The sequence below is a fragment of the Salinivibrio sp. AR647 genome (assembly GCF_001995415.1).
GTDB classification, from domain to species: domain Bacteria; phylum Pseudomonadota; class Gammaproteobacteria; order Enterobacterales; family Vibrionaceae; genus Salinivibrio; species Salinivibrio costicola.
Genome location: NZ_MUFE01000007.1, coordinates 1 through 57,671, shown reverse-complemented (window position 1 = coordinate 57,671; position 57,671 = coordinate 1). Strand labels below are relative to the sequence as shown.

Sequence of the window (57,671 nt, the reverse complement as noted above, 5' to 3'; positions counted from 1 at the left end):
ACGAGCCGCGTATAGCATTAATAACTCGGCTTTATCTGTTAAAGGCTCCTCAGGATGGCCTTGTTTTACCAAGGTTCGTAACTGCTCCGCAAGTGGCGTCCCACCTGGCTCACGCGTAGTGATCACATCATGAATGCCGGCATCGTGGAGTACCTGCTTCACTTGACTAATGGCGGTACTCTTACCCGCCCCTTCAAGGCCTTCTACGACGATAAAATGATTGTTCATTGATTTCTCAACACTTTTAGGTAATCACGCACAGCTCGATTGTGTTCGGCCAATGTCGTGGAAAATTGATGGCCCCCTTTGCCTGTCGCGACAAAGTAGTAATAATCAGTATGTGCCGGTTGCGCGGCAGCCATGATCGACGCTTTACCTGGCATCGCAATGGGCGTAGGCGGCAACCCATTAATCACATAGGTATTATAGGGTGTCGGCGTACGCAAATCGCGCTTACGGATATTGCCATCATATTGCTCTCCCATGCCATAAATGACCGTGGGGTCCGTTTGCAAGCGCATGCCTTTGCGCAACCGGTTAACAAATACAGAGGCCACATTTTCACGCTCACTGGCAACGGCTGTCTCTTTTTCGATGATAGAGGCTAAGATCAATAACTCATAGGGCGTTTTAATAGGCAAGTCGTCGGCACGGTGTTGCCATGCTTTCTCGAGTGTGGCCTCCATGGCGCGCACGGCACGCTGTAACAGGTCAATATCCGTATCATTCACGTCGTACGCATAGGTTTCAGGCAGTAATAGTCCTTCTAACTGATCACGTGATACCCCGAGCTTATCGGCAATGACCGCTTCACTGACACCCTCTAGTGTATGATCTAAGTGCGGTGCTGATTGCAACTGCGCACGCCACTGTGCGAACGTGCTCCCTTCGACAAAAGTGATTGATGCCTGATACTGCTGTCCTGATCGGAGGGTGGTGAACGCTTGCGCGAGCGTTTGCCCAGGTTGAAATTGAAATGTCCCCGCTTGAACGCGGGTTAACTCAGGATACAGATGAGGAGCAAACTTGGCCCAGATACTTGATGCCACCCAACCTTTGACTTCAAATTGCCTTATAACGCGTTGATAGTGCGCACCAGCCGGCACAGTGAATAATTGAGGAGATTGAATCGATAAGGGCGTCGCAACGAATGCTTTCGTCTGCCATATTACCACTGCGGCGGCCAGCACAACCAACGCCATTATCGCGCTGATCCCCCCTAAAAGTCGCTTTTTTAGCACGCGTTTAACCTCTGTTGTAACACCCGAGTCAGGGTATGTGTGTTAAATGGTGTGTCGTTGATTGCCGTGACCGGCACCACTTTCATTAAGGTGTTGCAGATAAAGACTTCATCGGCCTGGTAAAGCGCCGTCTCATCGGTGCTCACCGTATGGCATTGAACATCCCCGACGCCCTCTAGCACAGCCATCACTTTATCGCGCATCAATCCAGCCACACCGGCATACTGTAGCGCCGGCGTATAAACCACTGGGCCACTACGCCAAAAAACATTGGCAGCTGAGGTTTCCACTACATGGCCAAACATATCGCTTACCACCAGGTCATCGGCTGTGGTGTCAGAGAGTGCCTGTTTGAGTAACACTTGTTCGAGCCGATTTAAGTGCTTTAATCCCGCCAACGGTGAGGCGCCCAATTGAATGGACGTGGTTGCCAGCGAGATCCCCTGTTGCTGCCACTGGTGGTAATGGGAGGGAAAAGGATGCAGACTAACGATAACCGTCGGTGCCGTGCACCCTTGGGGGCTATAGCCACGCCCACCTTGACCACGGGTGATGATCACTTTCAGAACCTGCTCACCTTGAGCCTGTTGACAGACCAAATCGAGGGTGTGCGCTAATAGGGGCCAGTCAACGTCTGCAATGGCTAAACGCTGACAGGTACCCTGGAGGCGAAGAAGATGTGCATCGCGATCGAGCAACACCTTGGAATACACATGACCTGTGGTAAAACAGCCATCACCAAATTGTAAGCCCCGATCGGACACCGCAATCTCGGTGCTAAGCTGTCCATTAACCCAGTACATGATTCCTTGCCACCTCACCAATAAAAACGGCCCGACAAATCGGACCGTTATTATATCAAAATCTCTCAATCAAAATCTCTCATCACGTAGCGCTCACTGCGCGTGTCATTAGATTTTTTTGAAGATCAAAGAGCCGTTGGTGCCACCAAAGCCGAATGAGTTACACAGCGCATAATCCATTTTTACATCACGCGCATGATGTGGCACATAATCGAGATCGCACCCTTCATCAGCATTATCAAGGTTAATCGTCGGCGGTACAATTTGGTCAATCAATGACATCGCGGTAATGATCGACTCTACCGAGCCTGCCGCGCCAAGAAGGTGTCCTGTCATTGATTTGGTCGAAGACACCAAAACGCTATCCGCGGCTGCCCCCATCGCACGGCGCACGGCCTTACTCTCGGCCACATCACCCGCCGGGGTTGAGGTGCCATGGGCATTGATGTAACCAATTTGCTCAGGCGTGATGCCTGCATCACGAATGGCCGCTTCCATCGCCAGTGCCGCGCCAGAGCCGTCTTCACTGGGTGATGTCATATGATACGCATCACCACTCATACCAAAGCCGACGAGCTCACAATAAATCGTCGCCCCGCGAGCTTTAGCGTGTTCATATTCTTCAAGCACCATCACACCGGCACCGTCGCCAAGGACAAAACCATCACGATCTTTATCCCAAGGACGCGAGGCCGCTTGAGGATCATCGTTGCGGGTCGACAGCGCTTTCGCTGCAGCAAAACCACCGATACCCAGCTCTGTCGAGGCTTTTTCGGCGCCGCCTGCCACCATGGCATCGGCATCACCAAACGCAATCATACGCGCCGCATGGCCAATATTGTGTAGGCCGGTGGTACACGCGGTTGAAATCGAGATATTTGGACCGCGCATGCCATAGTTAATCGATACGTGACCGGCAATCATATTGACGATGGTTGATGGCACAAAGAAAGGGCTAATTTTACGTGGACCCTTCTCCACAAATGCACGGTGGTTCTGTTCAATTAAACCAAGGCCACCAATGCCCGATCCGATTGCAACACCAATACGGTGCGCATTGTGGTCGTCAACTTGCAGTCCGGAGTCTTGAATGGCTTGAACACTGGCCGCGATGCCGTATTGAATGAACAAGTCCATTTTTCGTGCATCTTTTTTCGACATGTAGTCTTCACAGTTGAAGTCTTTAACCATGCCGGCAAATTGAGTAGCAAAGGCGCTGGCATCAAAATGCTCAATGGCGGAGATACCGCTTTGCCCGGCTAGCAGAGCTTTCCATGAGGACTCAACTGAGTTACCGACGGGTGATAACATACCCATGCCAGTCACAACAACACGACGCTTAGACACGATGATATTCTCCGGAGAATATTAATTTGGATTGTAGAGTAGAGTAAAAAAAACACAGGCGGTCAAGGAGACCGCCTGGTAGGATTCTGAGATTACGCTGAAGCGCCGACTACGTAGTCGATAGCGGCTTGTACAGTCGTGATCTTTTCTGCTTCTTCATCTGGAATCTCTGTATCGAATTCCTCTTCAAGAGCCATTACCAGCTCAACGGTATCCAGAGAGTCCGCGCCCAAGTCGTCTACAAATGAAGCTTCGTTTTTCACTTCTGCTTCGTCGACACCTAGTTGCTCAATGATGATTTTCTTTACGCGTTCTTCGATGTTGCTCATATTAATACTAGTCCTTACAAGATTCGCAGATGCGATATGTGCTGTAGTTTATTCATTAATGTGGAAGTTGCAAGACCTCCACGGCTGGTCAAACCACGATTTGGGGACAAATCAATCGGAGTTTGACGTGTGTCATTCCAGATTGCAACGGTCTCGATCAAATCATGTACATGCCGCCGTTAACGTGCAAGGTCTCGCCCGTCATGTATGCGGCATCGTCTGATGCTAAAAAAGCGACCGTCGCAGCAATCTCTTTAGGATCGCCTAAACGTCCCGCGGGCACTTGTGCCAAGGTTGCTGCACGCTGATCATCACTGAGGGCCTTCGTCATATCGGTTTCAATAAACCCAGGCGCAACGGTGTTAACGGTAATGCCACGCGCAGCCACTTCACGTGCCATGGATTTAGTAAAACCAATGACACCTGCTTTTGCCGCAGCATAGTTGGCTTGTCCCGCATTCCCCATCACACCGACGACAGAGCCGATATTGATGATTCGGCCGCAGCGTTTTTTCATCATCGCACGCAAGACTGCCTTTGATAAACGGAAAATCGACGTCAAGTTGGTATCGATGATATCTTGCCACTCATCGTCTTTCATACGCATCAATAGGTTATCACGAGTGATACCCGCGTTGTTAACCAGAATATCAACATCACCAAATTCTTTTTTGATCGTGGCTAAAACGTCCGCCACTGAATCCGATGATGTGACATTCAGGGCCAACCCTTTACCGTTTTCACCGAGGTAGTCGCTGATCGCTGCGGCACCGTTTTCACTGGTTGCCGTCCCGATCACTGTTGCACCGCGCTCAGCCAAAAGCTCTGCCGTTGCTCGGCCAATACCTCGGCTCGCACCTGTCACCAGTGCTACTTTTCCGTCTAGTTTCATTCGGTTACCCTTTTAATTGATTCTGCCGACATCGGCCGGCAGTCACAGAATACTATTACCGCACAGTCATACTTAGGCTGTTGCCGCCGCCAAGCTGGCGCTATCGTTAACAGCCGCACTGCTCAATGATTTGTTGATGCGTTTGGTCAATCCCGTTAGGACTTTACCTGGCCCAAACTCGAGCAGCTGCTCAACGTCTTCAGTCGCCATACGCTCAACGGTTTCCGTCCAGCGCACTGGGCTATGCAACTGGCGCACCAGTGCTTCTTTAATGGCGGCTGGGTCCGTTGGTGTCGCCACGTCGGCATTATTGATCACAGGAATGACAGGCACATTAAACGTGACAGATTCAAGTGCTTGCGCTAATTTTTCAGCAGCAGGTTTCATCAATGCACAGTGTGACGGCACGGATACCGGCAACGGTAGCGCCCGCTTAGCGCCCGCTTCTTTGCACAGTATATTGGCGCGTTCAACCGCGTCTTTATTCCCAGCAATCACGACTTGACCGGGCGAGTTGAAGTTAACCGGCGAAACAACCTGATCTTGAGCGGCTTGTTCGCACGCCGTTGCGATAGCGTCATTGTCGAGACCAATAATCGCTGACATCGCACCGACGCCTGCAGGGACGGCTTCTTGCATCAATTGGCCACGTAACTCGACAAGCTTAATGGCTGCTTTAAAGTCCAATACCCCTGCACAGACCAAAGCTGAGTACTCACCCAAGCTATGACCCGCGAGTACCGAAGGCGTTACACCACCTTGCGATTGCCAGACCCGCCAAATCGACACTGATGCCGCCAACAAAGCAGGCTGAGTGCGGTGGGTTTCATTCAAATCTGCCTCAGGACCTTGTTGAACCAACGCCCACAGATCATAGCCAAGCACCTCAGAGGCCTCTGCAAACGTCTGCTGAACCACACCATATTGTTCAGCTAACTCACCGAGCATACCCACGGCTTGCGAGCCTTGGCCCGGAAATACGATCGCTGTTTGAGTCATATTCGTTTCCTATTAGTTTAGAACCTGACCAGTGCAGAACCCCATGCAAAACCGCCACCAAATGCTTCGAGCAATACCGTTTGACCACGTTGAATGCGTCCATCACGCACCGCTTCATCAAACGCAGTCGGTACAGAAGCCGCTGATGTGTTGCCATGACGGTCTAGGGTCAACACCACTTGATCCATCGACATCGCGAGTTTTTTCGCGGTCGCTTTAATAATTCGGTAGTTCGCCTGATGAGGAACTAACCAATCAATGTCTGATTTTTCGATTTGGTTCGCCTGAAGGGTTTCCGTGACAATATTCGCCAGCTGCGTTACCGCCACTTTGAACACTTCATTGCCGGCCATATAGAGCCAGGCTTCATCCGATACATGGGATTGGCCCCGATCGGGATACTTCAGTTTCAAAAGCTCACCAAATTTTCCATCCGCTTTTAAATGGGTGGACAAAATACCATCTTGCTCATCGGCCGAAAGCACGACTGCTCCCGCACCATCGCCAAACAAAATAACGGTAGACCGATCCGCGGGATCGCAGGTGTGCGAGAGGCGATCGGCACCAATCACGAGGGCATGTTTTGCCAACCCATTTTTAACGTATTGATCGGCCACACTCAACGCATACACAAAACCAGAGCATGCAGCGGCAATATCAAACGCGGGACAACCTTGTATCCCCAACATCGCTTGCACATCACAGGCAGCGGCTGGAAACGCACGTTCACCACTGGTCGTGGCAACAATAATGAGATCGATATCATGTTTGTCGATGGCGGCCATTTCAATCGCCTGTACGCCGGCTTGATAAGCCATTGAGGCAACGGTGTCTGTCGGTGCAGCAATGCGACGTTCTTTGATCCCCGTACGGGTCACAATCCACTCGTCACTGGTGTCTACCATCTGTTCAAGGTCAGCATTGGTGCGAACCTGTTCAGGCAAATAGCTGCCTGTGCCCAAAATCTTACTATACATGAAGACTACTAATGCCTCTCGAGAAGAACTGCCTCTAAACGGTCACTTATCTTAGTTGGGATTTGCCGTTCGACCTCGTGCACCGCTTCAAAAATAGCGTTTTCGTAAGCGGCGATATCTGCGCGTCCGTGGCTTTTTACAACGATGCTGCGCAATCCTAGCAAACTTGCGCCGTTGTACTGGTCGGGTTTCAGCTGTTGGAGTTGATTTAAAAGCTCAGAAAATAGCCATTTCGCGATCCAGCGCTTGATAGGATGAGGATTAAGGTGCGCTTTCACCTTATCAGTGATCAAACGGGCGACGCCTTCGCTGGTTTTTAATGCGACATTGCCAACAAAACCATCACAGACAATCACATCCGTTTCACCGGTGTAAATCTGGTCGCCTTCGACATAACCCGTGTAATGCACCGATGGGCTATGCAAAAGCAAGTCAGCACAACGACGCACCCAGTCATTCCCTTTGATCGCCTCTTCACCGATATTTAATAAGCCAACCTTTGGCGTACGGCCAAGCTCTGCTTCGGCTAACACCGCCCCCATCACCGCAAACTGGAAGAGCGTATCCGCGTCACAGGCCACATTCGCCCCTAAATCAAGCAACCATTTACGTTGATGATTGGCTCCGGGCAGCGCAGTCACTAGCGCCGGCCGATCGATACCGGGTAATAATTTCAGAAGGTATTTGGACAACGCCATCAAAGCACCGGTATTGCCGGCACTGACACACGCATCCGCCTCACCACTGGCGACGCTTTCAAGCGCGACACGCATGGAGGTCTCGGCGCTACGTCGCAATGCGGTAGACGGGCGCATATCATTAGGGATTACGTCCGGGGCATGGACGATGGATAGTCGGGGGTGATGCTGGGCATTAAGTTGACGAAGCGACGCTTGGATGCGAGATTCATCGCCCACTAGCATCACTTTTAGGTCCGCAAAACGCGACAATGCCTGCACGGAGGCAGGCACTGTGACTTGGGGACCAAAATCCCCGCCCATCGCATCGAGTGCAATGGTTAGCCTAGTCAAGGGTCAACCTTACTTGTTGATAACCTTGCGGCCACGGTAGAAACCGTCTGCAGTCACATTGTGACGCAGGTGAGTTTCACCGCTGGTTTTGTCTACAGATACAGCTTGAGTACCCAGTGCATCGTGTGAACGACGCATACCACGCTTAGAACGGGTTTTACGGTTCTTTTGTACGGCCATTGACCCTACTCCTCGTTACTTTGCTTTAAGTTTTTTAGTGCGGCAAACGGATTTGGACGCTCATCAGCAAGTGGGATTTCCCCGAACACCATGTTGTCCGTACTGACTTTGCAGTCTGTATCTTCGTGCATGGCGACTTGTGGCAAGGCCACAATCAACTCGTCTTCGACCAATTGAATCAGATCAATCTCACCGTTTTCGTCGACTAATGCCGGCTCATAAGCATCCAGTAAATTGCCCACCTGGTCTTCATTGAAAACCGGGCTATAAACGAATTCAGTTTCATAGCGATACGAGAACGGCCCCCAACAACGTTGGCACTCAAGACTCACTGAAACGGCTGCTCGACCCGTTACAATTTTCAAACCTTGGGCATCAATGTCGAATGAAAGCATGACCTCTGCATCACTATCGATGCTTTGGGTTGCCTCACCGAGGCGCAACAATCGCGACTTGTCTACAATACCATCGTAGTCGAGTTGCTTTTGGGCGCAACGGAACGGATCAACCGTCAGCGGTAGCTTTACCTTCTGCATAGGGCGCGAATATTAGCCTCCAAATGCGCTGGAGTCAAAGAAAATGTTACCTACGCGTCGCTGTTTAGGCTCGATAGCCACTCGGCCGGTTTGCCGACATCGCGCAAGTTATCTTTTCAGGTTAGACTGAGTGCGAACAATTAACAAAAATCGATCACGCGCGAGTCGTTTAGACACACTGGCGCGCTTAAAAAAGGAACGGTCATGCATACCACACAACCGCCAAAAATTGTGCTGGCATCAAGCTCCCCCTACCGCCAGGCCCTCTTAAAAAAGTTCGCCCTCCCCTTTTCGACTTTTTCACCTGCCATTGACGAAAGTCGACTCGAGAACGAACGCGCCACTGACTTAGTGGAACGGCTCGCACTCGAAAAAGCGATGGCCGGGATGCCGCTGTTCGATAACGCCATCATTATAGGCTCTGACCAAGTGTGTGTGATTGACGAGGAAGTCTTAGGCAAGCCGCATGAGCGAGACGTCGCCATTGAGCAGTTAAAGCGCGCCAGCGGCAAGAAAGTGACCTTTTACACGGGGCTGGCGGTGATTAATAGTGAAACCGGTGAGCATCAATCGGACGTTGAACCTTTTCATGTCGATTTCCGTGAGCTCACCGAGCAGGAGATTGTCCGCTACATCGATATCGAGCAACCGCTAGATTGCGCGGGCAGCTTTAAATGCGAAGGCTTAGGGATTGCCCTCTTTAACGCCATGCATGGCCGCGATCCCAATACATTAGTGGGGCTGCCACTGATTCGGCTACGCGAGATGTTAGAGAAAGAAAGGATTAGGGTTATCTAAGTTGCAGCAATGGCGTGTATCGAGCAGATCTCGATACAACTTGCTTTCTAAAAAGGCAGAAAGATTTACCACAAGATCGCATGTATGACGAAAAACCAAGCTAGTCAAGCTAGTCAAGCTAGTCAAGCTAGTTTATACGCCAGCATACTGTGCGTATAAAATGTCTGCAAAATCAAGCTCATTAATTTCGCCTATGACAAGATCTCGCACAGCGTCAGCGAGAAGTGAATTGTCATGCGTTAGTTCAAAGTCATTGAGCGATAGATACTCCAGTGCAACCGCTAAACCAGTACGCTTATTGGCATCGGGAAGCGCGTGAGCTACAGCGATACAGGCTGTGTATTTTGCTGCTATCTCGAACACATCATCAAGCCCATCGTAAATAATAGCGTTATCAATGCGACTCAATGCTCCTTGCAGTTTTCCTAAATCAATAGCACCTTTCATCCCAGGGCCTGAATCCAGAATTAGCGCATTTATCTCAATGACACGTTCAAAGGGAAAGCTAATAATATCCATTACATATCAGCGAGCTTTTTAAAGGTATTAGAGTGTGTTCGTAAAGCCAGCTTGGTTTCTGACTTGACAATCTGACGTCCTAAAACACCCGATAAATCAAGACTTTTCTTGGCTTTGATTTTTGGCCTCTGTATTGCACCAACACCATAGGCCTCTAGTTTTCTATTCATGCCTTTTACTTCCTATACAATCTATTACTCAATAATCGCCGATAACATGGGGGACCGCAAGAAGCCGATTTAAGATTTAGCCGGTTGTAACCGGCGCGTGATCTATCAATGCGGTGAGGCTGTCCAATACAGCAACGGGACCAAAGGTCGTTAGGCTAGCGTGATCTTCAACGCCCCAGGTAACAGCCAACCGTGCCATATCCGCATTGACGGCTAACTGCATGTCATGGCCCGTATCACCGATCATAATCGCTTTCTCGCGCGCGATACCCGTTTGCGCCAACACTTCGTCTAGCATTTGTGGGTCAGGTTTAGATGCCGTTTCATCCGCGCAACGCGTCGCAACAAATAAATCCTGCGTGCCTGTCTCTGCCATAGCTCGATCTAAGCCTGCTCGTGATTTTCCGGTCGCAACCGCTAATTGAAAGCCTTGTGCTTTTAATGCCACTAATGTGTCTTTGACGCCAGAAAAAAGCTGGCACGGTGTCGGATTATCGTGGACAAATTGCTGACGATAATGCGCAATCCAGCTCGGATACCAAGCCGGATCAGCGCCGGGATAGAGTAATTGATAGCCCTTTTCCAGACTTAAACCGATCATGGCTTGCAAGCGTTCAGGCGGTAACACTGGCAACTGACCGGTTAAACGTGCTGCCCTATCAAGGCTAGACACAATCCGCCCAATGGAATCCATCACCGTACCGTCCCAATCAAAAATCAGTAACGAATAAGAGGCAATGGCAGGATGCGGCTTTCTTATTGCCATATTTGACGCCGCATCACAATCAACAGTGGTCGGTGGTTCAATGTGCATTTTTACCTCGTGTACTCAACACTTACTGTTGCAAGACGCAGCGACAAAATACTGCGTATTGACGATCTGGGAATACGGAAAAAATTATGCGTTTTTCGCCCGTAGCCCTTCAAGGGCACGCTCAAGCTTGGGCTCCATCGGCGCGCTGAGCGTCATGGTGTCTTCATTCCCCGGATGCATAAAACGGATATTGGCAGCATGAAGGAACAAGCGATCCAGCCCGACTGACCGGGTGTATGCATCAAAGCGCGGATCACCATAGCGATCATCCCACGCTAAAGGATGCCCGACATACTGCGCGTGTACCCGTATTTGATGCGTTCGTCCCGTCACAGGACTAGCCTGCACCAAGGTAGCGTCAGCAAAGCTTTCAATCACTTTAAAACGCGTTTCAGACGGTTTCCCCTTAGGGTTAACACGCACAATGCTATTCACCTCATTTTTTAATAGCGGTGCGGTGACTTTGCGCTGTTTGGCTGGCCATTTGCCCATGACTAACGCGTAATACTCTTTTTGCACCGTCTTTTCTCGAAACTGCGCCTGTAAATGTCGCAGTGCCGAGCGTTTTTTCGCAATCAATAAAATCCCTGAGGTGTCACGGTCGATCCGATGAACCAGCTCTAAAAAACGCGCCTTAGGCCGCAATGCGCGCATGGCCTCAATGGCACCGAATTGCAATCCACTGCCTCCGTGCACCGCGGTCCCCGATGGCTTATTAAGCACTAACAGATGATCGTCTTCGTGCAAAATACAATGTTCAAGCGCTGCTACTTTGTCTAACTTGGTGCTGGGTGCGGCTTTTTCATCTTTGTCGGGAAGACGAATAGGTGGCACGCGCACCACATCTCCCGGTTGGAGTTTATATTCCGGTTTTATCCGTTTTTTGTTAACTCGCACTTCGCCTTTACGAAGCACGCGATAAATCATACTTTTCGGGACATTTTTCAGCTGATTTCGCAAAAAATTGTCAATACGTTGGCCGGCGATATCATCATCGATGTCGATAAATCGCACTTGAGATTTTTGTTCTGTCATAACTTATTATTCTACCTCTAAGTGTGCTGACATGCACCTGTTGAGCGTGCTAAAGCCGTTAAATCACGTGATAGCTATGCCGCAAAATCGCGGCAAAATCCGTTGAGTTCCGCTCTCTTCCTGCCGGGCAATCGTGCAAAAAAACGCCATATTCACTGGGTTTTTCTATCAAGGCAACATAAGCCAATAAAGCCGATTGCTGGACTCTGGTCTCCCTGCTATAGTTGCGGCGTTAGTCAGAAAAGCAAACGCTTAGCTGACACACGGTTTATCGCCTGCGATAGAGATATCGCGCTTGGCAAACACGTGGCGCTCGGGGTATAAAAACGCGAGCGGTGCGGTTGCGAATCGAGCAGTCGGTAACCGTCATGCGGTTAATCCCGCAATAGCACCATAATTCCGAATGCTTTTAAGGCGTTACGCGGCAATTGGCGTAAGACGTAAACCCAAAGCACCCGTTAGTGTGTTGACACGAGGCAGTGAGTCAGTGTCAGAGCTCTCCGCCATCGGTAAAAAACGGCGGACGCCAACTGTGTAATCCGGTGAGCCATAAAAACCGTTGCAGCTGGCCGATTAAAACTTGCCCGAGCGCACCCCTGATTTTCTCCAGCCGGGAGGCTGCATCATATCAGACTTGGGGTCAGGCAGCATTGGCGACTGCTCTCGTCATCAACCGCTAATAACAACGATAAATAAATGAGAAAAATCAGATGAAAAGAATGTTGATTAACGCAACTCAGAAAGAAGAGTTGCGCGTCGCATTGGTTGACGGTCAACGGTTATACGATCTCGATATCGAAAGCCCTGGCCATGAATCGAAAAAAGCTAACATTTACAAAGGACGCATCACCCGTATTGAACCCAGCTTGGAAGCGGCATTTGTTGATTACGGCGCAGACAGACACGGTTTCCTCCCGCTCAAAGAAATCGCCCGCGAATACTTCCCTTCCGGTTACAGCTATCAAGGCCGTCCCAACATCAAAGATGTGGTGAAAGAAGGCCAGGAAGTTATTGTCCAAGTAGACAAAGAGGAACGCGGTAATAAAGGTGCGGCACTGACCACCTTTGTTTCTTTAGCCGGTAGTTATCTGGTTCTGATGCCAAATAACCCGCGTGCAGGCGGTATCTCTCGCCGTATCGAAGGCGAAGAACGCAGCCAGCTGAAAGAAGCCATGTCGGGCCTCGAGCTACCACAGGGCATGGGGCTGATTGTCCGCACGGCTGGGGTCGGCAAATCGGCCGAAGAGCTTGAGTGGGATTTAAAAGTGCTTCTTAACCATTGGCAAGCGGTGAAAGAAGCGGCAGCGGCAAACCCTGCACCTTTCCTTATCCATCAAGAAAGTAACGTGATTGCGCGCGCAATCCGTGACTACTTGCGTCGCGACATTGGCGAGATTTTGATCGACAGCGAAAAAGTCTTCACACGGGCGCAAGAACACATCAAGCTGGTTCGTCCTGACTTTGTCAGCCGCATTAAGTTTTATGATGGCGAAGTTCCACTCTTTAGCCATTATCAAATCGAGAGCCAGATCGAATCGGCCTTCCAACGCGAAGTACGCTTGCCATCCGGTGGTTCGATTGTTATCGATCCGACTGAGGCACTGACGTCTATCGATATTAACTCTGCCCGAGCCACCAAAGGCAGCGACATCGAAGAGACAGCTCGCCAAACCAACGTCGAAGCGGCAGAAGAAATTGCCCGCCAATTGCGTTTGCGTGACTTGGGCGGCCTGGTGGTGATCGACTTTATCGACATGACTCCAGTACGTCATCAACGCGAAGTCGAAAACATGCTCCGCGATTCGGTACGAATGGATCGTGCTCGCGTACAAATCGGCCGCATCTCGCGCTTTGGCTTGTTAGAAATGTCGCGTCAGCGCTTAAGCCCTTCATTGGCGGAAGCCAGTCATCATATTTGCCCACGCTGTAAGGGCACAGGCGTCATTCGTGATAACGAGTCACTGTCTCTTTCCATCCTTCGCTTGATGGAAGAAGAGGCAATGAAGGAAAACACCGCACAAGTACTCGGTATTGTTCCTGTCCCTGTGGCCTCTTATCTGCTCAACGAAAAACGCCGCTCCGTCCAGCACATTGAGAAGTACCACAATGTCAAAGTGGTGGTGGTACCAAACGCCGAAATGCAGACCCCGCACTTTGATGTGGTTCGTGTGCGCGGTGGTGAAGAGATGGCTGACCTGTCTTATCAATTGCCCGGTCAAATCGACGCGTTGAAAGAAGCAGAAGCACGCGAAGAGCCACAACAAGCACGTCCAGCGAAAAAACGTGAAGAGCCTGTTCTGCAAGGCTTTGCCGCACCCGCAACACCAGCGCCAAGTGCGCCAGCTCAAACGGCGTCGACCGAGGCATCCGTTAAAGCGACAACACCGGGATTATTGGCAAAAGTCGGTCAGTTTATTGCTAAGCTATTTAGCGCGCCTGCCAGTGATGAGGCGACGAACCAAACCACACAAAAGCCTGAAGCATCAAGCCAGGAACAAGGTCAGAAATCATCACGCGACCAACAAAATCGTCGCAATCAGTCTCGTGGTAGTCAATCGCGTGGCAACTCATCGCGAAGCAACCCATCGGCTAGCAACCATAAGCCCGATGCGCAAGACGAGCAAAGCGATAACAGCAGTAACGATCGCGGTCGTAACAATAAGCAACGTCGTCAGAATAAATCCCAAGAAGAACGTCGCGACACCAATCGTAAAGGCAAGAAGCCTCGCAACGATAACCGTAGCGAAAAAGCGAAGAAAACCGCAGAGCAAGCACCAGCGGTCGAACCACAAGACGACAGTAAAGCGGCGAAACCGCAAGCTGAAAAAGCGGATAATAAAGGTCAGAAGCCAAACGATCAGAAGGCGGAAAAAACCGAACAGGTTAAACAGCGCCGTCAACGTCGTAAGCTAAACCGTAGCGTGCGGATTAATAAAGACATCGTAGAGACACACGCGCCGGTCGAGACTGCCGCCGAGCCAGGCAAAGACTTGCATCAAGTCGGTGCCGAAGTCGCCCAACAAGCGAAACAGCAACCGGAAAACGGCAAAAAAGAAGGCCAGCAGGACAAGCGTCGTAACCGTCGCTCACCTCGCCATCTTCGCGCCAGTGGCCAGCGTCGTCGTCGCCGTCCAATAGTGAAAAGCCCAATGCCGCTCACCACGGGCATGGCCTCACCGGAAATGGCAATGGGCAAAGTGTGGTCAGTAGAGCAACCGGTCAAGGTGAGGCAAGATCGCCGTCGCCAAGATAAACGCCAAACCCATCAACCGATTGTGAGTGGTATTGTGAGTGGTGTGGCGCGTCCTGAAATGGCGATGGGTAAAGTCATTATCATGCAAAGCAAACCGGCTGACGCGGCCCCCGTCTCAACCCGCCCTGCATCTTCTGTAGGCACACCCGCGGCTGAGAAGAAGCCTGTTGTGCAGCCCGTGCAGACGCCTGAGGTGGAAGCCACACCGCAAGTAGCCGTTTCACCCGCACCGGCCACGACACCGGAGCATGATCCGAACGTCGATTTAGTGACCGAGAAAGTGATTGAGCGCGAGGTGGCAATCAATGCACCGACCGCCACTATTCAATATCGCCGCGCAACATCACCGATGATGAAAGCGCCGGCACCGAATGAGACAGTCGATCACAGCCCTGTGGCTATCGCCGCGTTTAACGCGCCAAACGCAGACGCCAAAGCAGCAGGTAGTGCCTGCGCTCGTGCATCAGCGTATGCGCCTGCGACCAAGCCCCAGCACTAATCGCTAGGCTTAACGGCATTCTTCAAAGGCCTCGGCATATGCTGAGGCCTTTTTTTAGATTTATTCCGCCGACGCAATACCTGTCACCCTACCCTCACTTGCAGCGATACATAGAAAAGTGCGTCAATCAACACGCTTCTATCGATACTTCCTTGTCAAAGCGAAAAAACGCAGTAACGTCGTAACAGGATGCGTTCCTCAAGCCTGATTATTCACGTTAACATTGACTCAGACAGGACGAGTGAACCCACAACCTTTATTAAAGTGCTGTAGGGAAAATGCTGTTTATTATGAAGAAGTTTCTCGCTGTCTACCCATTTAAACGCCTTCATCATACCCTGATGCTGGCATTCTTGTTATTAAGCCTTCTTCCACTCACTTTGGTGGCATTGTTTTTTTTAAATGCTTATAGCCAGGATCTGCAAAAGCAAAGTACCGCGCACCTTTTATCGGTTCGAGACAGCAAGCAGCAGCAAATCAATGATTACTTGAATGCCCAAGAAGCCGAAGTGCTAGGCTTTGTGGCCTCTGAGCTAGCCTATGCCAGTGGCGGCCATTTTTATGGTTTGATCGATGCATTTCGCCGCTTACGCCCTGACATTGAACAAGCCCGTCAATACGCCCAACGCCGTTATCTCCCCGAGTCAGGGAACAAAATAAAAACGCCCGTCGCCAAAGACGATCCCAACTATTCAGCCACTGAGCGTTATCGGCTGCTCCATCAACGTTATCATCGCGCTTATCAGGCGTTACTGGAACGCGCGGATTTTGATGATGCTTTACTCGTCGATAAACAAGGCAACGTCACCTACTCGGTGAAAAAACACGCCAACTACGGCACCAATTTAATCACAGGGCCATTCCGAGATACCTCATTGGGGCACACCTTCTCAGCCTTGACACAGCACAGCCAAAAGATACAAGGCAAACTTGACCCGACGCCACATGTCGTTATTTCAGATTTCTCACCCGAGCAAGATGGGATACCCGTAGCTTGGCTAGGTGCACCGATTATTCAACAAGGATACCTTCATAGTTATGCCCTGTTTCGGCTACCCAACCAGGCTCTTGCCACATTAATGGCGCCGAGAGAGTCCAATGGTATTCAAACCTTATTGGTGGGAAAAGACGGCCAAGTACGTGCGCAATCAGCAGCCTCTAAAGCAATCACCAACAGCACGCCAGTGATGGACAAGGCGCTAGCGGGGAACACAGGTGTCACCCGTTACCAAAGCCCCTCGGGCAACACATTACTCGCCGCTTATACCCCCATTGATAGCCATGGTTTAAAGTGGGGACTCGTCGCCGAGGTACCCACACAAGTTGCGTTCGCACGAATCCACCAATTAGAGCAGCTATTTATTGTCGCCATGCTGCTCGCGACCCTCGCCGTGGTCGTTGCATCGCATTATGTGTCTAACTTTATTACTCGACCACTCCTTCAGCTTACGTGGGCCGCCGAAAAAGTCAGTGCCGGTGATCTCGACACCCAAATCCATCACACACGCCGGCCTGATGAAGTGGGTCGGCTAGCAGTGAGTTTTGCGCGCATGCGTCATGCCATTCGCGAGAAAATCCAGTTAATTCAACAGCAAAATCAAACCTTAGAAGCCAACCTCACCATCATCAAAGCTCAGAACCAAGAGCTGCAGTTGGCCAACACGCTAAAAGATGAGTTCCTCGCCACCACGTCACATGAACTACGCACGCCGCTACACGGTATGATAGGTATTGCAGAAGCAATGATTGATGGTGCGAACGGCCCAATTAGTCGCGATCACCAATACCAATTGTCGATCATCGTGAACAGTGGTCAACGGCTAGCAAAACTGGTTGATGATCTTCTCGATTATCACAAAATGCGTTATGGCCAACTGGATCTCGAACAATGTCCTGTCGATGTTAACGCAATGACACAATTGGTCCTTTCACTCGCCAAGCACCTTAAAAAAGATAAACCCTTGGAGATCATCAACCAGCTGAGCGATTCGCCAGTATGGGTATACGCCGATCCGCAACGGCTCGAGCAAGTTATGTACAATCTGCTTGGCAATGCGATCAAGTTCACCGATGCAGGCAAAATAGTGATCAGTGCCGATACCATTGATGACCGTATTCGCGTTCAAGTGGTTGATACCGGCAAAGGGATCCCCGCCGAACAACTCAGCCGAGTCTTTGAGCCGCTTGCCCAAGCAGTAAGCGGCCACTATCACTATCAACACGGTGCGGGTCTAGGGCTATCGATTAGCCGACAACTGATTGAACTGATGGGCGGTCAACTCTATGTCAGTAGTCAACCACAGGTCGGAACCACGTTCAGTTTCACGCTTGCCAAAGCACATGAAATGCCCGCATTGACGGATGAGACTGATCAGCATATCTCGATGTCCGAGCATATCCACCCCTTAGACGCGGATCAACACTTCCCCCACCCAGCTGAAGCCAGCGTCCCCGCTCCAGCCGAAGACGCGCTGCATATTATGGTTGTCGATGATGAGCCGACCAATCAACAAATCCTAACCAGCTTTCTTCACATGGAAGGCTACCGTGTTTCAACCGCCAGCGATGGCCGCACTGCGATAGATAACGTGATCGCCACACCGCCAGATCTGGTACTTTTGGATGTACTGATGCCGGGAATGAGTGGCTTTGACGTCTGCGAGCAACTCAGGACACACTTCGATCATGCCGCACTTCCCATCATTATGCTCACTGCACTCAACCAGCCGGATGACAGGGTCTATGGCTTTAGCGTGGGTGCGAATGATTACCTCAGTAAACCCTTTGATAAACGAGAGCTGGCCGCACGGATTGCCACCCACCTAACCGCAAGTCAAGCTGAGCAGCGACGCCAAGAAAATCAACGCCTTGAACAGGCACTAGAGCAAAGCGCACAACAACAAGCCAGCCTGCTCGAAACACAATCTTGGCTGATCTCACAGCTGTCTCTTGCGCCCGAAGCCATGCTCGGCATGAGTCGTGATGGCCAAGTTAGGTTCGTCAACGAAGCGGCAGCACGCTTGTTTAAGCGCGATAAAGAAGACGTAAAACGCATGCACGGCCACGCACTCGTTACCGCCCCCGACCACGCCCAACATAGCGAACGCTATCAAGGGCCACTTACCGCCTTTATTGACGGAACGCCTGAGCACCTTGATGGCATGTTGTTACGCTTTCCTGCAGAATCTGATATTGACAGCCTCTACGTGATCAACAACGATGCCCCCGTTTCTCAAACCCGTATACAAAGCCTTGAAAGTGCGATTGAAGCCCTCTCTGGGTATGCATTAGGCGGCGACATTCGCCAACTGGACGCATTAAAAGCCATGGGCGGTGAGTTTGAGGCGCTGGCAGAAAAAGCTGAACATCAACAAGAAAGTAAAATCAACACCCGTAGGCAGCTCATTGTCGAAGCCATGATTGCAGGGTTAGATTACTGGGAAGAAGCCACCGGCAAAACCAAGTTCGACTTTGCCGAACAAAGCGGCTTATGGCGCGTATACCTTGATCGTAGCAGCTTACAAACGCGCACTTTAGACAAGTACCTCTTGCTAGAAACCCTTCCCAAAACGCCAAGGTGGCGCACTGTGCTGAATTCCATTCGCTTTATCCTCGATCATTGCGACAAACGTAGCACTACCCGCACTCAGCTAGAATCTTACTACCAACAACTGCGCCAACTACTGTTAGACGACTAACAACACACCCACCAACGCAATAAAGTGCCTCCCCTTCCGGGGACAGACACTTTAAGTCCAGAGCTCCTTACGGGGACAGACACGTTTCCCTTTAGGAGGACAGACACGTTAAGTCCATGCCGTTTTTATTTTCTTCTTGCAGGTACCTTCTTACGGGGACAGGCACCTTAGTCAGAAGGTGCCTGTCCCCACAATCACGATATTTTTCTAAAAGTGTCTGTCCCCGATATCTCTCTGTCACCAATACAGTGCCTGTCCTCACTATCACTCCTATCAAATTAATAATCGCCACAAAACAACACTATGAATCTTCCTCTTCAGCATGGCTAAAAGCCATCTAAACCAAGATTAAAAGTGAAAGTGCGCGCTTTATCACAACAAAAATAAAGATAAATTTTTCGACGAGAAATAAGAGAAGGAAGGTGTGTGACATGGGTCGATATATCAATTGATAACACTGTAAATAATTGATAATAAATAATTTAAAGTTTAGTTTATTGAGGATGAGCTTCACGGTTTTGAGACTAACTGCATGGAAAATCGTCTTCTCAAGCCCTTCATTTTAACGAAAATAACGGCGATTAAAGGTGTTTTTACGGTTTTAACGATTTCGACCGTTGCAGCAAAGGGGCAACTGGGGCTTATTGAAGGGAGTTGCTGGCCGACCTCTTGCAATAACACCATGACGACAACCACAGCGGAACGTTAGCAACCGGTAACATTGAGCTCACAGGCGGTCCATTAAAGAGCTCACCACTATCCATCACGTGAACTGAAAGCAACAGTAAGGAATGGCTATGTTTTCGAGTAACAGTAGAATTGCCAGCAAGACCCTACTTGCCTCTGCAATAATTGGTGCGTTAAGCATGAGTGCTGCCGCAAGTGCTGCTGAGCGCAGTGAGCTCACCATTCATCCCAAAGAATTCAATACCTTCGTCCGTAACTTTAACCCCTATTTAGGATCGACCTATCTTCACACGACGACCGACTTTATCTATGAACCTTTGGTCGTCTTTAATGAACTACAAGGCAACGAGCCCGTTTATCGTATTGCGACGGGTTTCAAAATGGCAGACGATTTGAAAAGTGTCATCTTTACCCTACGTAAAGGGGTGAAGTGGTCAGACGGTGAAGCCTACACCGCCGATGATGTGGTGTATTCGTTTGATTTGGTCAAAGCGAACCCAGAACTCGACCAATCGGGGATTAACCAGTGGATCGACGATGTGAAGAAAGTCGATGATTACACCATCCGCTTTGAGCTCACTGAAGCTAATTCGAACGTCCCTTATGAGATTGTCAAAGTCCCCGTGGTGCCTGAGCATGTGTGGAAAAACATCGACAACCCCTCCTCATATACCAACGAGAATCCTGTCGGGTCAGGCCCCTTCACCACTGTCGATACCTTTACCTCGCAACTCTATATTCAGTGCCGCAACCCGCATTATTGGGATAATGATAATCTCGACGTCGATTGCCTGCGTGTGCCACAGATTGCCAATAACGATCAGTTTTTAAGTAAGGTGATCAATAGCGAAATGGACTGGACGTCCTCGTTTATTCCTGACATTGATCGCACCTATGCCGCGGCCAATCCAAACCATCACTATTGGTATCCGGCTGCCGGCACTCAGGCCTTTATGGTCAACTTTAATGACCCCGATCCTGCCAAGCGCGAAGCGCTGACCAATGTCGATTTTCGCCGTGCTTTCTCGATGGCGATTGACCGTCAAACCATCATTGATATCGCTTTTTATGGCGGAGGCACGGTGAATGACTTTGCATCCGGCCTTGGCTATGCCTTTGAAGCCTGGTCAGACGACGCAGTGCATGAGAAATATCGTCAATACAATACTTACGATCTAGACGGCGCCAAAGCCCTGCTCGCTGAAGCCGGCTTTACAGATCAAGACGGTGATGGCTTTGTTGAAACACCATCGGGCAAATCGTTTGAGCTAGAAATTCAGTCGCCCAATGGCTGGACTGACTTTAATAACACCGTACAACTGGCGGTTGAGCAACTTGCCGATGCCGGTATCAAAACAAAAGCACGTACCCCGGATTTCTCGGTGTATAACCAAGCCATGCTCGAAGCCGATTACGATGTGGCCTACACCAACTATTTCCACGGTGCCGACCCTTACACTTACTGGAACAGTGCGTATAACTCTAACTTGCAAGACGGCGATGGCATGCCACGTTTTGCGATGCACTACTACCAAAATGCCGAGCTCGACAAGTTGTTAGACAGCTTCTACAAAACCGCGGATAAAGATGAGCAGCTGGAAATTGCTCACCAAATTCAAGCGATTATCGCCAAGGATCAAGTCACCATTCCGGTGCTTTCTGGCGCGCAAATGTATCAATACAACACAACCCGCTTTACCGGTTGGTGGAACGAAGACAATCCGAAAGGTCGCCCCTCTATCTGGGCCGGCATTCCCGAGCGTCTTCTCCACGTACTGGACCTTAAACCCGTTCAGTAACCAATATCGGGCGCATTGTGCGCCCGCTTTTCCACGGTGTTCACGCCACGAACATCACCACTTCGCTGTGTAAGGTGTGGGTTATGGGTTATTTTTTCCGACGGCTAACTTTTTACATGATTGCCCTTTTAGTGGCAGCAACACTCAATTTTATTATTCCTCGAGCCATGCCCGGTGATCCTGTCACCATGATGTTTGCCAACGCCTCGGTGCAAGTCACCCCAGAGCGGATTGAGGCAATGAAACAACTGCTGGGCTTTGTCGATGGCCCGCTCTATATGCAGTATTTCACCTATATGAAAAACGTGCTGAGCTGGGATTTAGGGACCTCCATCCAATTTTATCCATTATCAGTTAACGAGTTGCTGGGCAAAGCGTTTGGCTGGTCGCTCTTTCTCGCCGGCAGTGCCGTGCTGCTCTCTTTTTCACTGGGCTCGATTTTGGGCATTTTTGCCGCCTGGAAACGCGGCGGGAAATACGATGCCATGATCACCCCAGGCATGCTGATTATCCAAGCGGTACCGCAAGTGGTCATTGCGATGCTCGCGCTGTTTATTTTCGCGATTGGGTTGAAATGGTTTCCGACCGGATACGCCTACACGCCAGGCGTCACGCCCGACTGGACCAGTTGGACCTTTATTAAAGATGTGGCCTATCACGCCGTACTCCCGCTTTTTTGTGCCTCCATCATTCAAGTAGGCGGCTTTTTGGTCAACATGCGCAACAACATGATTAATCTGCTGGCGGAAGACTACATCACCATGGCGCGCGGTAAAGGGTTAAGCGAAAACCGCGTGGTCTTCAACTACGCGGCCCGTAACGCGCTCTTGCCCAGTGTCACTGCGCTGTCGATGTCGCTGGGTATCGCCATCGGTGGCCAGCTGATTGTAGAAATTATTTTTAACTATCCCGGTCTTGGCTCGGTGCTTTTGAATGCGATTAACGCGCGAGACTACCAAGTCCTGCAAGGCCAGCTGCTGATTATGACCTTATTTATGCTCTCGTTTAACTTAATTGCTGACATGCTGTACGTAGTGCTTGACCCACGCCTGCGAACCGGAGGAAAAGAATCATGAAAGATCTCCTCACGCTTATTCTGCGCAACAAAATCGCGCGCGCGGGCTCCATCATTGTCGGCTTATTTATCTTAATGGCGATATTCGCTCCACTGCTAAGCCAGCATGCACCTGATAAACGCACCGGTAACCCGCATGAATACCCAAGCTTTGTGGTTAAAGCCGCACAAGCCAACCCAGATGGCTGGATCGCCACCCACTTAGCAGACCATCCTCGTACCTTGTTAATGTCAAAAGACGCGGAGCATGCCCTCGGCACCACCCGTATGGGCCGCGATGTCTGGTCCCAGTTACTCCATGGTGCTCGCGTTTCACTGGCAGTCGGTTTTGGCGCCGGGATCACCGTGTGTGTGCTCGCCACCTTAATTGGCATTACCGCCGGCTATTTAGGCGGTTGGGTTGACGATGTACTCACCGCCGCGATGAACATCATGTTGGTGATCCCGCAATACCCACTCTTGTTCGTGCTCGCCGCGTTTATCGGCGAAGCCGGGCCGCTGACGATCGCCATCATTATTGGCTGTACCTCCTGGGCGTGGGGAGCACGGGTGGTTCGCTCACAAACCCTTGCCCTGCGCGAAAAAGAGTTCGTGAAAGCCGCTGAAGTGCTGGGCGAGTCGCGCTTTCGCATCACCTTTGTCGAGATCTTGCCTAACCTCGTGCCCATTGTCGGCGCCAGCTTTATTGGCTCAGTGATGTATGCCATTGCCATGGAGTCAATTATTTCCTTCTTAGGCCTTGGCGATCCCAACACCATCAGCTGGGGGATCATGCTCTACAACGTACAAACCTCTTCGTCCATGCTGATTGGCGCGTGGTGGGAGCTGCTCGCACCTTGTATCGCACTGACCTTACTGGTGACAGGCCTTGCGTTGCTTAACTTCGCAGTGGATGAAATAGCCAACCCACAATTACGTGCGCAAAAAGGGATGAAGCGCTGGAAAAAACTTAACCAGCAAGAGAAGAAAGCCCGAGACGAGAATCCCGTTGCCGAACACATGCTGATCAGTGGAGATAAATCATGAGTCGCACCCCACTTATCTCAATCCGTGATCTGTGCGTGGACTACATTACCGATGCCGGTGATGTACGAGCCTGCGATCACGTCAGTTTTGACATTGCCCCCGGTGAAGTATTTGGCCTGGCTGGCGAATCGGGATGCGGTAAATCCACCGTTGCCTTTTCGCTGATGCGTCTGCATAAGCCACCCGCATTTATCACCGGCGGCGAAGTGCTATTTAACGGCGAGAATATCCTCAACTATAGCGATGCCCGCATGCGTGATTTTCGTTGGCGAGAAATGTCGATGGTGTTTCAAAGCGCCATGAATGCCCTCAATCCCGTGCTGACGCTTGAAGATCAATTTTGCGATGTATTAATGCGTCACACCAATATGACCCGTAAACAAGCGGTCAATCGGGCGCAAGGCTTGCTGGAAATTGTCGATATTCACCCCAGCCGACTGACCGATTATCCGCACCAGTTTTCGGGCGGGATGCGTCAGCGCTTGGTGATTGCCATTGCACTGGCCCTCAACCCGAAAATGATCATCATGGATGAGCCCACCACCGCATTAGATGTGGTGGTGCAGCGCGAGATCTTACAAAAAATCTACGCGTTAAAAGAAGAGTTTGGCTTTTCGATTCTGTTTATCACCCATGACTTATCGCTCATGGTCGAGTTTTCCGACCGGATAGGGATCATGTATTCCGGTGAGCTGATTGAAGTCGCGCCGTCCAAACAAGTACTTACCAATCCCTATCACCCCTACACCGAAGGGCTGGGCAGCTCATTCCCCTCACTCACCGGGCCCAAGCGCCAACTGGTGGGTATCCCAGGTAATCCGCTCAACTTACTCGAAATCCCGACCGGCTGCCGCTTTCAAGCACGTTGCGCGCAAGTGCATGAACAGTGTCGAACCACCCAAACCGTGCTGCGCCAAATCGAACCAGGCCGTTATTCCAACTGCCACCTATACGACGGCGAGCCGATCGCCCAACAAAAAGTCTAATATCGTGCCAATGTGAGGAAGTCAGTGATGAGTACAGGTCTTGGAGAACTGCTGGTTGAAGGTAAAAACGTGGTGAAAGATTTCCCTATTAATAGCCATGCCCTTAAACAACCCATGATGCGAGCGATCAATGATGTCTCGTTCAAAATGTACAAAGGCCGTGGACTTGCGGTGGTGGGTGAATCAGGCTCGGGCAAATCAACCACCGCGAAAATGATCGCCAAAATGTACGCCCCGACCGACGGCTGCATTGAATACCGGGGACGCGATATCACCACCATTAAAAAACGTGATGAGCTGATGCGCTATCGCGAAGGCCTGCAAATGGTCTGGCAAGACCCTTTTGGCTCGCTCAATCCCACGCATAATGTGTTTCACCATATTGCGCGTCCGTTATTGATCCACAAAAAAGTCGCCAAGCGCGACAAAGCCCAATTGAAAGAAAGGGTGTTCGAGCTGCTCGAGCAAGTGGGCCTCACTCCGGCCAAAGAAACGGCGGAGAAATTCCCCCACCAGCTGTCGGGCGGCCAACGTCAGAGGATAAACCTAGCGCGTAACATCGCCGTAGGCGCGGAAGTGGTACTCGCCGACGAACCCACCTCGATGCTGGATGTGTCGATTCGTGCCGGCGTGCTTAACCTCATGGAAGAGATGAAAGTGGAGAAGCAAATGTCGCTGCTCTACATCACCCATGATATTGCCACCGCGCGTTACATTGCCGAAGACTTGGCAGTGATGTACGTCGGCCATATGGTCGAATGGGGGGACACCGAAGAGATTATTCATCGCCCTCAACATCCTTACACCCAGTTATTGGTCTCAGCCGTACCCGACCCCAGCAAATCCATTCACGAGGAACTAAAGGGCAACAAGGGTGAGATCCCACTGTGGACACCAGATTCCGTCGGCTGCCCTTTTTCCGGCCGCTGCCCGCATGCCACCGCTAAATGCACCGAACAGCTACCCGGCGTGACCAAGCTCGCCGACAACCACTACGTGCGCTGCTATTTGTACGAGCAATAGCGACCAATAAGGATACCATCATGCAAGTGCTGACCAATCACATTGGCTACTCGTTACACGGTGACAAATACGCGGTAATCGTCAGTGACAGCGACCTTCTCACCGGCACGCCCGTAGCACTGATTGCCCTGCCCCCTCTTAAGGGGACAGGCACATTTCTTAAGGGGACAGGCACATTTAGCACTGCCGATAAAACTGCCTCCTCTTCCGGGGACAGGCACTTTTCTTCCGGGGACAGACACTTTAACGAGGCCGCAGAAAGTGCAAACAATTTTACCGGGACAGGCACTTTAAAATTTACGGGGACAGACACTTTTGTTCGTGGGACAGACACAGTATCACTCGATAAAGTGGTCGCGCAGTTTGAATTACACCAAGGAACACAGTTAAACAACTGGCAGATGGGCACGGCTTATATCCTCGATTTTTCTGCCTTTGCGCATCGCGGACGCTATCAACTCGTGCTGTTAACAGACACACCGGTATATTCGCATCCGTTTGAGATCCGAGATGATTGCCTGTTTCACACCACGTTTTCCGACCTGCTGCATTACTTTAAATCGCAGCGGTGTAGCGGTATCTATGAACACGCGGATCAGCGCGCCAGGGTATTTGGCGCTGATGAACGCGTGGATGTAACCGGCGGTTGGTACGATGCCTCTGGCGATGTGAGCAAATACCTGAGCCACCTTTCCTATGCCAATTACTTTAATCCGCAACAAATCCCGCTATTGGCTTGGGGGCTGGCCGATCTTGCCAGCCAATTTAGCTCGGACACGCTGCCTGCGTTTATGCGTACACGCTTAGCTGATGAAGCGAAACACGGCGCCGATTTTCTTCTCCGTATGCAACACCCCAGTGGCTTTTTTTACATGACGGTGTTTGATCAATGGTCGAAAGATCCGGAGCGCCGCACCCTTTGCGCTTACGCGACGCAAGATGGGGTGATGAGTGAAGCTTACCAAGCCGGCTTTCGTCAAGGCGGCGGCATGGCGATTGCAGCCCTTGCCGCCGCAAGCAGAGCCTCACTTTGCTCAGAGCCTGACCAACAAACACGCTATTTAGACGCTGCCATTCGTGGCTACTGGCATTTGGTTGAACATAACCATCACTACCTTGATGACGGTGAGCCTAACATTATTGACGAAACCTGCGCCCTTCTCGCCGCATGCGAGTTGCATCACGCGACTCGGCAATCTACTGGGCAACCTACAGGGGACAGTCAACCTACCGGGGACAGTCACGCTTATTTAACGGGACAGGCACCTTTAGGTTCTGGAGATTATGGGGACAGACACATTAGTGCGAACGGTGACTGTCCCTTTTTGAGCGAGGCACGAGGTTGGATGCAAAAGCTGGTCGCACGGCAACGCAGTGATGAAACTTGCCAATATTATTGGTCGGCCAATGCTGATGGGAGTCGTCCGTTTTACCATGCCGCTGATGCAGGTCTGCCCGGGTTGGCGTTAGTTCGCTATCTCGATGTAGAAACCGAACCCAGTCACCAGGCTATCGCGCAAACAGCACTGGAACGCGCCTGCCAGTTTGAGCTGAGCCTAACACAAACTGCTGATAATCCATTCGCGTATCCGCGTCAGTACGTCAAACCCGTCGATGGCGTTAAACAGGTGCGTCACTTTATTCCTCACCACAATGAAACCGGCTATTGGTGGCAAGGCGAGAATGCACGCTTGGGGTCACTGGCGACCTTTGCGTGTCATGCAACGCACCATATTCAAGACGATGCGCTAAATGCTGCTCTCCACACCTTTAGCCAACGGGCGCTTAATTGGATCCTCGGTTTAAACCCATTTGATATCTGTATGCTCGATGGGCATGGCCACAACAACCCAGATTACCTACCGCACTTGGGCTTTTTTAATGCCAAAGGGGGGATCTGCAATGGCATTACCGCAGGGATGGAGGATGAAACACAGATTGCATTCAACCCCGCGCCATATTGCGATGATATGGCGCAAAACTGGCGATGGGGCGAGCAATGGTTGCCACATGCAAGCTGGTTTATGCTCGCCATCAGTGCGCAAACGCTGACTGGCAACGGTCACTCGAACAAGGAGAACACGTGATGACTTACCGCCTCGATCTGAGTGTGATCAACGAGTACCCTAATGACACTCCGCCCCGTAGCCGAATGGGGTTAACCTTGCATAATCTCACCGACTGTCCCTTAAATCAGCTGTCCATTGCGGTATTGTTTGATCGCTTCATCAACCCCAATACCCTTTCACAAGGCAGTATTGAGCAAGTTGGCAGCTATTGCGTCATTACACCGGCGCATCAAACACTCGATGCCAATGAGAGCTTATACATCGAGTTTGATGCCCTCACGCCGCCATTGCGGTTCCTTTGTGCGGGCTTTAAAGATGCGCTGCTCTATGCCAATGGCGAGCAATATTCAGTGATGCTCACCCCCATTAACTTGGCGCATACTCACACCACACGCTCATCGATTCCAGATGTTCATCCCGCCGAGCACGCCATTATTCCGGTGCCCAAATCGGTGCGCCACCAGCCAGGATACTTTACGCTTTCACCCACAACACCGTTAATCGCTGTCGATCCACAGGCGCTTCCCGCCGCGCAGTGGCTAAGCAACGAATGGGTTCGCATGTATCCGAAAACTGATATTGCACTCGATCCACGCCACCAAGATGCGATAACTGGCGATCATGCCATTATCTTAAGGCCGTTACCCGACTCCGCACTTCGAGATATTACACACCGTGATGAGGCCTATCAGCTCACCGTCACCGACCAAGGCGTGGTTATCCAAGCCTGTGCTAAGCGAGGATTTATTCACGGCTGCGCATCGCTGCTACAACTTAGTCAAGAGCAAGACACACAGCTTCGAATACCGGCAATAAAAATCAGCGATGCACCACGCTTTGCTTACCGAGGGATGATGCTCGATTGCGCGCGCCATTTTCATTCAGTCGACACGGTAAAGCGACTGATTAACCAGTTAGCCTATTTTAAGTTCAATACCTTTCACTGGCATTTAACCGACGATGAAGGCTGGCGACTGGAGATTAAAGCACTGCCTGAGTTGACACGCTATGGGAGTCAACGCGGCCCTAATACCCGCCTTGCCCCGCAGTTCAGTCACATTGCAGAACGTCACGAAGGTTATTATCGCCAAGAAGACGTGCGTGACGTAATTGAATACGCCGCGGCCCGCGGTATTACCGTCATTCCAGAAATTGATATTCCCGGCCACTGTCGCGCAGCCATTAAAGCGCTGCCTGATTGGCTACACGATGCCGACGATCGCTCGACTTACCGCAGCGTACAGCACTATACCGATAACGTATTATCGCCAGCCCTTGATGGCACGTATCGATTTTTAGATACGGTATTAAGTGAAGTCGCCGAGCTTTTCCCCGCCTCATGGGTTCATATTGGTGCCGATGAAGTCCCTGACGGAGTATGGACGGATAGCCAAATTTATCGGGACAGACGCATGAACGGAGAAACGACCGCTTCGCTACAGGGACAAATACTGACCTATGCTGAGCAAAAGCTTCGCGCCTTGGGCAAACGTATGGTTGGCTGGGAAGAAGTGCAGCACGGCGATAAAGTCAGCAAAAACACCGTGATCTATTCATGGCAAAGCGAAGATGCCGCACTGCATTGTGCGCAGCATGGTTTTGATGTGATTTTGACCCCCGGTCAGGCGACCTATCTCGATATGGTGCAAGATTATGCTGCCACCGAGCCCGGTCTCGACTGGGCGGGCGTCACGCCACTAGAAAAAGCCTACCAATATGAGCCGCTTGCAAGCCTCGCCAGTGACGATCCCGCCCGTGAGCATATGCTAGGCGTACAATGTGCACTCTGGAGTGAACTGATCACCAATCAGGACAGGCTCGATTACATGGTGTTTCCAAGGCTTACCGCCATTGCGGAAGCGGCCTGGAGCCACAGTGAGCGCCGTGACTGGCTCGATTATCTGGCCAGACTCAAAGCGCAATTACCGCGTTTAGACAAGTTCGGTATTCAATACCGTTCCCCTTGGGCATCGAACAAGTAGGCCGAATTCGCCCACCTGGCAGTGCTTCCTGCGCTGCCAGCTCTTTGCGCTCGCATCCCATCTGTTTATAATGCCCAGCCATTGTTGTCAGTCTGAGAGTGTTTTCGGCATGCTACGCCAAGAAATTAATACCCTACTCACCCCTATTCATGGTTTTCTGCACTGTCAAACCCCCGACAGTTGGATTGACGCGGCCATTCAGCCTGACAATCAATCGATTCTTTTGCGCGATCACGCAAACTGCGAATTAAAAGCCAGCCAAACCGCGATGTGGTTGATCCGTAAATATGCGGTTGACGCGGCGAGTGGCGAGCAACTGCTGGCATGGGCCAAACCCTATGAAGACTTTGTTTATCGCCGCATTCGCGATGGGATCTTCCACGCGCGCAAAAACGGTCTCAGTGCGCCTTTAACCCCTAAAGCGGGGTTTGCCCACGGCCAAGCCTTGATTGATAAAATGGTCCGGTTAATCAAAGAAGAGTTTCATCACTTTGAGCAAGTGATTGAAATCATGGACGCACGCGGTATTCCTTATCAACCGTTAGAAGCAGGTCGCTACGCCAAAGGATTAATGCGCGCGGCACGTACTCACGAACCGGCAACCTTGGTCGATAAACTGATTATTGGCGCCTACATTGAAGCACGCTCCTGCGAGCGCTTTGCCAAAGTCGCCCCACACCTCGATGATGAACTACAAAAGTTCTACATCTCGCTACTGCGCTCGGAAGCACGCCATTATCAAGATTACCTGACGCTCGCAGAAACCATCGCCGGCGAAGACATTCGCGACCGTATCCAAACCATCGGCGAGCGCGAAGCAGAGTTGATCCAAGCGCCCGACAGCCAATTCCGCTTTCACAGCGGCGCCCCTGCCTAACTTCTTATGGCAGCTTCTCTTTGTGGGGACAGGCACTTTTATTCAACGTGATTTCCTGCGGGGACAGGCACCTTTACACATGTCTCTACTAAGTTTCCTTTCCAGGGACAGGCACTTTTAGTTTTCGCCGGATACAAACACCTCTTGGTGACTGTCCTGGTAGTTTGCTTTATAGCCCGCTTGTCCTCGTTGTTTACTAATCGGGACAGACGCCTTTAGTAACTAACCAATCTCACAGTTACAGTATTTCTTGTACTGTCACGAAAAACCAGGCCAGAAAAGATGATAACTGTTTATTTATACAGTACCTTTTACATACACCCATCTACCAAAAGGGACTGACGATGACCAAAGCTCGCGCATCTTTAGTGAACCTAGCAGCAACACCCTATTATCATTGCGTCTCACGCTGCGTGCGCCGCTCTTTCCTGTGTGGCTATGACGCTCAATCGCAAAAAAGCTATGAGCATCGTCGCGCATGGATAGAAACGCGTTTACTTACACTAGCCAAAGCTTTTTGCATCGATATCTGCGCTTACGCCATTATGAGCAATCATTATCACGTTGTCCTACATATCAATGCAAAAGCCGCCCAATCCCTGACAAATATCGACGTAATTGACCGCTGGCTAGCCTTTCACCAGACTCCGGTACTCATCCAACGTTTTCGTCAGGGAGAATCTCTCTCCAAATCGGAGTACAAAGCGTGCTGTCGGATCATTGAGAGCTGGCGCGAGCGTTTGATGTCTGTCAGTTGGTTTATGAAGCTGCTCAATCAATATATTTCAGCGCAAGCGAACCGAGAAGATCAATGCACGGGGCATTTTTGGGAGGGACGCTTTAAAAGTCAGGCCTTGTTGGATGACAAAGCTCTGGCTGCGGCAATGGCCTATGTCGATTTAAACCCCGTGAGAGCAGGTATCGCCAAACAGCCCAAGCATTCGAATTACACATCGATAAAAAAGCGACTTGAATCACTCGAGCAAAACAAAGCGACCCCAGCAGGCTTATTCGCCTTTGCAGGAAATCCGAGGAAATCTATGCCCGACGGCATTCCGTTTCGGCTAATGGACTATTTAGCACTTGTTGAATGGACCTGCTACAAGGGACAAGACGCGGGCTCAAATCAGCGGCCTCCCCTACTCACACAGCTGAATATGTCGAGTGAAACCTGGTTGGCCACATGCGATCATTTAGAGTGCGGAAATGTTGTGGGCTCACTGTCGAGTATCCAAGCCGTATTACCGACACTGGGCCTAAAACGCATGACAGGCGTCATGATCCCAAATCGTTGAGGCTAGCACTAAAACACGCATCAATGCGTAAAGGAATCGTCATACTAGCCTGAAAATCTACCCTACCCAATAAGCCAGCACCATTATAAACACGAACAAAACACCTACCGCTTTTAAGAGCGGCTTTAGCCCTTTGGACCCACCTTCTGGGGGACTGATTACAACATCCCATATTACCCCCTCATCGTTATTTCCCCAGGATAAACCCTCCAGTTACAGGAAGGTAAAGGCATGTTCGGATTTTAAAGAGGTAAGATTTCATTAGAGATTTTACTAGAGAGATTTGAGATTTTACTAGTGATTTTACTAGGACAGGCATCTTAACAACGGCTTGCTGGTTACTAGTGGTGACTATCCCGGATAAAGCGGATAAAGCGAAAAGGGGATCTTGTTGGGACAGGCACATTAGCAATGCTGATAATTGTCCTATATAGCACGCTAGATGGAACAATCGCAGACAAGACATAAAGTGTCAGACGTAATGCGTCTGTCCCAACAAAAGACAGCTAATCAAAAGTGCCTGTCCCGCCAATGTTACCAATGTTGTCCCGCCAATGTTTTCTAATACGCTGTACTCAGAAATCTGTACTCTGTATCCTAATACTCACAAACATCTATCAAGGACAACAACGATGTGGTATCTCATTTATTCGCAAGACGTCGAGAACAGCCTACCGCTACGCAAGCAAGCGCGTGACGCACACCTTGAACGCTTACACCAACTGGAAAAAGAAAACCGCTTGATGATTGCCGGGCCAAACCCTGCCGTTGACAGCGACGAGCCAGGCGAAGCTGGGTTTACGGGCTCGACCGTTATTGCCTGGTTTGAGTCACTATCAGCCGCAAAGGCATGGGCCGACAAAGACCCTTATGTAGCCGCTGGCGTTTATGCTGAAGTGACCGTAAAACCGTTCAAAAAAGTGCTTCCGCAGGACCCAGCCTAATGCGATATATAAAAATACTGATGATGGCCTGCCTGGGGCTAGTACTCAGTGCATGTAGCAGCACCCAGCATGACCAAGCCGCAGAAGCCGCAATCCAACGTGCAGACATGATTGCACAGCTACTGCCGATGGATATTGAAGGCTACTCACTGGTTCGAGCACGTGCGCAAGATGCCATCATCGAGCTGACGCTTCTGGATAAGAATGCCAAAAAAGCACCAGGAGAGCTCTTTTCCGGTTTAAAACGTCGTTATTGCCAAGATAGCGACATACGCAGTATGTTAGACAGTGGTATCAGCTATACCATTTTGGTTCGCGATACCCGCGGCCGACAAATCCTCAATAGCGCTATCAATGCACCCAGCTGTGCTAGCTAATTAAGCACCAAGGCTGCTCCCACTCCACAGGTAAAGTAGGCCACAATTCGCCTTGGCTAGGGGGCAGCACATAGCTGTAGTGCTTATCCGGTTGGTCGTCGGCAAAACGACAGGTAAATTGCAGCCCATAAGCGTGTAAGTAGCCACGATCGGCAGGCTCGCCGCCATAGTAATCATCACCGATAAGCGGTGAGCCAATACTTTTCATCGCCACGCGAATTTGATGGGTTTTACCCGTGTAAGGCCGACAGAGAAAAAATCGCCGCCCCTCACCGCCTGCAATAGAGATAAAACGCGTCCTAGCAGGGTTATCTTTGCTGGCAAGCAACTTCCAACTGCCTCGCCGACCTTTACCCATATCGCCGACAATCAATCCCTGTTTCTTACGCGGCTTTTTCGCACTTAATGCCAAATAGCACTTTTCTATCTCGCGTGACGCGAACAATCCTGAGAGGACAGACGCCGCATGAGAGGACGTTGCCAGCAGCAGCAAGCCCGACGTCATCTTATCTAAACGATGTACAAGGTAGACCTTCTCAACCCCTATATACGCCGCGACCGCAGGCAACAGTGCCGCTTCATCGGTCTCTTTTTGCACGCTAACGCCATGGTGCTTGTTGATCACCACAAAGTGTTGGTTTTGGTCGACAATTGAAAACATAACGAAGGGATTTACCGGTTGGCCATTGAGGACAGGCATCATAACGGCTTCCCCCTCAGCCCGCTAGAGCAATCATAAAAGTGCCTGTCCCGTTAGTTGTCGTAAAGTGTCTGTCCTCGATAGCCCTGGTAGCTAAAGTGCCTGTCCCCGGTAGCTACCCCCCGGTAGCTAAACCCGCTTCACGCTCTCGCGCACCACCAGCGTTGGCTCGAGCTGCACCGTTTGACTTTCACTATTAGGGGCATCAAGTTTACTAAGAAGCGTTTCGACCGCTGCTTGACCGAGACGATATTTGGGCTGGTGAATGGTAGTCAGGGAAGGCGAGATAAATTTAGACAAGTGAATATCATCATATCCAATAATAGAGAGATCATCGGGTACGCAAATCCCTAGCGCGTTAGCAGCATTGATCGCGCCCATCGCCATCATGTCATTGCCTGCAAAAATAGCGGTGGGTGAGGATCCACACTCAGCAATCGCCTGCAAACCTTGATAGCCGCCTTCACACTCAAAGTCCGCTTCCACCATCCAATGTGGATTTTCAGTAAGTCCAGCATCGCGCAGTGCATCTTTAAAGCCTTGAAAACGCATTTGCGCTTGATACCTAACAAGAGGCCCACTGATGCAGCCAATCTGGCGGTGACCACAATCAATTAAGTGCTGGGTCGCTAAATAGCCGCCTTGATAGGAATTGTCTTGGATTTTATCGCAGGTAAAATCGATCGGTCCCCAATCCATCACCACCACAGGAATATCCGGATAACGATCAAAGCCTTCAATCCGCTCCCCTTCCATGGTGGAGCACATCAAAATCAAGCCATCGACCCGCTTTTGCAGCAGCGTATCAATCGAGGCACGCATGCGTTCAGCATCACCTTCCGTGTTGCACAGAATCAAACTGTAGCCATTGTGGTAACAACTGCGCTCGACGCCTTTTACCACTTCACCAAAAAACGGGTTGGTAGAGGTTGTCACCAGCATGCCAAACGTTTTAGTACGATTGACTTTTAAACTGCGCGCCAATGCCGAGGGAGCATAGTAGTTTAGCTCTTTCGCAGCTTGGTTAACCTTCTCAGCAATCGTCTCACTGACATAGCGGGTGTTGTTAATCACATGACTGACCGTCGACGTCGACACGCCCGCCCGTTTGGCTATATCTTTCATGGTCGCCATTTATCGCACTCCGCTACCAAGGTTGAAATGAAGATTAGGCATCTTGATGGGCTAAAAACGCATCGATATCCACGCGCGAGGGAATCGACGTTTGTGCGCCACGCTGAGTGACGGATAAAGCGGCCGCGGCATGCGCAAACCGAATCGCCTGATCAAGTGTCTGTCCCTCTATCAATCCAGTGACGAGTGCGCCATTAAAGGTATCGCCAGCGGCGGTGGTATCCACAGCATCGACAACAAAACCCGGGATTAATCTCTCTTCCTTTCGCGCTTTGTCACTCAGCCACACGCCCTGTTTACCCATAGTGATCAGCACCGTCTCAATCCCTTTTTGGTGCAGCACATTTGATGCCGCTTGCGCACTCTCAGAATCTGTCACCGCAATACCCGTCAGACTTTGTGCTTCTGTTTCATTCGGCGTGATAATGTCGACCGCCGCCAAAAGCGCATCGCTCAAAGAAGCCGCAGGGGCCGGATTAAGCACCACTTGGGTATTTGACGCTTTGGCATGAAAAGCCGCTTTCTCAATGCCGCACATCGGCGTTTCTAACTGCATCAACAAGTAACCGGCTTGGGCTATTTTATCGAGATCGGCGGTAATGGCCTCCGCTGTCAGCGCCGCATTGGCCTCCGCCGATAACGCGATACTGTTCTCACCTTGATCAGTGACTTGAATCATCGCAATCCCGGTCGGCGTATTCGCCTGTACCTTCATCGCACTGACATCCATCCCCTCTTGCGCATAACACTGACGAATCTGCTGGCCAAAGGCATCGTCCCCCACACTGGCAATAAAGGCGACATCCGCACCGCAACGCACCGCCGCCACCGCTTGATTTGCGCCTTTGCCACCCGCAATCACCGCATAATCTCGACCGTGTAATGTCTCTCCGGGACGCGGAAAACTGGAGACGCGTAAAACATGATCGGCATTAACACTGCCGAGCACAACTAATGGACTCATTACCCTTCCTTACCGTTCAATCAATCGCGCACCGTCCAACACACTCGGCCAGACGGTGCTTATTATTGTATTTTCCCGTGCGACCCTTATTCAGCGATCGTTTCTTGACTGATCACTTTAAGCGGTACCGGAATATAGCTGTCGACTGATTCGCCTTTCAGCACTTTATCCGCCGTTTCAACACCGAGCTCACCAATCATACCCGGCTGCTGAGCGATAGTCGCTGCCAAGTGGCCACGTTCTACTGCGGCAATGCCATCTTTAGTGCCATCAAAGCCCACAATAGTGACATCTTTGCCTGATGCCTGCACCGCACGCAACGCGCCAAACGCCATTTCATCGTTTTGTGCAAACACCGCCTGCACCTCTGGATACGCAGCAAGCAAGTTCTCCATCACATTCAGACCTTTGGTGCGGTCAAAATCCGCTGGCTGACTGGCCAGTAACTCTACATCCGTACCTTCAATCGCATCCATAAAGCCTTCACCCCGTTCACCGACTTTACCCATGACAAACTGGCAATCAAGGCAGCCAGCGCTTTCATTCTTTAGCCCGATTTATATGTAACGCATTGTTTTTAATTTATAATTGAAAACAAATAAAAGTGTCTGTCCCACTAACTACCTACTAAAGTGTCTGTCCCACTAACTACACTCTAACTAAAACTAACTAACTGACTGACTAACTGACCTGACACTGGAGAGCACTGAGAACACCTTAATACAATCAATAAAAAAAGATTTTAAAACAGATTAAATGATGAGCAAAACGCCCTAATAATGTGATGCGTGTTACATATATTATGATTTATAGATATCTAAAAACAAAAACATGAGAGGTATCACTTTTATTTTTCTAGGTAAATTTACTATACAAAAAAACAAAAGCCGTAGTTAGGAGTAGTACCATGAATAAAAAAATGATTGCTGTCGCGTTGAGTGGGCTTATTGCACTCTCTGCTTCATCCGGTTCATTGGCTGCCAATGAGCCAACAGTGCAATCTAATGTCGACTACAGCCAATTTATTAGTAAGCGACAAGTCGTGGATCAGTTGCTTGAGGATGCTCTAATAGCCTTTAAATCACCGTCTCGTATATCTCATGCAGGCTTTACTGCCAAAATGCCAAGTAATATGGAAATAGTCACAAATAGGCTACTCGAGGCATACGAACTTGAGCCATATCGGACTGATTTGTTGATTTCAGCAGCTAATGCTCAAATCTATAATAAAAACGTCGAGCGGGCGATAGCATTGTTCGAACAAGGGCTAACAGTGGCACCCGATGATGTGGACATTCATTCTTATCTTGCGGTATGGCAGAGATTTGAGGGGAACGAAACGGCTTCGAATAATCACATGAAAGCTATTGCTGATCTAAGTTCAGCTAGGCATGACGACCTAAAACGCATTTTCAGTACGATTGATCGCATTGTGGCTACACCATTAAAAGATAAATCTGATAAGCATTACGATGGTAATACAGCAATCGTTACATTGGGTTACGCACTAAACCCAGATGGTACGATGCATGAAATTTTAATAAAGCGTCTCGAAGCGACATTAGAGATGGCTAACAAGTATCAAGATTCAGTCATCGTTTTAACTGGTGGTGTACCGAAAAACCATCAAACTGAAGGTCGCCTCATGGCAAATTGGCTAGTTGAGCGTGGGATTGAACAGGACAGAATTATTGAAGAAAACTATGCAACAAGCACAGTCGATAATGCATTGTATAGTCGCTATGCACTCGCACGACACAATATAGACCACGCTACCATTATAAGCTCTGCGAGCCACGTTCGAAGAGGGCAAACCCTATTTGAAGTGGCAAGTTGGAAAACTGGCCCCCAAGGAATTACTTTTGATACCGTTGCCTATCCTGATAAACCGCTAGATCAATTGCAAAAGGCTAGTACCAATGAGCTTCTCGGCATATATAGAGATGCGCTCCGTACTTACGGCATGTGGAGTTATCGTTCAAAACCACTCATAGCGCGGTAGACGCAATATCGCCCGTTTTTTCTAAGGTATCAGTAACTGATCAGCAATGCCGCTTACCATTAGGTAGGCGGCATTTAAGTGATAAAAACAAACATCAATTAGCTATGCTTTTAAATACTATACGTGCCCCAGAGACACCATCAAGCCTAAAGTGCCTGTCCCGATAGAGAAATACGGATAGAGCCCCTAAGGCCCACTATGCTAGGAGCTCGGCCCTTTAGACTTTTCTTCCGCCTTTTCGTCATTCTCCGGCTGATCACTCAAACCCGGTACCGCCTGGCAAAATGTGCACTCTTCATTATCCACCGAAGCACCGCCTGCCTCCACATAACGAATCCGATGACTGCCTTTGTCCCGATTGGCAGATACGGCAAACCGCCGTTGCTCACGCTCAGGTATCGTCTTTTCTGTGTCATGATTAGCCATGGGTTGTCTCCTTAAAATACCGGGAACCGCTTCGTTAAAATCAAGCCTAGGTCGGCATAAGCCCCAGCACAATGCCAATAATTATTACAATGTATACCGCGCGTAGTGCAACTAACGCCATCCGACATTAAAGCCAAATATTACCCCCGCTCGTGACAGACACCCAGGCGGCATAATGCATTGTTGTTGACATAATACAGGGATTTGTGTGATGGACGCCAATGCGATCACAGAGCTAAAGTGCCTGTCCCCATAAAGAAATCAAGAGACCAAGTGCCTGTCCTGGTAAACTGGTACCAATGCGATCATAGAGCTAAAGTGCCTGTCCTCATAAAGAAAAGTGCCTGTCCTGGTAAAAAAGACAAAAAAAGGGCGCCATTGTGGCGCCACGGAAGTTGATAGGCAGAGGTCGACGTTATGCGGGGACAGGCGTCTCTTGCTTTTGCTCGGCACTTTTAGTTGGATTGCCAAGGTAAACATGCTGATACGCATAATTTGTGGCTTCAATGTAGCCTTCAACCGAACCACAGTCGAATCGCTCACCTTCAAATTCATAGGCTAATACGCAGCCACGTTGGGCTTGTTCAAGCAACGCATCCGTGATTTGGATCTCACCACCTTTGCCTGGCTGCGTATTCTCCAAAATATCAAAAATATCGGGCGTGAGAATATAACGGCCAATGATCGCCATATTGCTTGGTGCATCTTCCGGGGCGGGTTTTTCAACCATATTGTCCACACGGAATAATCCAGACTCCAATTGACAACCACTGATCACACCATATTTATGGGTTTCTTCTTCCGGTACACGTTGTACAGCGACAATGGAACAGCGATAGTGGTTATAGAGATCAACCATTTGTTTTAACACAGTGTCGCCGCTCAAATTCAAGCAGAGGTCATCAGCAAGCACGACGGCAAAAGGGTTATCACCAATGAGTTGCTTACCGGTTAAAATGGCGTGCCCCAACCCCTTCATTTCATTCTGGCGAATATAAGTAAATGACGCCGCATTGATCAAAGATCGCACTTCAGTCAGCAAGGCTTCTTTTTGGGTCCCGCTAATTTGATGCTCAAGCTCATAGTTTTTATCAAAATGATCCATCAAGGCATGCTTACCCCGACCCGTCACAATACCCATATGTTTTACGCCAGCTTGAATGGCTTCATCCACGCCGTACTCAATCAATGGTTTATTAACAATGGGCATCATTTCTTTTGGCATGGATTTCGTCGCGGGCAAAAAACGGGTGCCATAGCCGGCGGCAGGGAATAAGCAGTGCTTAATCATGATCTCTCCTAGCATTCTAACGTTGTTTTTTATATAAAGATGAATAGCTGACAATGTGTAAAAAAGGGCAACGTGTTCTCACATTGCCCTTTATGCCTTTACTTAGCGCTTCGAGTTATCCCGCAACGCCACTATTGATAGCTGTAATTATAGTAACCATAGTTACCGCCATACGTGCTTGAGGCTTTACGCACCACGCCATTGAGGACAAAGCCTTTTACATTAACGCCGGCTTGTTCAAACCGTTGTTTAGTGACCTCGATTTCTTTCACAGGGTTTTCACCAAAGCGGCCTACTAGCAAGGTTGTGCCCGCGTGTGCCCCCACAATGGCGGCATCGGTCACGGCTAAAATAGGTGGCGTATCAATAATAACAATGTCGTATTGTTCGCTTGCCCACTCCAGTAACGCTTTAAACCGCGGATGCATTAATAATTCAGAGGGATTCGGCGGCACCTGGCCACGCGTTAATACATCTAAATTCTCCAACACCTGATGATGAATCACCGCCTCACGCTCAGATTTCCCTGCCAAGCAATCAGAGAGGCCCTGATCCGCTTTCAAACTAAATTGGTGGTGCAAAAAGCCCTTTCGCATATCTGAATCGATGACTAGCACTCGCTGGCCACTTTTTGCCAATACGCCAGCCATATTCGCAGACACAAACGACTTACCAATACCAGGGCTGGGTCCTGAGAACATCAATACATTATTGGCGGACTCCATCATCGCAAAGTGCAAACTAGTACGCAGTCCACGAAGCGCTTCAATTGACAGATCCGCTGGATTAACCGACGCCAATAAACTCTCGCTTGCCGTTCGGATTTCTTTCTTCTGGCGTTTTTTCTCAATATCTTGCTGCATCGATGAAAGCGGGATACTGGCATACACAGGTAAACCGATCGCCTCAATATCATCTGGGTTTTCAACGCCACGGTTAAATGCCGCCTTCAATAGCACAACACCAACCCCGATCATGCCGCCAAGTAGCGTTGCGATCACTGCGATCAACGGCTTTTTCGGCTTAACAGGCGACTCATAGGTTTGCGCATCATCGATGATACGCACGTTACCCACGGTACTGGCTTTCATAATATTCAGCTCTTGGACCTTGTTTAAAAGCTGCACATAAATCGCCTGATTCACCTCAACATCGCGCCTTAAGCGCAACACTTCGCGCTGTGTTTTGGGCAGTTTTTGCGTTTGAGCTTCAACACGCTTTTTCTCACCGAGCAAGGTTTTTCGTTTATCTAGCAACGAAAGATAGGCCGGGTGCTCTTTAGTAAATTTCTGCGCCAATTCACTTTCTTTAAACGTCAGCTCGTTAAGCTGTTTTTCAACCGAGAGCATAGTATCGAGCGAGGCTTTCGCTTCCATCGATAAATCAACCGAATCGTTTTCTTGGCGAAATTTATTCAGCTTATTCTCCGCCGTGGTCAACTCTGCTTTCACGCCCGGCAAATGCCCTTGTAAAAACGCCAAGCTCTTTTCTGCTTCAGCGGCATCACGTTTCACATTCTGCATGAAGTAGTTTTGGGCAATGTCGCTCAGCACCTTCTCGATACGGGCTTTGTCCTCACCTTGGTAAGAAAGCGACAGAATACCGGTTTGCTTGCCGCGCTCACTGACCGAGAGTCCATCTTGCATCGCTCTAATCGCACGTAAGCGGCTGATTTTTGACAACGTAAACGTGTCGCCTTTGTCCGCCTTGAGGTCAGCAACAAAAAGATGAAAACCATCATCCATAGCCGCTTTGCCTACTTGGCCTTGAAGCACACGCACATCGTCACTGTTAAACAGCGAATACTGTCCATCGGCATCCACGTTCAAACGAAACGGCTGGCTGTCATAGCCCTCTGGGATCTCAAAACGGCTAATCGCAATGCTGTTTTGGTTACCGGTTAAACGCGCCAATCCTTTCCCAACCATAGGAAAATAATTCGGCTCAGCCACTGTGGTTAAGTTATATTTATCCACGGTTTTGCCTAACACCATCCGCGAGCGGATCAGCTCTATTTCGGTGCTAGCCGAGCTGTCACTGGCAAACAGATCACTCGCCCCTTCGCCAAGTAACGAGGACATTCCGCCCTCTTTTTGCTCAACCTGGATAAGTGCATCCGCTTTATAAATCGGTGTTGCTAATAACGCAAAGGCAACACCCATGGCAGCAAATAACGCTGTAAAACCAATAATCCACCACTTACCATCAACTAAATGGCCAAGCAATTTACTCAGATCAATCTCGTCATCGTTACTCACCGATGACGTACTATGTGTTTGTTGGGTCATTATTCTACTCTTGGGTCCAATCAGGCTCTCACTGTCCAATGATGACCATGGCTAGATACCACGGGCCCGTTTATCGCAATACACTGCACCATTTTTCTGCGGCTTGTGCGATTAAATCATACGCATGTTCAAACGCCTCATCGCTTTGACGATAAGGGTCGGGAATCTCTTTATGTGCCGACAAATAATGGCCAAATAGCATGGTTTTCCCGCGAGCTTCGGGCGCAATGCGGCATACTTCATCTTTGTGCCCCGCTTCCATCACCAAGATCAAATCATGATCACGGCACATCGATGCAGTCAGCTGGCGCGCCTCATGGCCCGATAAATCAACACCATGATCCGCGGCCACACGCAACGCACGCTCATTCGCTGGTTTCCCCACCAAGGCACCGATACCGGCTGACGCAATATTTTTATCGGGTAATGCCGCGCGTAGCAGCCGCTCACCCGTTGGGGAGCGACAGATATTGCCAACACAAACAACCAAAATATTATCAAACATAGGCGTTACCCATTATCGTGGCCACGTTTCAATTCGAAGGGCACCTTCAGTTAACTCATTAAAGCCAGAAATGGTTGGCAACAATGAACGCACAACACGGTTCCAACGAGCAATCGGCGCGGCCGTCACATACACCACATCGTACGGTTGCAGATCAAACTCCGTCCCCACAGCAAGTGCGGTAGCGTCTTGCACATTTAACTGATAAACATCCGCGACAGGTTCGGATTTTTCATAACGTGGGCTGTCCGGCACCTGTTTAGCGGTGCTGCGAATCACAAACACCCCGGTTGCGTCAGCTTCTAGCTCATCAATGCCCCCGACCGAGCTCAACGCTTCGGTTAAACTCATGCCCACGCGATCGATTTTCAGCATTTTGGGATCATTCACTTCCCCCAACACAAACACTTTTTGGCCATCATTGCGGGGCACATGAAGAATATCGCCATCCTGCAACAAACGATTTTGGGTTAAATCGCCCTTTTGCATCAGCGCGTACAACGACATGCTTTGTTCTTCGCCGCGCTTGGTTAAGGTCACATTGCGCCAATCGGCAAACTCAGTGATCCCGCCGGCGTGATTCACCGCATCTAAAATAGTGGTAGGAATATTGGTGATCGGCTGATAACCCGGCTTTTTCACTTCACCCGTAATATACGATTTTTGCGAGCGAAAGGCGGCGACATTGACATCAACTTGGGGCTTTTCAATATACGTGGCGAGGCGCTTAGCAATATCATCACGCACTTCTTGTACCGTTTTACCCGCAACATACACTTGGCCAATGTAAGGATAAAAAATGGTGCCGTCATTGTGCACCCAGTTGCCGGCTTCAGCAGAGCTGCGGTACGATCCCGCCGGAATGGTCAGTTCAGGGTGATCCCAGATAGTAACGTTAAGCACATCCCCCGGACCGATGCGATACTCGTAGTTTTGTATTTTCTGATCGAGTTCAGGATTCACCTGCGCCAAGGTTCGCCCACGCTGACGGTTTAACTGTTTAATATAAGAGGGAGTGAGCGGGTGAATATTGACCTGCTGCGAGAGATCACCTGCAGGCTGGCCCACGATATTTTTATCGCTTGGATCAAAGTGAGATCCCGGCATTGTACACCCGGCCAGAGCAAGCGTGCTCATAGCGACAAAACAAAAAGGTTTTAACACAACATCATCCTGGTTTTTGTTGTAAATTCCGCTGAACGGTAAAGCAATCGATGCGTGACTGACGATCCACAAACACACCCAACCTTTGTGACTTTTTATCAAGCTAAATCGCCGACAAAAAATTGGACGCACTCAAAGCCAGTACAGTAATAGCCTGCGGATAATACAGACATCAAGACGTGAAATAAACCCCCTACTCAATCGATGTAAAACGCATAAATTTACCAACAAAAGGCTGTAACACTCAGATCTTTCTGGCACAATAGCGCCCAACAAGTGTGATACATTTACAAACCGCGATGAAATCGGTAGGTTAAAAGCGTGTCTGCTTAAATAGACCCGACTTAGTGAACACTAAGTGAGCATTAAGCTGACATTGTTTATATAGACAGTTTTAAATAAAACTATCCATGGAGAGTGTAATGAAAAAAGTAGCAACAGGCCTTATCGCTATGCTGTTCGCTGCCGGCGCAATGGCAGCAGGCGAGTCTGCTGGCACCGCAGCAGGAAGCAGTACCGGTGGCGCTACCTCAGGCACAGCCGCGTCTGCAAGCGCGGGTACCGCGAGCACAGGTGCAGCCAGTGCGGGCGCAAGCACCGCAGCCGCAGGCGGCGCAGCGGGTGCAGCCGGTGCAGCCGGTGCCGGTTCAGCCGCCTTTGGTGGCCTAGGTATTGGTGCAATCGCAGCAGGTACCGCCGCGGCCGTAACGGTTGGCACTGCCGTGGCCGCAGCCAGTGATGATGGCAACACAGGCACAACGGCAACGGGCACAGTAACCACTGGCGGTTAATGCTGGCTAACCCAAAACAACCGCCCTGGGTGGCGGTTGTTTTTTTCTTATTCTACGACGTACCGAGCATCATGACATTTTCTCGACTCGCCCTTTCTCTGATACTGCCTGCGTTCCTACTCGGGTGTAGCCAAAAAGCCAGCAACCTTGCTGACACCTACAGCATGCTTTATCAAGGCTTTCCTGACGCAACCTACAGCCGCTCAGACATCAACGCGCTACCCTATGCCAGTATTTATGCGCGCTTAGGAGAAGGCCCGAGAGGGTTTTTAGTGTTGGCGTTTGCCGAGCCAAATGCAACCACGGCCCCCACGTTAAAATGGCTCTCTGCCGATCAAGAAGTCATCGCCACCACCGCCGGGCGCATTACCAAAACACTGACATTGCCTGGCACCAATCTGGTTGCCATTCACAGTGATACCCCCGACCCGCTGGCATTAGGGTTAATGAACGCCACCACGCCTCAGCAGTGGCAGTTCCAACTCGATTTTATGCCCGGTTATCACATCGGTTATCAAGCAAACAGTCAGTTTAAGCGTCAAGGCCAACAAACAATCACAATCAACGAGCAGACACACAACGCGGCACTGTTTATCGAAACCGTCACCGTTAGCACCATTGAACGCCAATGGACCAACCGCTATTGGTTTGATCTTGATTCCGGGCGATTGCTTAAAACCGAACAAACACCGGCACCTGACATGGCCTCCATCACCATCGACTTTCTTAAGCCGTTTCAGGGAGATTTGTGATGAAAACCACCCAGCTAACCACCTCTCTCTCGTATTGTCGCTTGGCAACCGGGGCGCTGTTAATAGCCACCTTGATTAGCGCGGCACCGTTACATGCCGCCATGCTAAAACATCAGGTGACCGTCGACGGGCATACCCAAGACTACGCACAACCGCCGCGATTAAGCCAAGCGGTATCAGAGGCTTTAACGGCCACCAACGCGACGATCGATCGCGTATACTGGCTCGGCGCGGGCCTTTATGACATCACGCTCCCGAGCCGATTGGCCCCCCGAGCGCTGGCAGCGACGGAAAACCAAGCGGCGATACACGCGAACCCGATTAAACGTCGCTGGCAACGTTTAACCCATCAGCTTCAGCAGTTTACCGTGGCACGCCGTGCCAAAGTCCGGCTAGACCCTGATTTGTTACGTGTGGATAAAAGCAAGAATCCGCGCATTGACGGCCAGTGGCAACTGGTGCTCCCCACTCGCCCAACCCATGTTTGGGTGCTGGGTGATATCGACACTCCCGGACGCTATGCGTGGTCAACGCGTCAAAGCGCGAATGATTACTTAGACGAGGCCACGGCCTCAACACGCGGGCACTCTTACGCGTGGGTCGTTCAACCCGATGGCGCGATTGAAAAACACGCGATCGCCTATTGGAACCGCTCACATCAAAATATTGCCCCGGGCGCCGTGGTTTATCTGCCGCTTCCCGCCAAAGCGTTAGCCTCATACCCTGATACCGGCAACGCCAATCAACTTGTTCTCGACTACCTTAGCAACAGGCTTCCGGAATGAAACGTGCTGTATTAACCTGTTCTGCCATTGTGATATCTACGGTCAGCGCTTCGCCGTCACAGGCAGATGATTTCTCTTATCCGGCTTTACACACCTCACAAATGGACTTTGGAGGCGTCGGCTTAATGCAAATGCCCTCCGCGCGTCATGCCCCCGAGGGGGAATTCAGTGTTGGTGTGACGCATAATGACGATTACATTCACTATCATGCCTCCTTGCAGCTGTTCCCATGGCTAGAAACCACGGTACGCTATACCCAAGTCTATGATGTTTTGTATAGCCAAAACCCAGATTTTAGTGATGACAACAGCTACACCGATAAAAGCATCGATGCCAAGCTAAAACTGCTTGAAGAAAGCTATTGGTTACCGGCGTTGTCGGTTGGTGTGCGCGATATCGGTGGCACCGGATTGTTTGATGGCGAATACATTGCCGGCTCTAAACGGGCCGGGCCGTTTGATTTTACCTTAGGGGTCGGTTGGGGCTATTTAGGTAACCGTGCCAATCTGCGCGGTGATAAAAGCCAAGGGAGCGACTGCGATCGCAACACCGGCTATAAAGGAAACGGAGGTAACGTTGACCTTGAACGTATGTTCTCTGGCTGCGTGTCGCTATTTGGCGGTGTGGCCTATCAGACTCCCTGGGCCCCGCTATCACTCAAACTCGAATATGATGGCAACGACTATCGCTCCGACTTTCCAACCAGCCGGGCCGGCACGCCGTTAGCGAGCGACAGCCCTTGGAACCTTGGTGTGGTTTATCAACTCACACAGTGGGCGGATGTACGTTTAAGTTACGAGCGTGGCAACACCTTTACTGCCGGGATCACACTGGCCAACAATTTTAATCACGCCGACCCTTTTTGGTTAGATGATCCCATTGCTGTTTACCAACCGGCAGATACAACTCACACTCTCAGTGATAGCCAATGGCAACAACTGAGTAAACAGCTTGCTGCGAACGCAGGCTATCAAGATAACCGCGTGTATTATAACGGTGAGCAAGTTACCGTGACCGGTGAACAAACAAAATACCGGGACCGTACTACCGCGCACGATAGAGCGGCCCGGTTAATTGCCAACACCGGTATTGATGCCAAACGGTATCACGTGATTGAAACCAATCAACGTCAAGCCCTCACAGAGACCGTGATCGACGCCGAGCGGTATACGCAAGTCGCCCGTCATGATTATTTAGGGGCAAGCATTGACGATGCATCTGGCACCGTGTCGGCAGGCCACACGTTTGCCAGTGGGCCACAAGTCAGTGATCAGTTAGATACCTTCAATGCAGGGTTCGCACCCAAGCTGCGTCAATCCATTGGGGGGTCGGAAGACTTTTATCTCTATGCATTAGGCCTCACTGGCCAGGCGGAGTGGCGCATGAACGACCACTGGCTCGCCTCGGGCGCCATTTATGCCAATATCACCGATAACTACGACAAGTTTAACTACACCGTTCCATCCGATGGCACCGATTTAAAACGTGTCCGTACGCTCACACGCCAATATTTAGACGAGACATTTCGCGTCACCAATCTTCAGCTCACTTACATGGATCGTTTCAGTGACCATTGGTATACCCAAGCGTACGGCGGCTATTTAGAAGACATGTTTGCCGGCGTGGGTGGCGAAGTGCTCTATCGCCCGTTCGATAGTCCCTTTGCGCTTGGTGTCGATATCAACTATGTCAAACAGCGTCGGCCGGGCAGTGTGTTTGGCTTATTTGAGCAAGAGCAGCAATATAGTCAGGCAGATCAACAAAGCTATCGAGTACAAACCGGCACAGCCACTGGCCACGCCACCCTATATTGGCAAGAGCCACTCGGGCTGTTTGACGGCACCTTGGCAAAGATCAGCGCTGGGCGTTATTTAACCGATGATGTAGGTGTCACTCTTGATGCCTCTAAGCAATTTGACAGCGGCATTATTGCCGGTGTATTTGCCACCAAAACCGATCTATCGGCCGAAGAGTTTGGCGAAGGGAGTTTTACCAAAGGGTTTTATATCTCGATTCCGTTTGATTTACTCTCGGTTAAACCGAGCACCCAACGCGCGAATATTTCGTGGATGCCACTGCAACGCGATGGCGGACAACAATTGGGGCGCAAATACCCACTTTATGAACTGACCGATCCACGTTCACCGTGGCAGTCGCGTCCTATCCAATAAAGCCTTATCCAATAAAACCTGGTCCAATAAATAAGCCCGCGTCTAGCGGGCTTATTTATTTTTTTATCATTAAAATATCATGATTGAGACACTTGTTACATTATTCATGACACCTGAGACATCACTGCAAAATTAGATTAAATAACCAACAAAAACTGGATAAAAAAAGCTCAGACATGTTGTCTAACTTTATATCATTATGTGATTCAGGTATCATTGACGGATAATTATATAGGGAGAAAAACCGTGTCTTTTTCTACAACGGAGTTGGCTATACTCTTTGGATTGTCGGCGTGCATATTGTTTATTATGCGCCCAATTGGAAAGCGCGTTGGATTGGTCGACAAACCCAATGCAAGGAAATTACATCAAGGGGCTGTACCGCTCGTCGGCGGATTATCGATAAGCTTATCATTATTGTACTTTATGTGGTACAACGCCGATCTGATCCCACATACAGACTTATACAGCCTTAGTATTCTAGTGCTGGTTGCGATTGGTGCTCTTGATGACAGATTTGATATTAGCTACAAAATCAGATTTCTTGTCCAGGGGCTGCTCTCCATCGCAATGATTGAAGTGGGTAATATTGAGTTAAGTACCATTGGCAATATATTAGGAACAGGCAATATAGATTTGGGTATTGCTGGTTACATTATTACCATTTTCGCGGTGATTGGTGCGATTAATGCCTTTAACATGGTAGATGGCATTGATGGGCTATTAGGCGGTTTATCCATTGTTACGTTTGCCGGCGTCGCCTTTATGATGACCACGGTTAATCACTATGATCTTGCCTACTTAGCAACCGCAATCATCGTTATTATGGCCCCCTACATACTGTTCAACTTAGGTCTGCTAGGGCGTAAGCGCAAAGTGTTTATGGGCGATGCGGGCAGTATGGTGATCGGTTTTACCGTGGTGTGGTTCCTACTGCTATCCAGTCAAACGGGTCAGCAAGCTTCTATTCGCCCTGTGACTTGCTTGTGGCTTATCGCGATTCCGCTCATGGATATGGCGGCTATTATGATCCGTCGCATCCGTCGCGGACACTCTCCCTTTAAGCCCGATCGCGAGCATCTACATCATATTTTCCAACGCTTAGGCCTAAGCTCTAAACAAACCTTGTTGGTTATCTGCAGCTTCGCGGCGCTGTTTGCAGGTTTTGGTATTTACGGCGAGTTAGCTGAAATCAGTGAAAGCATCATGTTTATTAGCTTTTTACTTTGCTTTGCACTCTATGCTGCCCTGCTCAGTTATGTTTGGCGTATTACCCGTTTCGTGCGTTCGTTTAGAAAACAACATAAGCATGAACATGCGCTTAATGGTTAACTCTCCCGAATAAAATCCATAAAAAAACCTGCTAAAAAGCAGGTTTTTTTATGGCTAGTAATCGATGGCGTTGCAAACTACTTTGCGTGATAAAATGCCTTGTACCATTGCGCCAACTCCGCCACACCCTGCTCGAGCGAGACTTGTGGTTTATATCCTGTCGCTTTAAATAAATCTTGTGTATCCGCGTAAGTTTGATACACATCACCAGGCTGCATTTCACGGAAGTTCTTTTTCGCCTCAATACCAAGTGTACGCTCAATGCATTGAACAAATTCCATTAAATTCACCGGTGAGCCATGACCGATATTATAGACGGCATAAGGCGCAGAGCTAGAAGCTGGCGTGCCTGCTTCAACGGTCCAATCATTGTTGCGTGATGGAATAACATCCGCAATACGCACCATGCCTTCAACAATATCGTCTACGTGAGTGAAGTCGCGCCACATATCACCATTGTTATTAATATCAATGGTTTCACCTTTTAAAATCTTATCGATAAAAATAAACGGCGCCATGTCTGGTCGACCCCATGCGCCGTATACTGTAAAGAAGCGAAGCCCTGTAGTCGGGATATCGTACAAGTGCGAGTAGCTATGGGACATAAGCTCATTCGACTTTTTCGTAGCCGCATACAACGAAACAGGATGGTCTACCGAGTCCGAGGTTTCAAACGGTACCTTGGCATTTAGACCATAAACTGAGCTCGACGAGGCGTAAATGAGATGTTTGACCTTCGTTTGACGACAGCCTTCTAACACGTTCAAATGCCCCACTAAGTTGGCATCCGCATACGCACGGGGATTTTCAATCGAATAACGCACGCCTGCTTGCGCAGCCAGATGAATCACGCGGTCAAATTGATGCGTCTCGAACAACGCTGCCATTTTTTCGCGGTCGGCAATGTCGAGTTGTTCGAAGGTAAAATTTGGGTGCTCRATACGGGCTAGGCGCGCATGCTTTAACGATACATCGTAATAGTCATTCAGGCTATCTACGCCAATAACATGATGACCAGCGGCCAAAAGCTTTTCTGCTGTCGCGCTACCGATAAACCCAGCCGCACCCGTGACAAGATATTTCATTGTCAATTCCTTATGTTTGTCTAACCAATTAACTGACGCTATTAGGCTTTTAGTGCGCTTTCTACTGCGTCCATATATTTGTTTATAATGATCTTTTCATCGAATGTGCTTTGCATTTTTTCGCGACTTGCCTGTCCCATTATCAATCGTTTCGAGTGGCCTACTTCAATCATTTCTTTCATCGCAGCATAGAGGCTTTCTGTGCTTTTCGGTTCACAAAGATATCCATTGACCGAATGGTCAACGGTTTCGCGGCATCCCACATTATCCGTTGTGATAATCGGCTTACCCATCGCGCCCGCTTCTAGTAAGGATTTCGGAACTCCCTCACGGTAAAAAGAAGGCAGTACCACACAATCAACCTCTGCCATCTCATCCTCGACTTTGTCGGAGACACCTAAATAAGTAACGACACCTTCGTCGACCCATTGTTGCATCTCTTCTTTACTTACCGCTGTTGGGTTATTAACCCCTACAAATCCAAGCAAACGGCACTCTACACTATCACCGTATTCTGCTTTTAGCTTTCGGGCCGCTTCAACATAATGACCAATCCCCTTGTCATACAACATTCTTGCTACGACTAAAAACCGCACCTTGCCGTCATCATCGCTGGGGCGATCAGAAAACCGTGATAAATCCACACCTGACCCCGGCAACCGATCCGTGCTCGATGGGTTTGCTAGGTGATTATCTAAAAACAACGCTTTGTCATCTTCATTTTGGAAAAAAATTGTATCCGCAAAGCGTTGGCTAAATTTATATAGCCATTTTGCAATCGTTGCTGACACACCTTGATTGATAAAGATAGCCCCAAGGCCAGCAATATTATTTACCGACTTCCCACCGAAAATCTTTGCAGCTACTGTGCTATAAATATTATTTTTTGGCGTAAAGTTCAATACAACGTCGGGGCGTACATTTCTGTAGATTGATAAGAACCCAGCAAAGGTTTTCAAATCCTTGATCGGATTCGTCCCTCCCTGATCAATATCAATCGGCACATACTGTGCACCTAGCGCTTCGAGCTTTACTGAGTACCTATCTTTGGGTGCAATTGCGTAGACTTGATATCCTCTATTGATCAACGCTTTAATAGTGCTTTTTCGAAAATTGTAGAGGTACCAACTGGTGTTTGATGTAATAGCAATTGTTGACATATTCTTATTTATTAATCCAAAGTTTTCCTAGTTTACAGTCAAATTCGCTGGGCTTAATTTTCTCCCAACCACTGCCATGGCAAAATGTCATTTCGCCGAAATAAATATGATTGTCAACACTGTACATATCGACACGTACATAGCCAAATCCTTTCGCTAGTACTTTTGCCAGTCTTATAAGTTCATATATGTTATCAGGGAAAACAAAGTCATCTTCTACATCAGCATACTTTGGCTGTATTTTAAAGTCAGCTACTGTAAGATCTTCGTTATATATAGTACGCTTATGTTCGCTAAATCTGTCTTTATCCACCTGAATAAATGCTACAGGCTCCTCGTAAGTTTCAAATACATGAATTTTATAATCAAAAGGTGGCGTATCATCTGAGTTCTTAATCATTTTTTCAACAATTATTGAAGCCGGCTCAATATCATAAAAATGCTCGTCAACAATATCTCCCATTTTAATATTTAAATACCGGTTAAAATCAGAACACACCTTGTGGAAATCTAATTTATTCTTATCTTCTACTACGAGAACATTTTTACCGCCACCACCGTTAGATGTTTTCAGAACAAACTCATCGGGCAAGTCATCAAAGTCAGTTAACTCTAAAAAATTTTTTACTTTGATAAGCGGAATTAAGTGCTCTTTTCCTATTTTTCTTTCAACATATTCCCTAACAGTATACTTATCAACAAATAAGGAGTATTTTTTAGGATCATCGTCAAGCTTTCTTGATATTATTTTTTCAGAAAACGTTTGGGGAGAAACACGATTAATAAAGTAATGGTGTGTGAGGAAAAATCTTATTCTAGTGTAATTTTCTGCACCGAATATAAAACGTATTATGTCTCTAATTATATTCAAACTAGCTTTCTCTTCTTCAAAAATGAACTCTTAAACTACTCAAAACGGCAAGTTTCAAGGTAGCTGAGCAGATTTTCCACGGGAAACGCATGAACATCCGCGTCATGAAAAACTTCCCAGCACGATCGCCAAGTACTCCTAGTCCATCGCACACATCATTCGCTTGCGTTGAATGCCGGCTTTGAAACTCTTCTCTTGCTTTAATAAGTTTAAAACCATTTGTCTTATTCGTGCAAAGACTTCCGCTCGGTCGTCCACTCGAATTTGACATGCATCTTCTTTTAATCCAACATCGAGCTGCCAGTGCATTGATTCAATTAACCAGTGCGAGCGAGTGGCATCATGAAGCGCTTTCGCTGTCAGTGCTTTTGAACTTATATAATAGCGCACAGAAATATCGGATTCGTCGGCGTGTTTGCCTTCTTGTCGAACACTCACCATGATGCCCATCGTTTTTAGTTCAGGCCAATCATAAGCCAAATCACCTAATACACTTAAATCGGTATTGATGAGTGCACATCGTGTTTCTAAACGTCCATGCGATTTCTCTTGTGATGAGTAGCTATCACCATCAAAGTTTTGAAGCATTGAAGGCCGGTAATARTTATCAARCGCTTTGTCTAACTTACCTTGGTTTCCTTTAACAGCGAGCAAATAATCGGCATTTTTATTAATGATTTTCTGTGCGATTTTTCGCTGACAACCCATGGAATCTATAGTAATTAAACATCCAGAAATGTCGGGCAATTCCAGCAACTTAGGTATTTCAGTGATCTCATTGGTTTTACTATTTACTTTTGACTGTCCGAGGCATACACCATTTGCGGTTGMGAACGCATTAACCATATGAATCSCAGCTTGGTCTGTTGCTCGGTTATATGAACCCCTCAGTGTTTTTCCATCAATGGCAACTACTTCACCATCCGTTAATTCATGACACGATTTCATCCATTCTATGAGGATTTTTTGTAATGCTTTTGTACTGATGGCTCCCATCACTCTTGCAATCGTATCTGCCGAGGRTGATGTTTTACTTGAGAAGCCAAAGCGTAATAAAAAATCACGCTGCTTACGTCCATAATCACTAATACCTTTCCAGATATCATGACCAGACAACACCGCACAAATCRTTATCAAAATAATATCTGATAGCGTATGTTCAACTTTACCTTCTTGGCGAATGTCTCCAATGGAAACGAAATGCATAAATGGACTTTTATCTTCTGTCATTTTTAATCTCCTAAACGTTAGAAGACCATTAAATCGCACTGNGTCCATAATCACTAATACCTTTCCAGATATCATGACCAGACAACACCGCACAAATCATTATCAAAATAATATCTGATAGCGTATGTTCAACTTTACCTTCTTGGCGAATGTCTCCAATGGAAACGAAATGCATAAATGGACTTTTATCTTCTGTCATTTTTAATCTCCTAAACGTTAGAAGACCATTAAATCGCACTGGAAATGATCAACAAATTGATCCTTTTTTTTCACTTATTTTAATTAATAAATAGGGCATAACGCACGGTTTCCAGTCGTAAGTGGCAACTTAGTCATTAAGTTGCCAGCCCAGGCGTGGCGCGGATCTTCATGCGTTTTCCCTGGAGTGCTAATCTGTATAGCTTGGTGGTGACATGCCGTGCCAATGACATCAATCCCTATTATTACTTCCGGCACCTGTTCGCTGAATTACCCAAGCGGTCGCCATCGGACGATATGTCAGATCTGATGCCATGGTGCGTGGATCTCAGTGATGTCGAGTAGGCGTTCACCGGTTTATTAACCGCTTACCCTATTAGTAGTTGATTTGATGGGAGCAATCCCATTGGGATCAGAGCGTTAGGTGAATGATTTGACCAACAGCGCCTCGCTGATGTGTTTTTCGGCTGCAATTTCCGAGACAGCTTTATTATTCGGCGGCAACAGTTTCTTGAGGATGGCCGCTTTTCTTTCTTCTTAACATCTCGGCATAGTGTCCTCCATTAGCCCTCCTTTTCTAGATCTTAGGGCAATTCAATATCTGGAAAACTATCCTGATACCGAGGGGCTTCAGCACTACTAAGTTCTTTTTTCTCATCATTTAAATCAACTAAAAACACAATCTAATCACCAATAACTTGATAACAAACTTTAGCATCACCTATAAGAGCTTTAGTTTTTTCTTAAAAACAAAAATCAAACAATTGAAGTCTAATCTGAGGAGATCAAGAAAAGTTAGATTGTTTGACCACCTTTGATATTTAAAACGGGAGTACTTTATCTGTGAGTTTGACATGTTACATGAATGCTTTTTGTGAAAATCACTAAGACCCTTTAGCTTATTTTCAGAAACAGAAATTCTGTTCTCTTCATGCTCAGTATGTAAAATATATTTCTCTTGACCCAAACGAAGAGCGGGTCCATATTCCTTTATTAACCTTATCCACATATCAGCATCCTGAGCGGACGTAAGGTTGGTATCAAAACCACCAATATCTAAGAAACGACTCCGCTCAGTTAACACTTGTGTTCCAATCATGTTTTCCCATAAAAAATCCTTGTAATAGACTTCTCGTTTATTTTTTTTAGAAAAAAGAGATTTTATACCTTGTTTTGAAACGACCAAAGTGTTCGATGTCACTAGAGAATATTTAGGATTGTAATGACTAACAAGATAAGAAATTCTATCTGAAGTAAACTCATCATCATCGTCAAGACCTGCCACAAAAAAACCTGAGGACATTTTTATTCCTTCATTTCTTGAGTAACAAGCTCCTTGGTTAGAGTCGTTTCTACGGTAATGAATTGGGATTGAAGTATACTTCTTTTTTCTCTCAACAAGCGCCATAACATCAACGTCAGAACAGTCATCACTAACTATAATTTCAAGGTGTGGGTAGTCTTGTTTAAGTACAGAGTCAATCGCTCTCTCCAAAAGCTCTAACCTATTATATGTTGTTATAACAACACTAACTAATGGTATATTATTTTTAATCATAGGGTGTATACGCCACTGCAAGTAAAAATCAAATTATCTCATTAAAATAAAAACTCATGTTCATAACCGGATAATACTGAAAAAACAAAAAACCAAGAACAATTGACAGAAATATCGTAAAAAATTCAGAATTAAAAATTTTAAACTGATACGAACCTATAAAAAGAGGGACCAATATAGCTATCATTGACCACAAATAAATCCCAACTCTATCGGAGTATGGAATCTCAAAAGCTATAATAAAAACTGAAAATAACGTGAGATATACTTTAATAACATTTGAAAACTTCACTCGCTCATTAACCTTCAATAAAAAATAGAGAAAAAGAGGAACACAGCTCAGTAGCCAAAAGTCAATCCTAAACCCTATTTTATAACTCTCCATTGGGCCTTCTCTAATCAAATGAGAGTATGAAGATGAATCTAATGCAATGTAAGAAGCTATATTATTAAACAAACCAGTTAACGATAAAACAGTAATTATACCGAATGTAAGGAAATAAAATTTAACCTCCAGCCTTTCTATACTCACAATCCAACATGCCAGTATAATAAAAACAGACTTATGAAAAAAACTTGCAAATAGCAATAATAAAAGACCAGCATATACCTTTCGCTCCAACAATAACTTTAACGATATAATTGCAATAGGTAAGGCTATACCTTGCCTTAGAACATTTCCACCTAAATTATAAGATGTAAATAAAGAGCAAAAGATAACTACAGCAATTAAAACATTACGTCTTGCCACCCAAATATTAAAACAAAAGTACCACAATACAACTTGCGTTAGAGCGATTACCAACATGTATACACTGTGGCTAGAAGATATTCTACTAATAATATGAGTGAGTAATAGAAACCCACTCTCTACTCTAAAATTATCTGGAATATTAAAAAGATCAAATTTCGACAAATAGTCAAACAACCTTAAATAAACTTCTGTATCTCCAGGGTGTTGGGGCGATCTAGATGAAACAAACAAGACAAAGAATAATAAAAAACAAATAGAAATACATTTCTTAACCGGAAGGTTTGAAAAGTACCCGTCAACATTTTTAACATAAGAAAGAGATGCAAAAAGCCCTAAAACAATATAAAAAATCACTAAAACTTGCATAATAACCTAAGATAAATATAAACTCAACATGTTTAACAGCAGCCTACCGATGATTCAAAAAAATTAAAGCATAGCTCTCCATTTTCTATTAAGTTAACCAGTGAGTAATTAGAAGATCATTAAAGAAAAAGATATAAAAATAGAAAACTTAAAACCTAGTGAGTCCGGGTAAAAGACATGGAGAAATTGGAAAAGCAACATTTACCTTTTTTCATCTTAATGTCATAAACGTTAGGATACTATTTAATAGCACTGTAAATGATCAACAAATCGAACCCTTATTTTCACTTACTTTAATTAATAAATATGGCATGGCGCACGGTTTTTAGCCTTAAGTGACAGATTAGTCATTAAGTCGCCACCCCGGGCATGCCGCGAATTTTCATGCGTTCACGGAAAACGCATGAACATCCGCGTCATGAAAGGCTTCCCAGCACGGTCGCTAAGTACTCTTGGTCCATCGCGCACATCATTCGCTTGCGTTGAAAGCCGGCTTTGAAACTCTTCTCTTGCTTTAATAAATTCAAAACCATTTGCCTTATTCGTGCAAAAACTTCAGCTCGGTCATCTACCCTAATTCGACATGCATCTTCTTTTAATCCAACATCGAGCTACCAGTGCATTGATTCAATTAACCAGTGCGAGCGAGTGGCATCATGAAGCTCTTTCGCTGTCAGTGCTTTTGAACTTACATAATAGCGCAAAGAAATATCGGATTCGTCGGCGTGTTTGCCTTCTTGTCGAACACTCACCATGATGCCCATCGTTTTTAGTTCAGGCCAATCATAAGCCAAATCACCTAATACACTTAAATCGGTATTGATGAGTGCACATCGTGTTTCTAAACGTCCATGCGATTTCTCTTGTGATGAGTAGCTATCAC

General features: G+C 48.4%; 50 protein-coding genes and 3 pseudogenes (1 of these 53 running past the window's edge). 21 read left to right on the top strand and 32 right to left on the bottom strand.

From position 1 onward, the window contains the following. The 11 genes from tmk to yceD form a co-directional block, all read right to left on the bottom strand. A protein-coding gene (tmk, locus tag BZG76_RS09965; RefSeq protein WP_021023147.1) for a dTMP kinase crosses the window boundary here: on the bottom strand, nt 1-228 show its 5' end (the start). 411 nt of this gene lie to the left of the window's left edge; 228 of the gene's 639 nt are visible here — the first part of the coding sequence; its start codon is at nt 226-228; its stop codon lies beyond the left edge, outside the window. Then, nucleotides 225-1,241: an endolytic transglycosylase MltG gene (gene mltG, locus BZG76_RS09960; protein ID WP_274532500.1), complete on the bottom strand. Its 1,017-nt coding sequence runs from the start codon at nt 1,239-1,241 to the stop codon at nt 225-227. The genes tmk and mltG overlap by 4 nt, the downstream gene beginning before the upstream one ends. After that, on the bottom strand, nt 1,235-2,044 hold the full coding sequence (pabC, locus tag BZG76_RS09955; protein ID WP_077461218.1) for an aminodeoxychorismate lyase: 810 nt from the start codon (nt 2,042-2,044) through the stop codon (nt 1,235-1,237). The genes mltG and pabC overlap by 7 nt, the downstream gene beginning before the upstream one ends. Before the next feature lie 108 nt (nt 2,045-2,152). Beyond that, nucleotides 2,153-3,391 (bottom strand): beta-ketoacyl-ACP synthase II, encoded by a 1,239-nt coding sequence (gene fabF, locus BZG76_RS09950; RefSeq protein WP_077461217.1) that lies wholly within the window; start codon nt 3,389-3,391, stop codon nt 2,153-2,155. Nucleotides 3,392-3,483: 92 nt separating this feature from the next. Then, complete coding sequence (gene acpP, locus BZG76_RS09945) at nt 3,484-3,720, bottom strand: acyl carrier protein (protein WP_025673161.1); 237 nt, start codon at nt 3,718-3,720, stop codon at nt 3,484-3,486. Between the two features lie 157 nt (nt 3,721-3,877). Further along, nucleotides 3,878-4,612: a 3-oxoacyl-ACP reductase FabG gene (gene fabG / locus BZG76_RS09940; RefSeq protein ID WP_021023151.1), complete on the bottom strand. Its 735-nt coding sequence runs from the start codon at nt 4,610-4,612 to the stop codon at nt 3,878-3,880. A gap of 72 nt (nt 4,613-4,684) precedes the next feature. Continuing rightward, on the bottom strand, nt 4,685-5,611 hold the full coding sequence (gene fabD, locus BZG76_RS09935) for an ACP S-malonyltransferase (protein ID WP_077461216.1): 927 nt from the start codon (nt 5,609-5,611) through the stop codon (nt 4,685-4,687). A gap of 17 nt (nt 5,612-5,628) precedes the next feature. After that, complete coding sequence (locus BZG76_RS09930) at nt 5,629-6,588, bottom strand: beta-ketoacyl-ACP synthase III (protein ID WP_021023153.1); 960 nt, start codon at nt 6,586-6,588, stop codon at nt 5,629-5,631. A gap of 8 nt (nt 6,589-6,596) precedes the next feature. Next, nucleotides 6,597-7,619, bottom strand: coding sequence for a phosphate acyltransferase PlsX (plsX, locus tag BZG76_RS09925; RefSeq protein ID WP_077461215.1), 1,023 nt, complete (start codon nt 7,617-7,619; stop codon nt 6,597-6,599). A 9-nt stretch (nt 7,620-7,628) separates the two neighbouring features. Beyond that, nucleotides 7,629-7,799, bottom strand: a complete 171-nt coding sequence (rpmF, locus tag BZG76_RS09920) for a 50S ribosomal protein L32 (RefSeq protein WP_021023155.1) — start codon at nt 7,797-7,799, stop codon at nt 7,629-7,631. 5 nt (nt 7,800-7,804) lie between these two features. Continuing rightward, nucleotides 7,805-8,335, bottom strand: a complete 531-nt coding sequence (gene yceD, locus BZG76_RS09915) for a 23S rRNA accumulation protein YceD (protein WP_077461214.1) — start codon at nt 8,333-8,335, stop codon at nt 7,805-7,807. 204 nt (nt 8,336-8,539) lie between these two features. Here yceD and BZG76_RS09910 point away from each other — a divergent pair, with 204 nt between their 5' ends. Continuing rightward, entirely contained in the window at nt 8,540-9,133 is a 594-nt protein-coding gene (locus BZG76_RS09910) for a Maf family protein (protein WP_077461213.1), read from the top strand. A gap of 132 nt (nt 9,134-9,265) precedes the next feature. Here BZG76_RS09910 and BZG76_RS09905 read toward each other — a convergent pair whose 3' ends face one another. The 4 genes from BZG76_RS09905 to rluC form a co-directional block, all read right to left on the bottom strand. Further along, on the bottom strand, nt 9,266-9,652 hold the full coding sequence (locus tag BZG76_RS09905; protein ID WP_077461212.1) for a type II toxin-antitoxin system death-on-curing family toxin: 387 nt from the start codon (nt 9,650-9,652) through the stop codon (nt 9,266-9,268). Continuing rightward, nucleotides 9,652-9,822, bottom strand: coding sequence for an acetyltransferase (locus tag BZG76_RS09900; RefSeq protein WP_077461211.1), 171 nt, complete (start codon nt 9,820-9,822; stop codon nt 9,652-9,654). The genes BZG76_RS09905 and BZG76_RS09900 overlap by 1 nt, the downstream gene beginning before the upstream one ends. A gap of 76 nt (nt 9,823-9,898) precedes the next feature. Beyond that, on the bottom strand, nt 9,899-10,636 hold the full coding sequence (locus BZG76_RS09895) for an HAD-IA family hydrolase (RefSeq protein WP_241824079.1): 738 nt from the start codon (nt 10,634-10,636) through the stop codon (nt 9,899-9,901). Between the two features lie 84 nt (nt 10,637-10,720). Next, complete coding sequence (rluC, locus tag BZG76_RS09890; RefSeq protein ID WP_077461210.1) at nt 10,721-11,671, bottom strand: 23S rRNA pseudouridine(955/2504/2580) synthase RluC; 951 nt, start codon at nt 11,669-11,671, stop codon at nt 10,721-10,723. Nucleotides 11,672-12,390: 719 nt separating this feature from the next. On the opposite strand from rluC, the gene rne reads away from it, so the two are divergent. From rne to gspS2, 13 genes are all read left to right on the top strand, one after another. Further along, nucleotides 12,391-15,423 (top strand): ribonuclease E, encoded by a 3,033-nt coding sequence (rne, locus tag BZG76_RS09885; protein ID WP_077461324.1) that lies wholly within the window; start codon nt 12,391-12,393, stop codon nt 15,421-15,423. A 290-nt stretch (nt 15,424-15,713) separates the two neighbouring features. Continuing rightward, complete coding sequence (locus tag BZG76_RS09880) at nt 15,714-19,121, top strand: hybrid sensor histidine kinase/response regulator (RefSeq protein WP_077461323.1); 3,408 nt, start codon at nt 15,714-15,716, stop codon at nt 19,119-19,121. A gap of 797 nt (nt 19,122-19,918) precedes the next feature. Next, entirely contained in the window at nt 19,919-21,607 is a 1,689-nt protein-coding gene (locus tag BZG76_RS09875) for an ABC transporter substrate-binding protein (protein WP_077461209.1), read from the top strand. A gap of 83 nt (nt 21,608-21,690) precedes the next feature. Next, complete coding sequence (locus BZG76_RS09870) at nt 21,691-22,683, top strand: ABC transporter permease (RefSeq protein ID WP_025673154.1); 993 nt, start codon at nt 21,691-21,693, stop codon at nt 22,681-22,683. Then, the gene (locus BZG76_RS09865) at nt 22,680-23,708 is read left to right on the top strand and encodes an ABC transporter permease (protein ID WP_077461208.1); all 1,029 of its coding nucleotides are present in this window, start codon (nt 22,680-22,682) and stop codon (nt 23,706-23,708) included. Before BZG76_RS09870 ends, BZG76_RS09865 begins: the two co-directional genes overlap by 4 nt. Next, complete coding sequence (locus tag BZG76_RS09860; RefSeq protein ID WP_077461207.1) at nt 23,705-24,694, top strand: ABC transporter ATP-binding protein; 990 nt, start codon at nt 23,705-23,707, stop codon at nt 24,692-24,694. Before BZG76_RS09865 ends, BZG76_RS09860 begins: the two co-directional genes overlap by 4 nt. A 27-nt stretch (nt 24,695-24,721) precedes the next feature. Beyond that, entirely contained in the window at nt 24,722-25,717 is a 996-nt protein-coding gene (locus tag BZG76_RS09855) for an ABC transporter ATP-binding protein (protein ID WP_077461206.1), read from the top strand. 20 nt (nt 25,718-25,737) lie between these two features. After that, complete coding sequence (locus tag BZG76_RS09850; protein WP_241824078.1) at nt 25,738-27,804, top strand: glycoside hydrolase family 9 protein; 2,067 nt, start codon at nt 25,738-25,740, stop codon at nt 27,802-27,804. After that, nucleotides 27,804-29,768: a beta-N-acetylhexosaminidase gene (locus tag BZG76_RS09845; RefSeq protein WP_077461205.1), complete on the top strand. Its 1,965-nt coding sequence runs from the start codon at nt 27,804-27,806 to the stop codon at nt 29,766-29,768. The genes BZG76_RS09850 and BZG76_RS09845 overlap by 1 nt, the downstream gene beginning before the upstream one ends. A gap of 109 nt (nt 29,769-29,877) precedes the next feature. Continuing rightward, entirely contained in the window at nt 29,878-30,645 is a 768-nt protein-coding gene (gene miaE, locus BZG76_RS09840; protein ID WP_077461204.1) for a tRNA isopentenyl-2-thiomethyl-A-37 hydroxylase MiaE, read from the top strand. Nucleotides 30,646-30,989: 344 nt separating this feature from the next. Then, nucleotides 30,990-31,940: a transposase gene (locus tag BZG76_RS09835; protein ID WP_077461203.1), complete on the top strand. Its 951-nt coding sequence runs from the start codon at nt 30,990-30,992 to the stop codon at nt 31,938-31,940. Between the two features lie 632 nt (nt 31,941-32,572). Continuing rightward, nucleotides 32,573-32,884, top strand: coding sequence for a YciI family protein (locus tag BZG76_RS09830; protein ID WP_077461202.1), 312 nt, complete (start codon nt 32,573-32,575; stop codon nt 32,882-32,884). Continuing rightward, nucleotides 32,884-33,261, top strand: a complete 378-nt coding sequence (gene gspS2, locus BZG76_RS09825; protein ID WP_077461201.1) for a type II secretion system pilot lipoprotein GspS-beta — start codon at nt 32,884-32,886, stop codon at nt 33,259-33,261. The genes BZG76_RS09830 and gspS2 overlap by 1 nt, the downstream gene beginning before the upstream one ends. Here the strand turns inward: gspS2 and BZG76_RS09820 are convergent. From BZG76_RS09820 to BZG76_RS09805, 4 genes and pseudogenes are all read right to left on the bottom strand, one after another. Beyond that, the gene (locus tag BZG76_RS09820; RefSeq protein ID WP_077461321.1) at nt 33,254-33,922 is read right to left on the bottom strand and encodes a TIGR01621 family pseudouridine synthase; all 669 of its coding nucleotides are present in this window, start codon (nt 33,920-33,922) and stop codon (nt 33,254-33,256) included. The two genes, gspS2 and BZG76_RS09820, sit on opposite strands and share 8 nt — an antisense overlap. Nucleotides 33,923-34,090: 168 nt before the next feature. Further along, the gene (locus BZG76_RS09815; RefSeq protein ID WP_077461200.1) at nt 34,091-35,095 is read right to left on the bottom strand and encodes a substrate-binding domain-containing protein; all 1,005 of its coding nucleotides are present in this window, start codon (nt 35,093-35,095) and stop codon (nt 34,091-34,093) included. Between the two features lie 34 nt (nt 35,096-35,129). Continuing rightward, on the bottom strand, nt 35,130-36,059 hold the full coding sequence (gene rbsK / locus BZG76_RS09810; protein WP_077461199.1) for a ribokinase: 930 nt from the start codon (nt 36,057-36,059) through the stop codon (nt 35,130-35,132). 86 nt (nt 36,060-36,145) lie between these two features. Then, nucleotides 36,146-36,553, bottom strand: a pseudogene (locus tag BZG76_RS09805) (substrate-binding domain-containing protein); the annotation flags it as partial. Between the two features lie 413 nt (nt 36,554-36,966). Here BZG76_RS09805 and BZG76_RS09800 point away from each other — a divergent pair. Next, nucleotides 36,967-38,061, top strand: coding sequence for a YdcF family protein (locus BZG76_RS09800; RefSeq protein ID WP_077461198.1), 1,095 nt, complete (start codon nt 36,967-36,969; stop codon nt 38,059-38,061). 201 nt (nt 38,062-38,262) lie between these two features. Here BZG76_RS09800 and BZG76_RS09795 read toward each other — a convergent pair whose 3' ends face one another. The 5 genes from BZG76_RS09795 to BZG76_RS09775 form a co-directional block, all read right to left on the bottom strand. Next, nucleotides 38,263-38,487 carry a hypothetical protein gene (locus BZG76_RS09795; RefSeq protein ID WP_077461197.1) on the bottom strand — a complete coding sequence of 75 codons (225 nt, stop codon included), beginning with the start codon at nt 38,485-38,487 and terminating at the stop codon, nt 38,263-38,265. 415 nt (nt 38,488-38,902) lie between these two features. Then, complete coding sequence (gene galU, locus BZG76_RS09790) at nt 38,903-39,778, bottom strand: UTP--glucose-1-phosphate uridylyltransferase GalU (protein WP_077461196.1); 876 nt, start codon at nt 39,776-39,778, stop codon at nt 38,903-38,905. A gap of 131 nt (nt 39,779-39,909) precedes the next feature. Further along, nucleotides 39,910-42,066 (bottom strand): polysaccharide biosynthesis tyrosine autokinase, encoded by a 2,157-nt coding sequence (locus BZG76_RS09785; RefSeq protein ID WP_077461195.1) that lies wholly within the window; start codon nt 42,064-42,066, stop codon nt 39,910-39,912. A gap of 70 nt (nt 42,067-42,136) precedes the next feature. Further along, nucleotides 42,137-42,571 (bottom strand): low molecular weight protein-tyrosine-phosphatase, encoded by a 435-nt coding sequence (locus BZG76_RS09780; RefSeq protein WP_077461194.1) that lies wholly within the window; start codon nt 42,569-42,571, stop codon nt 42,137-42,139. Nucleotides 42,572-42,583: 12 nt separating this feature from the next. Beyond that, nucleotides 42,584-43,735 (bottom strand): polysaccharide export protein, encoded by a 1,152-nt coding sequence (locus BZG76_RS09775; protein WP_083733043.1) that lies wholly within the window; start codon nt 43,733-43,735, stop codon nt 42,584-42,586. 422 nt (nt 43,736-44,157) lie between these two features. Between BZG76_RS09775 and BZG76_RS09770 the strand changes: the two genes are divergently transcribed. The 5 genes from BZG76_RS09770 (at nt 44,158) to wecA (ending at nt 49,566) form a co-directional block, all read left to right on the top strand. Further along, on the top strand, nt 44,158-44,526 hold the full coding sequence (locus tag BZG76_RS09770; RefSeq protein WP_077461193.1) for a hypothetical protein: 369 nt from the start codon (nt 44,158-44,160) through the stop codon (nt 44,524-44,526). A 71-nt stretch (nt 44,527-44,597) separates the two neighbouring features. Continuing rightward, complete coding sequence (locus BZG76_RS09765) at nt 44,598-45,278, top strand: YjbF family lipoprotein (protein ID WP_158011335.1); 681 nt, start codon at nt 44,598-44,600, stop codon at nt 45,276-45,278. Then, the gene (locus tag BZG76_RS09760) at nt 45,278-46,063 is read left to right on the top strand and encodes a capsule biosynthesis GfcC family protein (RefSeq protein ID WP_077461191.1); all 786 of its coding nucleotides are present in this window, start codon (nt 45,278-45,280) and stop codon (nt 46,061-46,063) included. The genes BZG76_RS09765 and BZG76_RS09760 overlap by 1 nt, the downstream gene beginning before the upstream one ends. Continuing rightward, nucleotides 46,060-48,234, top strand: coding sequence for a YjbH domain-containing protein (locus BZG76_RS09755; RefSeq protein WP_077461190.1), 2,175 nt, complete (start codon nt 46,060-46,062; stop codon nt 48,232-48,234). Before BZG76_RS09760 ends, BZG76_RS09755 begins: the two co-directional genes overlap by 4 nt. Before the next feature lie 246 nt (nt 48,235-48,480). Then, on the top strand, nt 48,481-49,566 hold the full coding sequence (gene wecA, locus BZG76_RS09750; RefSeq protein ID WP_077461189.1) for a UDP-N-acetylglucosamine--undecaprenyl-phosphate N-acetylglucosaminephosphotransferase: 1,086 nt from the start codon (nt 48,481-48,483) through the stop codon (nt 49,564-49,566). A 77-nt stretch (nt 49,567-49,643) separates the two neighbouring features. On the opposite strand, the gene BZG76_RS09745 is transcribed toward wecA, so the two are convergent. The 5 genes from BZG76_RS09745 to BZG76_RS09725 all read right to left on the bottom strand — a co-directional run bounded on the left by BZG76_RS09745 (nt 49,644) and on the right by BZG76_RS09725 (nt 54,087). Further along, nucleotides 49,644-50,651, bottom strand: coding sequence for an NAD-dependent epimerase (locus BZG76_RS09745; protein WP_077461188.1), 1,008 nt, complete (start codon nt 50,649-50,651; stop codon nt 49,644-49,646). Between the two features lie 41 nt (nt 50,652-50,692). After that, the gene (locus BZG76_RS09740; RefSeq protein ID WP_077461187.1) at nt 50,693-51,811 is read right to left on the bottom strand and encodes a glycosyltransferase family 4 protein; all 1,119 of its coding nucleotides are present in this window, start codon (nt 51,809-51,811) and stop codon (nt 50,693-50,695) included. Between the two features lie 4 nt (nt 51,812-51,815). Continuing rightward, complete coding sequence (locus tag BZG76_RS09735; RefSeq protein ID WP_241824076.1) at nt 51,816-52,682, bottom strand: ATP-grasp fold amidoligase family protein; 867 nt, start codon at nt 52,680-52,682, stop codon at nt 51,816-51,818. A 138-nt stretch (nt 52,683-52,820) separates the two neighbouring features. After that, complete coding sequence (locus BZG76_RS09730) at nt 52,821-53,912, bottom strand: ISAs1 family transposase (protein WP_077461185.1); 1,092 nt, start codon at nt 53,910-53,912, stop codon at nt 52,821-52,823. A gap of 28 nt (nt 53,913-53,940) precedes the next feature. Continuing rightward, nucleotides 53,941-54,087 (bottom strand): transposase family protein, encoded by a 147-nt coding sequence (locus BZG76_RS09725; protein WP_443216263.1) that lies wholly within the window; start codon nt 54,085-54,087, stop codon nt 53,941-53,943. Between the two features lie 209 nt (nt 54,088-54,296). Between BZG76_RS09725 and BZG76_RS09720 the strand changes: the two are divergent. After that, a pseudogene (locus BZG76_RS09720) lies at nt 54,297-54,455 on the top strand (transposase domain-containing protein); the annotation flags it as partial. Nucleotides 54,456-54,831: 376 nt separating this feature from the next. Here BZG76_RS09720 and BZG76_RS09715 read toward each other — a convergent pair. The 3 genes and pseudogenes from BZG76_RS09715 to BZG76_RS09705 all read right to left on the bottom strand — a co-directional run. Next, on the bottom strand, nt 54,832-55,668 hold the full coding sequence (locus tag BZG76_RS09715) for a glycosyltransferase (protein WP_077461183.1): 837 nt from the start codon (nt 55,666-55,668) through the stop codon (nt 54,832-54,834). 28 nt (nt 55,669-55,696) lie between these two features. Next, complete coding sequence (locus tag BZG76_RS09710) at nt 55,697-56,788, bottom strand: EpsG family protein (RefSeq protein ID WP_077461182.1); 1,092 nt, start codon at nt 56,786-56,788, stop codon at nt 55,697-55,699. 416 nt (nt 56,789-57,204) lie between these two features. Beyond that, nucleotides 57,205-57,671: pseudogene (locus BZG76_RS09705) on the bottom strand (ISAs1 family transposase); the annotation flags it as partial.

Bases quoted from the DNA above. Each gene is read 5' to 3' on its own strand.
- miaE (WP_077461204.1), top strand. From the start codon at position 29,878: ATGCTACGCCAAGAAATTAATACCCTACTCACCCCTATTCATGGTTTT.
- BZG76_RS09880 (WP_077461323.1), top strand. From the start codon at position 15,714: ATGAAGAAGTTTCTCGCTGTCTACCCATTTAAACGCCTTCATCATACC.
- BZG76_RS09795 (WP_077461197.1), bottom strand. From the start codon at position 38,487: ATGGCTAATCATGACACAGAAAAGACGATACCTGAGCGTGAGCAACGG.
- fabG (WP_021023151.1), bottom strand. From the start codon at position 4,612: ATGAAACTAGACGGAAAAGTAGCACTGGTGACAGGTGCGAGCCGAGGT.
- BZG76_RS09845 (WP_077461205.1), top strand. From the start codon at position 27,804: ATGACTTACCGCCTCGATCTGAGTGTGATCAACGAGTACCCTAATGAC.
- BZG76_RS09830 (WP_077461202.1), top strand. From the start codon at position 32,573: ATGTGGTATCTCATTTATTCGCAAGACGTCGAGAACAGCCTACCGCTA.
- BZG76_RS09815 (WP_077461200.1), bottom strand. From the start codon at position 35,095: ATGGCGACCATGAAAGATATAGCCAAACGGGCGGGCGTGTCGACGTCG.
- BZG76_RS09710 (WP_077461182.1), bottom strand. From the start codon at position 56,788: ATGCAAGTTTTAGTGATTTTTTATATTGTTTTAGGGCTTTTTGCATCT.
- BZG76_RS09835 (WP_077461203.1), top strand. From the start codon at position 30,990: ATGACCAAAGCTCGCGCATCTTTAGTGAACCTAGCAGCAACACCCTAT.
- rbsK (WP_077461199.1), bottom strand. From the start codon at position 36,059: ATGAGTCCATTAGTTGTGCTCGGCAGTGTTAATGCCGATCATGTTTTA.
- rpmF (WP_021023155.1), bottom strand. From the start codon at position 7,799: ATGGCCGTACAAAAGAACCGTAAAACCCGTTCTAAGCGTGGTATGCGT.
- BZG76_RS09930 (WP_021023153.1), bottom strand. From the start codon at position 6,588: ATGTATAGTAAGATTTTGGGCACAGGCAGCTATTTGCCTGAACAGGTT.
- pabC (WP_077461218.1), bottom strand. From the start codon at position 2,044: ATGTACTGGGTTAATGGACAGCTTAGCACCGAGATTGCGGTGTCCGAT.
- BZG76_RS09760 (WP_077461191.1), top strand. From the start codon at position 45,278: ATGAAAACCACCCAGCTAACCACCTCTCTCTCGTATTGTCGCTTGGCA.
- BZG76_RS09800 (WP_077461198.1), top strand. From the start codon at position 36,967: ATGAATAAAAAAATGATTGCTGTCGCGTTGAGTGGGCTTATTGCACTC.
- BZG76_RS09855 (WP_077461206.1), top strand. From the start codon at position 24,722: ATGAGTACAGGTCTTGGAGAACTGCTGGTTGAAGGTAAAAACGTGGTG.
- BZG76_RS09755 (WP_077461190.1), top strand. From the start codon at position 46,060: ATGAAACGTGCTGTATTAACCTGTTCTGCCATTGTGATATCTACGGTC.
- BZG76_RS09910 (WP_077461213.1), top strand. From the start codon at position 8,540: ATGCATACCACACAACCGCCAAAAATTGTGCTGGCATCAAGCTCCCCC.
- BZG76_RS09850 (WP_241824078.1), top strand. From the start codon at position 25,738: ATGCAAGTGCTGACCAATCACATTGGCTACTCGTTACACGGTGACAAA.
- yceD (WP_077461214.1), bottom strand. From the start codon at position 8,335: ATGCAGAAGGTAAAGCTACCGCTGACGGTTGATCCGTTCCGTTGCGCC.
- BZG76_RS09770 (WP_077461193.1), top strand. From the start codon at position 44,158: ATGAAAAAAGTAGCAACAGGCCTTATCGCTATGCTGTTCGCTGCCGGC.
- BZG76_RS09875 (WP_077461209.1), top strand. From the start codon at position 19,919: ATGTTTTCGAGTAACAGTAGAATTGCCAGCAAGACCCTACTTGCCTCT.
- galU (WP_077461196.1), bottom strand. From the start codon at position 39,778: ATGATTAAGCACTGCTTATTCCCTGCCGCCGGCTATGGCACCCGTTTT.
- BZG76_RS09820 (WP_077461321.1), bottom strand. From the start codon at position 33,922: ATGTTTTCAATTGTCGACCAAAACCAACACTTTGTGGTGATCAACAAG.
- BZG76_RS09765 (WP_158011335.1), top strand. From the start codon at position 44,598: ATGACATTTTCTCGACTCGCCCTTTCTCTGATACTGCCTGCGTTCCTA.
- fabD (WP_077461216.1), bottom strand. From the start codon at position 5,611: ATGACTCAAACAGCGATCGTATTTCCGGGCCAAGGCTCGCAAGCCGTG.
- BZG76_RS09870 (WP_025673154.1), top strand. From the start codon at position 21,691: ATGGGTTATTTTTTCCGACGGCTAACTTTTTACATGATTGCCCTTTTA.
- BZG76_RS09895 (WP_241824079.1), bottom strand. From the start codon at position 10,636: ATGCACATTGAACCACCGACCACTGTTGATTGTGATGCGGCGTCAAAT.
- rluC (WP_077461210.1), bottom strand. From the start codon at position 11,671: ATGACAGAACAAAAATCTCAAGTGCGATTTATCGACATCGATGATGAT.
- rne (WP_077461324.1), top strand. From the start codon at position 12,391: ATGTTGATTAACGCAACTCAGAAAGAAGAGTTGCGCGTCGCATTGGTT.
- BZG76_RS09900 (WP_077461211.1), bottom strand. From the start codon at position 9,822: ATGAATAGAAAACTAGAGGCCTATGGTGTTGGTGCAATACAGAGGCCA.
- gspS2 (WP_077461201.1), top strand. From the start codon at position 32,884: ATGCGATATATAAAAATACTGATGATGGCCTGCCTGGGGCTAGTACTC.
- BZG76_RS09740 (WP_077461187.1), bottom strand. From the start codon at position 51,811: ATGTCAACAATTGCTATTACATCAAACACCAGTTGGTACCTCTACAAT.
- acpP (WP_025673161.1), bottom strand. From the start codon at position 3,720: ATGAGCAACATCGAAGAACGCGTAAAGAAAATCATCATTGAGCAACTA.
- BZG76_RS09865 (WP_077461208.1), top strand. From the start codon at position 22,680: ATGAAAGATCTCCTCACGCTTATTCTGCGCAACAAAATCGCGCGCGCG.
- BZG76_RS09715 (WP_077461183.1), bottom strand. From the start codon at position 55,668: ATGATTAAAAATAATATACCATTAGTTAGTGTTGTTATAACAACATAT.
- BZG76_RS09860 (WP_077461207.1), top strand. From the start codon at position 23,705: ATGAGTCGCACCCCACTTATCTCAATCCGTGATCTGTGCGTGGACTAC.
- BZG76_RS09780 (WP_077461194.1), bottom strand. From the start codon at position 42,571: ATGTTTGATAATATTTTGGTTGTTTGTGTTGGCAATATCTGTCGCTCC.
- BZG76_RS09905 (WP_077461212.1), bottom strand. From the start codon at position 9,652: ATGGATATTATTAGCTTTCCCTTTGAACGTGTCATTGAGATAAATGCG.
- BZG76_RS09785 (WP_077461195.1), bottom strand. From the start codon at position 42,066: ATGACCCAACAAACACATAGTACGTCATCGGTGAGTAACGATGACGAG.